Below are 45884 nucleotides of genomic sequence, written 5' to 3'. Positions count from 1 at the left end.
CACCTCCTTTTGGTTAATTAACTGTCTATTTCCCCCATCGCATCGTACTTTATCATTTTTGCGATGGGACAGGAGGTGCCCTTTATATGATTATCAAGTCTGCTCTTGACTCATGTAATAATATAATTCATGAAGAGAAGAGGCCTAAGATTAAGGTCTGTCCTGACATTTAATAAATGAAATATTCAATCGGCCTAACTACTCACTGAAACTGACGGCTAACAGCTTCGCTGTCTACCCGCAACATAGCTCTGGCGTGGGGCGCGAGAAAGGAGATTGCAATGAAAAGGGTCATCGCGGTTCTGCTGACAATCGGAATCCTCAGCATTCTCAGTTGCGGCTCATCAACCAATCCGCAGGCGGAAAAGGTAGCCATAAAAGCGGCGCAATCTTGGCTCACGCTCGTAGATGCCGAAAGGTATGGGGAAAGCTGGGATGAGGCAGCCGAGTTCTTCAAGACAGCCGTGTCCAAAGAGCAATGGCAACAGACGATGCAAGCATTGAGAAGGCCTTTAGGGAAAAACATCTCAAGAGAACTCAAATCAAAGCGCTATTGTACCTCTTTGCCAGGAGCCCCGGATGGAGAGTATGTTGTGATCCAGTTCAGGGCCTCCTTTGAGAACAAGAAATCTGCCATTGAGACTGTCACCCCTATGGTGGATAGAGACGGGAAGTGGCGGGTTTCAGGGTACTACATGAAATAGAAACACCCAACCAGCGGATGCAGCCGACCGTTAGGAGGGAAAAGGGGGTCACATGCCAAGGCAGACAAACCTTGATGCTCCTGGAACATCAAATTATGTGAATTTCTTCGTCTGCTATCTCCAAGGCATTCAAGGGCACTCAAGGGTAGTTAAAGAGAAAAATTGCGGGAGGTACCCATTTATCTTACCCTTCCCCTCGCAAATCTACAGAGGTATGGAGATATCACCTTTTGGATGGGACGCTTTTACCTGCCTGAGCAAGCTCCTCCAGTATCTCTTCCATTTTTTCGAGTGCCTGTCCGTATCCTGCCCAGTCCCCTGCCTTCAGGTATTTCTGAGCTGTCTTGTATTGGTCCAGGGCAGAAACGATCAGATCCTGGATCGATCTCTTCTCTACCCTTTCCCCTGGCATGACCTCTTTGGGAAGCTCCATTTCTTCAAAGATTGCGGCCAGTGCGCCAGCCAGATCCTCTCTCATGACCACTTCGTTGCCATAGGCCACAATCACCCGCTTCAACTCGGGAAGGGCAATGCTCCGTGTGGGCCTTTCCGGTCGGCCCATAGAGGGTCTTGCCATTCTTCCAGGGGTTTCAACCTCTGGTTTTGATTCCTGGCTGGCCTGCAGGTAGACAGGCTCCACGTAGAGGAAGGACTTCTCGATGGGGATTGCCATGAGGTTCCCCCGAATAACTCGTGAGCCCATCTGTCCCCAAAGGGTCAATTCGCGAGAAATTTCAGTCTGTTGATCCACCCTGGCTTCCACCTGCATGGGACCGAAGGCAAGCTTGTCCTTTGGGAGCTTGTAAACTAAAAGATCTCCATAGTTAGGCATATCGCTTCGCGCCGCAAGCCAGGCAATCATGTTGGCCTTCTTGGAAGGTGTAAAGGGAAGCATCAGGAGAAATTCTTCACGCTTCTCGCCCGGCGGCTTGATGATGATGTAATAAGGTACCATCTCTTGCTGGGTATCGGCGTAGAGTTCATTAGGAATCTCCCAGAGGTCTTCTTGATTGTAAAAAACCTGCACATCCTGCATATGGTAAGATCGGTACATGGCCGCCTGAATATCAAAAAGGTCTCTCGGGTAGCGAATATGAGATTTTAGAGACTCGGGCATTTCATCTATGGGTCGAAACAGATCCGGAAAGATCTCCATGAAACTCCCAATGATCGGATCGGCCTCATCTATAACATAGAGGTCAACCTTGCCCGTGTAGGCATTGACAACGGCCTTGACCGAATTCCGTATGTAGTTGATTTCCAAACCGAATTTTTTCGACATCCTGGAGGAATAGGGATACATGGGTGTTGTGGTGTAGGCGTCGAGGATCCAGAAGAGATGCCCGTCGGCAATGACCAGATAAGGGTCCCGGTCGAACCGGAGAAAGGGGGCAATCTTTTTCACGCGTTTGTCGATGGGCCGATAAAACATGATCCGGCTTTGCGGTGTTAGATAACCGGTAAAGAGAATATCCGTACTCCTGAAAGTGATCGCGAAGAGAAGCCTTCTCAGGAAAGAATTGATGGGAACCCCTCCATCCCCCTGATACGTCGTATAGACATTGCTGTCTCCTTTGGGGTAATCAAACTCTTCTTCCTTCGTCTGAACAATGACGTAGTTTTTCGTCTTCTCTCCATAATAGATCTCGGGTCGCTTGACTTCAATGCCCCGGGTCACGGGGGGGAGATCCTTGATCAACAAATTTGGGAGCCCCTCCTGGGTGACCTGGTTGACAGGACTCAGAGCCAGTCCATAGCCGTGAGTAAACTTCAGGTGCCTGTTCACCCATGTTTTCGCCTGGCGAGGTAACTGATCCACAGAGATTTCACGGGCCGAGAGGGTCACCTGCCGATACTGACCATCGAGAATATAGCGGTCCACGTCAATACCTGAAAAATCATAATACAGCCGAATCGACTGGAGTTGCTGGTACGTTTCCTTCAGGGGTCGTTCGTCCCAGATCCGAATATTTTCGATGGTCAACCTGTTTTTCACGATGTCCGCCATGGTGAGATTTTCATCGACGATGAAATCCTCCTCCTCGATTCTGTCGAGGTTATAAGCCCTGCGAGTATTTTCGATGTTATAGGCGATGTATGGTCTTTCCATATCAAGTTCATTAGGTTTCACGACGAAATTCTGCACGATAGACGGAATGATGAAGCTGGCCACCACCATGGCTCCGAGGATTACTGCCAGGCCAACCAAAAGAACGCCCCTCCTTTGCAGGACCATGTTTACTGCCAGGAAGATGGCAAAAGCTCCAAGGACTACCATCAGAATTCTGTACGCTACCAATTGCACGTGAATATCCGTATAGCTCGCTCCAAAGGCCGGCCCCCCTGTTGAGTACATAAGCTGGTAGACTTTCAGCCAGTATCCCCATACCAAAAGGGCAGCTATGATCATCCCCAGAATGGACAAGTGCTTCCTTACGGACGAATCTATTCTCAATTTGCTAGGTAGCTGCACCTTTTGGTCCTGGGCCTGGATGGTTCCCACCTCCATATGTATGAGGTTCCCCCTGCTATATACCAGGATGGCAACCACACCAGAAAAAACCACAAAGCCTATGAGCCAGTTCTTCAGAAACAGGTAGAAAGGCAAAGAAAAAACATAAAATGCCACATCCCGGCCGAAGATGGGATCAGAGATCCCGAATGACTTGGGGTGAAAATAGAGTAGGATCATACTCCACTTTGTGGAGGCAGCGCTGCCTATCATCAGGGCAACAATGATGAGAAAGGCCCCAATGGCCCAGCGGATCCCCCTTTCACTGATGGGAAGACCTTCTACAGAAATCCCGCCCTCTCCATCACTTACAGGATGGGTCTTTTTCACGTAGAGTCGGGCAACATAATAATTGATCCCCACGACCAGGAGAAAAACCAGTACGGCAGCCAGGCCAATCAGAATTTTTGAGATCACCATGGTAAGAAACACTGAGGAAAACTGTAGGTTCTGAAACCAAAGCCAAACCGTATAAAAGCTCGAGGCCAACGCACCCAGCACAATGAGAATCACTATGACTGCAATAACCACTCGGAAAAGTCCTGTCTGCTCTCTCATTTTATCATCTCCTCTCTAAAGGCCAACAATCTCGGAAAATGACAAGAACATTGAAGGAGTATATACAGAACTGACCGGATTGGCAACATGAAAACTTGCGTTTCTGGGTAGAAGTATTCATATTTTTTCAGCATATCAGGGAAGTAGAAGAAATCGTTGGGAATAAGGTCTTGATTTTCGAAATTTTATTGGGAAGAAAATGAGAGTTGCGTCTTGATATGGGGGGTGAAAAGGGGATGTTGTTGACAGAGTAATTTAACCCTGATTCAATAATATTAACTTTTCGCAATTTATTTTACGTCCAGTTATCGGTCTGTGGTTGTGGTAATTGATAGGACATAAGCATCTGTATGTATTTATTGAACCCTTCCTCGCCTTTCTTTTCCAATCTTTCAATTTCGCGCAACACCTGTTTCAGCACCTTCTCATCCTTGACTGCCTCGATCGGTTGCTGGAAGGCAGGATACGAACGCTGCAAAAGGGAATAGGCCTGTTTCTGCTCTTTGGTCAACGAGAGAAATGCGTCCAGCTCTTCCAACATCGCACTTTTTTGGCGGTCAAGATATCCATCAACCTGCATCAAGAGGTTTAAACTGAAATCACCGCAGTGAAAATAGCTGTGCATCTCGTCGAGGTTAGCGACGAGTAACCGTATCTCAGCCACAATCTCATCATCACTCATCGGGACAAATGTCCCATCCTCAACCATCTTTTTCATGGGTGACTCTGGGTGCATGGCAAAGGTGCGTACTCTGATGTGGTCCGGTCTAATCGTATTAAGCAGCTTGGCGGTCTCAAGGGCGTGTTCTGTGCTCAAGGTTTGCCCTCCAAGGCCCGGCATGATGTACTCTGAAAGCGAAATACCGGCCTCCATAACCCGAAGACCTCCAGCTACGATATCCTCAGGGATCGATCCCTTTCGTACCATCTCCAATACAGTGGCAGACCCACTTTCCATGCCCGTATGGATCCTCGTCAAACCCGCCTCCTTGAGCTGTTTATAGTCATCGACGTTCTTTCTCTTCATAGTCTTTGTGCGGGCATATGTAGTTACATGGGTAACCTTGGGAAACTTTTTTTTAAGATGCTCAATGATTGACACTAATTCTGCAGTTGAAATGATCAGACTGTCCGCATCCTGCAAGAATGCCGTTGTGATCATATCGGCATTGGGGCCATAGTCCTCGGCCATGGAATCGATATCTCTTATAACTTCCTCAACGCTCCTTTTGGAAAAGGTCGTCCCTTTGTATGCAGGACAAAAAAGACACCTGTTCCAGGGACAATTTCGCGTCACCCGTACTAATAAGCTCGATGCTTCGCTGGGCGGCCTGATGACTCCCTGCTCATACATAACTCACTCCTTACAAAAAACTTCTCTACTCCCAAAGGAGTGGAAGGGGAATGAGAGTTTCTTCGGCTGCTATCTCTAAGGCACCCAAGCGTTGTTAAAGAGTAATCCAACCCATTCAACAACATCCCATTCATACACATAAATAACCTACACCTTAATCTTTGCCAATCGGTTGACGGCCTCCTGAAGCTCCTCATCTGGGACAGTGAAGGAGAGGCGGATGTATCCCTCTCCGTATTGGCCAAAGCCGTGCCCTGGGGTTACCATAATCCCTGCCTCATCCAGGAGGTGATCGGCAAAGGAGGCTGAGGTGTGCCCAGAGGGTACCCGCACCCAGAAATAAAAGGTGGCCTGAGGGAGCCTGAAATCGAGTCCTGCCTGGCGCAGCCCAGCCGCCAGGATATCTCTGCGTCGGTGGTATATCCTGCGCAGCTCGTCAACACCCGATTGATCACCCTCAAGGGCTTCTACCCCAGCCAACTGGATCGGTTCGAAGATGCCCGCATCTATGTTGGTCTTCACCAAGACCAGGTAGCGCAATAATTCGGCATTGCCCACCGCAAACCCAATGCGCCAACCAGCCATATTGTAGGTCTTGGAGAGGGAGTGAAACTCGATCCCCACATCCATGGCCCCGTCCACCTCAAAGAAGCTGGGGATGTAATGATCATCGTAGTAGATCTCCGAATAGGCCAGGTCCTGGACCACAACAAGGTGGTACTTCTTGGCAAAGCGGACAACATCTCGGAAAAACTCTTTGGAGGCCACCCCTGCTGTAGGGTTGTTGGGATAGTTTATGGAAAGCAAATTGGCCGCCTCAGTTACCTCCTGTGGGATCTGGCCCAGGTCGGGGACAAAGTCGTTTTTCTCCAACAACGGCATGGGATAAGGCCTTCCCTTGGCAAAGAGGATAGAGGTATAAAAGATCGGGAAACAGGGGTCAGGAAACAAGGCGATATCTCCCTGGTCAATATATGCTAGAGGGGCATGGGCCACCCCTTCTTTGGAGCCGATGAGGGAGACGACCTCAGTCTCTGGATCGAAGGATACGCCAAACCTCTTTTTATACCAGCGGGCCGCAGCCCGGCGGAACTCCGTAAGCCCAACATAGGAGGGATAGCGGTTGAAATCTGGGGTCTTTAAGGCCTCCTTGAGCCGTTGGACGATATGTGGGGGGGTGGGAAGGTCGGGGTCTCCCCTGCCCAGGTCTATGATCTCTATACCTCTGGCCTCCAGCTCCTTTTTCTTCGCCTCGATCTCGGCAAAGACATATGGGGGGAGCTCCTTGAGGCGCTGTGCCGGTTCAAACTTTGCCCTTCTCTCCATGGAGTCACCTCCAAAAAAATTAAGGGCCGATAAGCATTGTGCCCATCGGCCCCTGGTAATCCTTTTTGCTTTCAGATCATCACTACAGAGAGGCCCATAGGCTCCTATTTTCCCCCACATAATAATAAAGGTAAAGATTCATTAAACCCATTTGGCCCCTCTCTGCTGTGTAATTAACATATCCCCCCTCCTCTGTCAACCCCTTGTTTCCATCGCCCCTTTTTCTGCCCCAGATTTCACAGTTTAAAAAAATAAGGCCCTTGACAAAGAGGGGCAAATGTCTTACGGTTTTTATGAAAATTTGGTGATCGAAACAACAGGGTCACGAAGGCCCAAAAGAGGCAGAAGCCTCTGAAACCTTTGTGACTTTTTTTATGTGGAGGTGAGAAGATGAAGAGAATTTATATCTTGTTGTCTTTCCTGTTCTTTTTATTGCTAACCCTTATCCCCACAGGTAGGGCGCAGACCATTGTCCTCGGGGATGCAACCGGTCTGAGGGCCTCCTGGGGCTATCCAAATCCCTACACCTGTGTCCCCCGTGGACCAGGATACTGCAGGGCCTCTCTCCTTTTTGATACCTTGGTGTGGAAGGACCAAAAGGGGACCATCCCCTTCTTGGCAGAGAAGTGGTCCTATAATGAGAAGGAAAATAGCTGGACCTTCCTGATTCGAGAGGGAATCCTCTGGCATGATGGAAAGCCCCTCACGGCCCGGGATGTGGCTTTTACCTTCCGATACATTATTAAGTACCCCGTCCCCTTTTACGGTAAGGTCTCCTGTCTAATCAAAGATGTTCAGGTCAAGGGAAGGAAGGTCACTGTATACCTCAAGGGCCCAAATCCGGACTTTATCGGCCACTATGTGGGGACCATGCTTATCATTCCTGAACATATCTGGAAGGGTGTGGGAGATCCGTACCATTTCACGGCGCCTCGCTCTTTTATTGGCACTGGTCCCTTTATCTTAGAGGAATACCACAAGGGCGAGGACCTGTACATCTACCGGGCCAATCATGACTACTTCATGGGGAAACCCAAGTTCGAGAAGGTCATCTTCAAAAAGGTGCCTGACCAACACCAGGCCCTCATAAACGGGGAGATAGACATGGCCCGGATAAACGGCAAGATGATCCCCCGCATGCAGGAAAATGGGCTAAAGGTAATCTCCGGCCCATCCTACTGGAATTTGAAGCTCTTGTTCAATACGCGCAAAGGCCCCTTTACCCACCAAAAGGCCAGGCAGGCCATTGCCTACGCCATAGATCGGGAGGCCATGGTAAAAATCGTGAAGATGGGCTTTGCCAAAAAGGGGAATCCCAATTTTCTCCCAGATGATAATCCCTGGTACTGTCCCTCTTCAAATCAATACCCGTATAGGCCGGAGATGACAAGGCGTTTAATCCGAAAGGCCAACCTCCCCACCGAGATTACGATGATCGCCTCTAGCCGCTTCCGCAAGGATGCAGAGTTTGTCCAGAAGGCATTGAAAGGGGTGGGTCTGAAGGTAAAAGTGCGATTCTACGACTTAAACACGGCCGATGCCCTGATCATGAAGGACAATTTCGATCTCGCCATCACGGGGCACGGCGGTCTTGGTGGAGCGCCCTCAATGATGGTTAAATTCATCACCCAGAAGGTCACATACAGCGCCAGGTTCGAGGACGCACAGTTGAAGGCCCTCTTAAAGAAGGTGGAAAGGTTAAGGGACAAAGAGGAGCGAAGAAAGGTCATGTGCAAATTTCAGGAGGTCTATGCCGAGAAGCTCCCTGCCTTGACCCTTTATTACCCGACCTGGTATTATGCCTTTAGTGACAAGGCAGAATTCTACCTGACGCCAGGGGGAGTCGCCTTCGGGATTCCCCTGCCTCTTAACAAACTGATCTTTGTCGAAAGGAAGCAGTGAGGCTATTTGTATCCTATACCATAGCCTTTTTTCTCATCTTGACCTTCCTCTCTACCCTCCCACATCTTTTGCCGGGGGACCCGCTGGAGCTCTATTATAACGACCCTATAGCCGAGGTCCCCCCGGCCCTATTAGAATCCCTCAGGGCTCGTTACGGATTGGACAAACCCATCTATGAACAAGTCCTTACCTCTTTGAAAAATATCTTTGTTGGGGAGTTGGGCTACTCCCTAGTGGAGCAGGAGGAGGTATCCCACCTCCTCTGGGATTATGGAAGGAGGAGTCTGTTTTTGGTCGTGCCGGCCTTCCTCTTTTCTGCTTTGATAGGCTTCATCTTCGGGATGGAGGCGGGCACCAGGAAAGACAGCCCTTTCGACCGCCTGGGGCTCTTTACCTTTATCGGCCTCGGTGCCCTCCCGCCAATGGTCTCGGGCGGTGTGCTCCTTTACCTCTTTTATTATCGCTTCTTCCCGGGAGGGGTCACCTCCATCTCCGGCTCCGGTCCCTTGGAGGTCTTTCAATATCTCGTTCTCCCCACCCTAACCCTCATTGTCTCCCACGTCACCCTGAACTTCCTCCTGACTCGAAACAACGTGGTCTTTCTCCTGAAGGAACCCTTCGTCCTCGCCCTTCAGGCCAAGGAGGTGGGGAATACGAGGATCAAATACCTTCACCTAGCCAGGAACATCCTTCCCCTCTGGATCCAGAGGTTAGCCGTGTCATTGGGCACCCTGTTGACAGCGGGAATTGTCGTGGAGGTTGTATTCCACTATCCTGGACTGGGTTCTCTCCTTCAGGAGGCCATCCTCTCACGGGACTACCCCCTTATCAACGGGATCATCCTCCTGCTCACCATGTCGGTGTTGGGGTTTAACCTTGCGGCGGACCTGATAAACAAAAGATTGGGGGTGAGGGAATAATGCACATTCAGTACTGGGGATACCTGAAAAGGGAAAAGCTCGCCTGGGCCTGCCTCGGGATAATCCTCATCTTTTTTCTTCTGGCCATCTTCCCTTTCTGGATGGCCCCTTATCCGGAGGGTGACTACGTTACCAGTCCCTTCCTCACCTACAATCTGCGCCATATTCTAGGAACCAACGATTTGGGACAAGATATCCTCAGTGAGGTGATCTGGGGGGCGAGGTATACCCTATGGATAGGATTTGGTTGTGCGCTGTTGGGAACTTTTATCGCCATCCTCTTCAGTTTCCTCGCCACCACAATGGGGTGGGCAATGGAACAGGTCCTCATGAGGTTTGTTGACCTGATGATCACCATCCCCTCCCTCCTGCTGATCATCCTCTTTGGAGTATACATAGAGGTAGATGCCGTCCGGTTGATCCTTCTGCTCTCGTTTTTCCTCTGGGCCCATAGCACCAGAATTTTCCGCGAGAAGATCAAAGAGACCTTGACCAAACCTTACGTAAGATATGCCGAGGGATTGGGGGCAAAGAGGCCTTATCTGCTGATCAGACACGTATTGCCAGAACTTTACCCCCTGATCATGCTGGCCGTGGTGAGGAAGTTCAAGATGGGTGTATTTCTGGAGGCCATCGCCTCTTTTTTGGGGGTATGTGCCTTTGAGGGGAAAAGCTGGGGGGGGATGTTGCGCAACGCCCTGGAGTATCCTGGTTTTCCCAACTGGTGGTCGTGGCTCTTAGGTCCCTCTGTCGCCCTGTCACTGCTACTGATCAGCCTGGGGGTTCTTGGAGCCATGATGGAAGAAATGGTGGAACCAAGATTGAGGAGACAACAAGGGTGATTGCTGTTGAAGGTCTCCAGGTAGAATATGTTAGAGGGGGAGAGGCCGTGGTGGCTGCACGGGAGCTCTCCTTTGAGTTGAAGACAGGAACGCTTGTGGCCATCCTCGGTGAGTCGGGCAGTGGCAAGAGCACCATCGCCAGGGCCATTATGGGATTGATCGATGAGGCCAAGATGGAGGGAGCCATCAGGATTGGGGAGGAGAGATTACCCTTAGGAGCGATAAGGAATTTAAGAGACTATCGCTGGACCAAGGTCTCCATGGTCTTCCAGAATAGCTTCAACTGGTTTGACCCCTCTTTTCCCCTGACGTATCAAATCCTGGAGGTGTCGAGAAAACGAGGGGTGCCCCCACGCATCGATTTGGAGGGATGGATAAAGAGCCTTGGGCTCTCCCCGGGCCTCTTGGAGAGATACCCCCACCAGGTAAGCGGCGGCGAGAGGCAAAAGGCCCTCTTTCTGAATGCCATGATCCTCGACCCTCCCATACTGCTGCTTGACGAACCTACCTCTTCTATGGATAGGAAAAGCAAAAGGAGGGTTTGGGAGATTATCGAAGGGCTCAAGACAGAAAAGGGGATACTCCTTGTGACCAACAATGTCGAGGAGGCACAGAGATTGGCTGACGAGGTGATCTTCATCATTCGGGGAACCTCGGTAGAGGTAGGACCAAAGGAGGAGGTCTTCAGTAAACCGCTACACCCTTATACACGCCAGTTTATCAGAAGTTCCCCATCCCTTGACCGCAAGAAGGAATTGGAGAGGATGAAGAGGGCACCGGCAGGGGGAGAGGGGTGCCCCTATGCCCCTCGATGCTTTCAGAAACAGAAGGAATGCTCAAAGGTCTTCCCTCCCCTGCAGGAGGTCTCCCCTGGTCGTCTTATCCGCTGCCTACTGGGAGGAATTGAGACTGTCTGTCACTTGGAGGGTGTCACCGTAAGCTATGAGGGGAAAGAGGTCTTCCCCCCCGTCTCCCTGGAGATCAAAAGGGGTGAGACCATTGCCGTAGTGGGTAAGGTGGGCAGTGGTAAGACTACCCTTGCCAGGGTCATGGCAAGGCAGATACGCCACTTCCAGGGAAAGGTCACTTACAACCTCTCCGATCTAAAGAGAGAGGTGCAGCTCATCCCCCAAAACCCCCATGAGACCATAAGCCACCGTTTCACCGTGAGGGAGGTGGTGGAGGAACCCCTTTTGCTCCATGGCCCCGGGAGAAAAGAGGAGCGATCCCTCCTCATTAAACAGTCCCTCGAGTTGGTCGCCTTGCCAACCACTACCGCCTTTCTCCAAGAGTACCCACACCACCTGAGCGGGGGCGAGATCGCCAGGTTGGCCATTGCCAGAGGGATCGTCCTCAGTCCTACCCTCCTTATTGCTGATGAGGTCACCGCAGGGATAGATCCGGTTCTGCGCTCAGATATTCTGCACCTCTTGCTCGAATTACAGGCCGAGATGGGGTTTTCCTTGACCTTCATCACCCACGATTTGGGACTCGCCTCCAAGGTGGCCGATCAAGTCCTCGACCTCGACCGCCACAAATATGAGGGGGCAGACAATTATTGGAGGAGATTCGCTGAAGAAGAAAGGGGGCAAAAGTGAAAGAGCAACCAATACCGATATTGCTTTCTCGTTGTGTGGATTTCCACGGACACCTCTGTCCGGGTTTGGTCATCGGCTACAAGGCCTCCACCTATAGTCTCCAACTCCTGGGGATAACTCCTCCCCATGAGGACCTCTTTGCCATTGTCTCTAACAACTCCTGTGCCTTTGACGCCGTTCAGGTAATCACCGGCTGCACCTTTGGCAAAGGGAACATAAAGTTTTGGGATCATGGCAAGCATGTCTACTTCTTCGGACGGCGGGACAATAACCAGGTCGTCAGGCTCTATGCCAAGGGCCAGGGCGACATCTGGCAACAGTACCCCGGTCACCCAGCCTTGTCCAAGAAAGTATTAGCGGGCGATGCTAATGAAAGGGAGCAAAAAAGGTTTAAAGAAAACCATCGACGGATCGCCCTCTCCCTCCTGGAGATACCCAATAAGGTCTTCTTTGAGGTAAAGGAGGCCGAAATAGAGCCTCCCCCTAAGGCCATGGTCTTCAACAACCTCCGGTGCGACCTTTGCGGAGAAGAATGTATGGAGACGCGGGCAAGGATCTGTAATGGAAAGACCCTCTGCCTCCCCTGCTTCTCAAGGTACTGCACTGATGCTTAAAGCTTAAACTCCCCGGTATCGACCCACTCGTTCTTGAGCAGAACCCACCAGTCGATGGCCAAGCCTTTTAAGACATACTCATAGGGGAGCCAGCCGTATCCCTTATCCCCCCACCCCTCGCCCCAGGAGTTGCGGATGAGGAGGGCCCCTTGGGTCTCCGCAGCGCAGGTGGGGTTTACGATCTTGACCTTATCATCATACCCCATCGCTACTATGGCATGACCACCGATGATCTTCTCCCCAGGACAGGGAAAGGGGATCTTTCCTTCAGGGCCTGCCTCGGATATGGAGCTATAGACGGTAAAGCCAAACATCGAAGGAACCCCAGCAGCCAAAACCCCCTTTATCTGGATCAAAAGATCCTCTTTAGAGGTATCGGGTGGGTCGAGGCGCAGGTATTTGATGGCCTGGTAGTTCTGGGCGAAGGCGTAACAGAAAGGTGGAGGTTCTGCATCAAAATCCTCAATTACATAGGGCCAATATTCCTCTGGCGGAACCCCGAACAGCACCATGGCACCCATGGTAGTCCTGAGGAAGGCACCAGTATCCCCCTTCCAATTCAGGATGTTTCTGGTTACCTTATAGAGAAAGAGGCGGGAGGCGTCAATGTGCCTCCCAAAGGCCCGGCGCTCAAAATACTCCACCAACCCCACTCCTGCATTGGCCGTACAAGACCCAAGCTCCCCCTGATCCTCGACAGGTGGACACCACTCCCTCAGATCAACAGATTTCGGAACTTCTCCCTTTCTCGGTTTAGCTAGGCCCACCTTCTTTAACATCGGCTCTACTTCCCTATGCCCTATGGTATAATCCCGATAATCGGGATAATCGGGCAACCAACCCATAGCCTTTTTGTCCATAGCAAATACCTCCTACAAAAACATAATCACTGTTTTCATTAACTCAGATATGCAATTTATAAGCTCCATTATTCCATTTGGCCTTTGAAGTACGTTTTATCATCAACTTACCCTATTCTTCCCCTACTATGCGGCAAGGTCAAGGGGGAAATTGCCCCTCAGGGTTGGCCATGTCCTGTCCTTAAACCCCTTCTTGGGTCTCTGAAGTCTAAAATCCGTGTTTAACCCGATCAAGGTTTTGCTTGACAATAGCTAGATTTTTAAACTAATGTTTTGTATATTCGTTTCTAACAGGCGATAGATAAGGTAACAACCTAACCCCAACCTCCTGGGCGTGTTAGGAGAAGAAGTTTACAGAGGTGCCCTTGTTTTAGCCTGTAATGGTATTTTTATATCCCTTAATATATCCCAAAATCTATCTTTTGCTATAGGTGAGAAATGCAAATGGTTGAGCATCGTACGTTCAAAAGATTGGAGATCCCTCTTCTGTTAAGAATGAAGTTGTTGGGAACAGCCAAACATGACCAACCTGTCAAGTCGCAAACCAAAAATGTCTCCCTTGATGGCCTCTTAATAGAAGTACAGGTATTCTTAGAAAATGATAGTCTCATAATTCAGAAAGGAGACGCACCTGTAAAGCTGGGTCCTTTCCTCGTATTGAATGAAAAATTGGTAGAATTGGACATATGGATACCTCCGAAGGCCCAAAGGATCAAAGCGATAGGAAGGGTTGTGTGGTATGACCTTTGCTCAAGGGGGACATCATATTATTTTAGCGCAGGGATCTCCCTAGAAAAAATGGGAGCTGAAGATGGAAAAAAGTGGGCAAATTTCGTAAGCAACATAGCTCAAGTATAAGGTTAAAGATTTGAAGCAAGTGAAGGCCTTCTATTTTTTTCCCTCCACAAACTTCGATCAACTTCCCCCAGGCAAAACTCAATTCTGCCATATCATTGCTCCCATAATGGAAGCGAACTGCTAAAAAAACCTTGACTAAATAAGTTGTACCTATTATTAGTCTTTCCTAACATATCACCAAGGAGGCCTCATGGGAGAAACGCTTACGGCCAGCCTGGAAGACTATCTGGAGGCCATCTGGTTGATCGGACAAAAGGGTCGAGTGATCCGGGTGAGAGAGGTTTCTTAACTTCATCCAGTTACTTTGCCAAAACAGGGAAACGACCTGAACATTGTCAAAGAGGAGGTATAGAGATGGAAGAAATGCTCACCCTCAAGGAGTTCAAACCAGGACAAAAGGGAAAGGTCCTCAGGCTCAAAGGCAAGGGAGAGGTCAAGAGGAGACTTCTCGATATGGGGATCGTCCCAGGAACAGAGATCCAGGTGGAAAAGGTAGCACCTCTCGGGGACCCGGTTGATGTCCTGGTAAAGGGTTATCACCTCTCCCTGCGCAAAGAAGAGGCGGAACTGGTATTGATCGAAAGGAAGTAGTTATGGCCCCTATACCGTTGAGCATGGTCAGAGAAGGAAAACGGGTACAAGTAGTGGAGATAAGGGCTGGCCGCGGGTTGATGCGAAGGCTCCTCGGCATTGGGATCGGGCTAGGGGACGTGATCGAGGTGATCTCCAACTCCGCTCCTGGCCAAGTCATCATCGGCAAGGGGGAGATGAGGATTGGACTGGGGTTCGGCATGGCCCATAAGATCCTTGTACTACAAGCTTAGAAGGAAAAAGGAGGTACTAGGTGAAGAAAAAGGGGGGAAAGGAGATACTCATTGCCCTGGCGGGCAACCCCAATACGGGCAAGACCACTGTCTTCAACCAGCTCACCGGCTCCAGGCAGCATGTGGGCAACTGGCCCGGTGTCACGGTGGAAAAGAAGGAGGGGGAGTTCACCTTTCAGGGGGCGCGGGTGAGGGTGGTAGACCTCCCCGGCACCTATGGGCTCACCGCCTACTCCATCGATGAGAAGATCGCCAGAGACTTCCTGGTGAAGGAGAGGCCCGATCTGGTGGTTGCAATCGTTGACGCCACCAACCTGGAGAGAAATCTCTACCTGGTCACCCAGCTCCTGGAGTTGAAGGTCAATCTGATCATCTGTCTCAATATGCTGGACTTGGCTGAAAAGCGCGGGTGGGAGATAGACATCCAGACCGTCTCGGACGTGGTAAGGGCACCCGTGGTGCCCACAGTAGCAAACAAGGGACAGGGGATAGAAGACCTCAAAAAGACCATCCTCTCAACCGCTACCAGAACCGATAACAAGTTCAAGATCGACTATGGCCGGGATACCGAAACAATGATCGAAGAGGTGGAGGAAGAGATCAGATCCCTGGAGGACTTCCCTTATCCCCCTCGATGGAGCACCATCAAGTTCTTAGAAGGAGACCCTGACGTCCTGAAACTGCTCTATAGAAAAGGGATCGATGAGGGTAAGTTGAACCGGTTTTTGCTCAAGGTCCAAAGAGATCTGGGGTATGATGATCTGGAGACCCTCATCGCCGAAAGGAGATATGGTTATATCCACGGATTGTGCAAGGAGTGCATAAAAAAGCGGGCCGATATAGAAGAGAGGATAAATTGGTCCGACCAGATAGATAAGGTGTTGACCAATAAGTATCTGGGCATCCCTATCTTCCTCGCCTTCATGGTAATGACCTTCCAAATCGTCTTCGGCCTGGGCGGGCCATTGGCCGACCTGATCGATGCCTTCTTCGGCTGGTTGGGCAGTGGCACCACCTCCCTCCTCCAACCTCTTGGGGCGCCCCCCTGGATCATATCCCTCCTCTCCGATGGGATCATCGCAGGGGTCGGATCGGTACTGGTCTTCCTACCCCATATCCTGCTACTCTTTCTCGCCATCGCCATCCTGGAGGACTCGGGATATATGGCCAGGGCCGCCTTTGTGATGGACAGGTTGATGCATGCCCTCGGGTTGCATGGTAAGTCCTTTATCCCGATGATCATCGGTTTCGGCTGCAACATCCCGGCCATCATGGCCACCCGGACCCTGGAGAGCAAAAAGGACAGAATTCTCACGATCCTGGTTAACCCCTTGATGTCCTGCTCGGCCAGATTGCCCATCTACACCCTCTTCGCCGGGGCATTCTTCGCCCAGAGGCAAGGCCTGGTGGTCTTTTCCCTGTACCTCTTGGGTATCGTCCTGGCCACCATTATGGCGCGGATATTTAAGGCCATCTTCTTCAGGGAGGAGGTGGCGCCCTTGATCATGGAACTTCCTCCCTATCGCCTCCCCTCCCTCAAGGGGGTCATTTTGCACATGTGGGAGAGGGGGAGCTTGTTCGTCCGCAAGGCAGGGACTATCATCTTTGCAGGGGTTGTGCTGATCTGGTTGCTGGCCTCTCTCCCTCCGGGAGTGGAGTACGGTTCCCAGGGGAGCCTGATTGGGAGGTTGGGTTCTATATTCGCCCCCCTCCTCAAGCCGGCTGGTTTTGGTTTCTGGCAGGCAGCGGTAGCGCTCCTTTTCGGGATCGTGGCCAAAGAGGTGGTGGTTGGCACCCTGGGGACGCTCTATGGAGTGGAGGGAGAGGGACTTAGGGAGGTCCTTCCTCAATACTTCGTACCCCTTTCGGCCTATGCATTTATGACAATGTCCCTCATCTACATCCCCTGTATCGCCGCCATCGCCACCATAAAGAGGGAGACCAATTGGCGCTGGACCCTTTTGGCCGTAAGCTATAGCCTGATCCTGGGGTGGATATTGGCGGTGTTAATATATCAGATAGGAAGAGTGTTTTAAGGACCCAACATCGGCATGAAAAATTCAAAAAAATGCTTGACAAAGAATAATTCATGTATTAGATTGTTCTAATATTGTTGTTTCATACTAATAACCGGGCGCTTCACAACAACACGAAGTGATTGCCGTTGTTTTGAGAAGCCCAAGAAGTGCCGCTACTTCTGTGGTGTAAGAACTGTATTATTAATGGAGGAAAAAGGTGAGTCCAAAATTTGAAGCGTGGAAAATGCAAGCAAGCCATTTGCCTGAGGTTGTAACCGAATTCGAAAAATGGTTGTTTTTTGATATGGCCAGCGTGCTGTTTGCGGACAAAGCTGGTGAGTTGTTGATGCTCAGGGCCGAACATTCCGAGTTGAGCATTGATCAACGTATCGAGCGTATCGCAGCGCTTTCGCGATCATGGGGGTTTTCGTACCTCGTGCTTTGCCGTAGTCAAGTGTGCGCCAGGGTAATCATCTATGACCAAATGAAGGTACAAAAAACACTGTCGAACGTGCCACAGTGGGTCTTCGATAAAATGGGCTACCCGCACGACATCGGGCCCATCGAGTTCTTGGAAGAGGTGGGGCGGCGCTGGCAAGACAAGGGACAGATACCGCACGAGATCGGATTGGCCCTTGGCTATCCCATCAAGGACGTCTTGGGATACATGGGGTTGATCCCGTTGCGGTCCACAGGGAACTGTGGCTGGAGGATCTACGGAGATCCCACCCCCTCCCTGCGCAAAAGCCGCGAATTCGAGCAGGCCAGGGAGCAGGCAGCCGCGTTCATAAGTATGTGATCAAGACAAAAAAGCCGAGACGGATAGGCGGATCCGTCTCGGCCGGATGCATGCTCGCTCCATGTTGGTTCAGGCAGGTGAGATCGCATCCACAGGGCAATGGGGAACGCACCGGACGACAGGCAGGTTAACGCAGTCATTGCACAGTTTAGGATCGATAATGTATGTCTTTTCGGTCTCTGCGTTACTGATTGCGTTCCTCGGGCACATAAGGCGGCAGGCATCGCAAGAAACACACTTTTTTGGATCGATTCTGTGAGCCATGGGGTTTACCTCCTTTCCTTATTTTAGGTCTTTCTAAGGGCAAGCATAATTGACTCTGCCAATATTATATATAACACAGCAATCCTAGTTTGTCAAGGATTTTTTGCAATTAGTAAAGTATAATACTATTAATAAAACCTATTTAGATTAACTGATTGATAATTGATTAGGGTTGCCAAACAAACCGGTAGTTTTCAATGGTGGTGGGGTAGTATTGATAGCTCGGTCCGTGCTATCATTCCACAGGATAAATAGAGGTGAAGAAGATGGAGATGCAACAATATTTACAACCAACACGCATATTGAATTATTATGCAGAAGAAATTCAAGAATTGACCAGAAAGAAATTTTCAAATCTGAAAACTAAAGAGGAGAAGGTTAAGGAAATTTATTATTTTGTCAGAGATGGAAAATGATAGCAAAATTCCCTTGGAGCTTCCCGATCTTTTCTTCAAACCTTCTAACATAGTGTAACAAAAGATAGATTGAGGGATCAGAAGCGTAAGAAAAAAAATAAAAAAATGCTTGACAAAAAAATTTTGAGGATTTAAATTAGAATTATCTAATTCTATTTTGAGGGGTTAATAATGAATAATGAAATACTGACCCCCACCATGGAAGATTATCTTGAGGCCATCCTTCTTTTAGAAGAGGAAAAGAAGGCTGTCCGGGTCAAGGACATAGCCAAAAACATGGACGTTAAGCTCCCCACCGTGACCAGCATGCTCAACACCCTCATGCAAAGGGGCCTGATCAACCATGAAAAATATGAATACGTGGAGCTGACTGATAAGGGTTTGGATCTAGCCAAAGAGGTCAAGCGCAAGCACGAGTTACTATCCAGTTTCCTATCCAACATCTTGGGTATAGACCTTAAAAGGGCCGAGGAAGATGCCTGCAAGATGGAGCATGCCGTAAGTCCTGAGACCATGGAGCGGCTGGTGGAGTTTATGGAATTCATAGAGGTCTGTCCTCGAAGCGGTCCCAGTTGGTTGAAATCATTTGCCACTTATTGTGCCAAGGGTACTGAGGGCCATTCACCGCAAGAGTGCCTGAGGCACATGAGGGAGTTTGTGAAGGAATTCGACTTCAAGCTAAAAGAGATGGAAACAAGAAAAGAGGCGCAACCCATAGAAAAGTCATTGATGGAGCTTTCACCTGGCCAAAAGGGAAGAATCGCCAAGGTCAAGGGGACAGACCAGATTCACCAACGTATACTGGATATGGGAGTGGTGCCTGGGGCCATCGTGGAGATGGAATACATAGCCCCCCTCGGAGACCCAGTAGAGGTCAAGCTGAAGGGGTACCATCTTTCTTTACGTAAAGAAGAGGCCTCTAATGTCTATATAGAGGAGGTCTAGTTGAAAGGGGGGTTTATGCCGCTGACCATGACAGGGCCAGGAGAGGAGGTCACCCTGGTGGGTATAAACGCTGGTCGTGGGCTACAGGCAAGACTTTACAGTATGGGGCTGGTGCCGGGCGTACGGATGAAGGTCTTGAACAACGGTGGACGAGGACCTCTGATGGTCCTGGTAAAGGAGACACGGCTGGCCCTGGGCTATGGGGTAGCCACTAAGATCCTGGTAGAAAAGTAAAATTTTTTATGTAAAAGTTAGATGATACTAATCTAATTTTATTAATCTTATAAAATCTTGAAAGGCCAATATTGTGTCTATCAAAGAGGAAAAGGTCCCGGCGCAGGGGAATAAAGAACATTTGAAAAATCTCATCGAAAGGAGCACCCAGGACCTCCATGATCGGGTAAATATGCAACAACACATCCTGCTCAGCATCCTGGGAGAGATGAAGGATAGGTGCCCTGCTGATCTCTGTTCTCTGCTGGATTGCCCGCACAGAAGGTTGTTGCGCCAGGTCCTGACCGAGACCATAGAGGTATTGGAGGAGACAAAGAAGGCCTTCAAATCAAAGAGGCTGGAGGGGTTGAGAAAGAGGTTGATGGATGTGTTAATAAAAACAGCTTGAGATTATTTTTGGGGCGTCTTACGGCCCCTGCGATGGGCAGGGGAAGTGAAGGCGTAACTTGATGGTCTTCAAAGGACATCGGGTTACCTCTTTTTTATTGGGGCGTCTTACGGACCCTGCACGGCAGGGAAAGGGAGGGCGTAACGTGAGATCGCAAAATTCAAAAGAGGAGGTGGATTATGCAAACGTTGGTCCCTTTAAAGAAAAGGCGCCCTCTCTGGGAGATCGAATGGTTGATGTGCCACGCATTTGGAATTTGCCTCACGGATGAAGAGGCGAGAAAGCTAGCAAGACAGACGGGATTTAGCAAGGACGGTGCAGCCACACCCTTCGAGGTCCACAGCCATTTAATCGGGACAGGGTAGAGGGTGAGGAGATTGAAGGGGTTTGGAGGGAATTGATTCAGCAAGGAGAAATGAAAGGGTCCTTTTGGGCGATCATGACTCGAGAGGATGTCCCTCCTGAGCTGCTGATGAAGATCTTTGGCGAAGTCCACATGACCTGCTTTGGGAACGCAACAAAGCAAATCGCGAGAGTACGGAAAGTGGCGGGCTTGGGCGGGGAGTTGGAGAACCTAAAACAGAGGCTCACAAAGATCCAGGATCGACTCTCCAGGGTTCGATCTGAGCGGGATCGGCTGAAGGGGAAGGTACGGGAAAAAGAAAAAGTCCTTCAATCTTTGAAGGAAAAGCTCGATGGCTTGAAGAAGCTTCCAATTGGCACGGTCTCGGTCCCCACGGAAGCAACCCTTAGATGGAGGCAGAAGAGGACAGAGTTGCTGGGGAGGTTGCAGCAGGAGAGGAACCTCCGCCTTTTATTAGAAAAGAAGGTAAAAGAGCTGGAGAAAGAGTTGGAAAAGATGGGCTTGAAGGCGAACTCAGGGCAAGAAGAAAGTCTCCCTTCTCCTGTACCTTTGCCCTCTACCATCCATTCATTAAAGGGGAAAAAGGTCCTGTTTATCGGCGGTCTGGGTAGGATGGAAGATCGCTATCGGCAGCTTATAGAGTCACTAGGAGGAATCTTTGAGTACCACAGCGGTTACTATGGCAAGGGGGGAGAGGCTCTCGAGAACAAGGTTAAATGGGCTGACGTTGTCCTCCTTCCGGTCAATTGTGTCAGCCATTTCGCCTCTAGCATAGCAAAAAGGCTCTGCAAGAAGGAGGACAAGCCCTTCATTCCCCTTCCCAGCGCCGGATTGACTTCTCTGTACAGGGCCTTGGGAATGGGGATAGAGGGGGAGGAAGGCGATGAAGAATGATGAAAAGGGCGATCTCACTATCAGGCCAGGGCGCATAAACAGCAGCTCACAACTGAACCTGACAGGAAGGGGGCTTGGGCCAGGGGGAGAGTGCATCTGTTTAGTATGCGCCAAGGTTATCCCTCACAGGCCAGGTATACCCTGTCGAGAAGAGGTATGTCCGGAGTGCGGTGGTAGGATGAGGCGTAAATGAAAATCTAATCCAAAGGAGATACTCATGAAACTCTTAAGCGAACTCCAAATCGGAGAAAAGGCAAAGGTGGAAGATGAATCAATCACCATTGGTCATGGTATGGCCCAGAAGGTCCGGGTGGAATGAAAGGGTGGGCAATGACCTTGGATGAGATCAGACCTGGGGAGCAGTGTCGGATCAAGGGGATAATGGCCACGGGTATCTTGGGCCAGCGGTTGCTAGACATGGGTTTTATCCCTGGAGTCCAGATAGAGGTCATCCGCAATGCCCCCCTCATAGACCCGGTGGAGATCAGCTTGGGTGAATACCAAGTCAGTATCCGCCATGATGAGGCAAGATATGTGGAAGTAGAACCATTATGAAAAGGAAAGAAAAGGCCCTGGTGGCAGTGGCAGGGCAGCCAAATTCGGGTAAATCGACGGTCTTCAACATGCTCACAGGTGCCCGTCAACATGTGGCCAACTACCCTGGGGTGACCGTGGAGAAAAAGTCGGGCACATATCGTTACCAGGATACGCGGATAGAACTGGTTGACCTTCCTGGAACCTACAGCCTCACCTCCTATTCCTTAGAGGAGAGGATAGCAAGGGACTTTATCCTCCATAAAAGACCCGCCTTGGTTGTTGATATCGCCGATGCCTCAAACCTCAAACGAAACCTCTACCTCACCTTCCAACTCCTGGAGATGGGGATCCCCGTGGTCATCGATCTAAATATGATGGATGTGGCAGAAAGACGGGGTCTTAAGATCGATGTGAAAGAGTTGAGCAGACGCATCGGAACCCCTGTAGTCCCTACGGTTGGAAACAGAGGAAAAGGAAAGAAGGAGCTTCGGAAGGCCACCTTTGAGGCCTATAAAGGGAGGGAGGCCTTTAAACCCTTTCGTATTGATTATGGCCCTCTAGAACCCATATTGAAGGAACTGGAAAGCAAGCTTTCAAAGAGCGAACAACTCTCTGCGAGCTACCCCCTGAGGTGGCTTGTAGTAAAACTCATGGAGGGCGACAGCGAGACACAGAGACTCATCGAGAAACACCTCGAAGACCCCAAGGAGATCCTAAAATATGTGGAGACAAAGAGGGAGGAGTTCGCCTCTAAGCACAATGAGGCACCGGAGAGGTTCATTGCCACCCGGCGATACCAGAGCGCGGATGAGATCGTAAAGCACTCCGTCAGGAAGAAACGAGAGGTCCCTTCAACCCTGTCCGATATGATTGACAAGGTCGTCTGCAACAGATTCTTGGGGCCTGTCATCCTGGCTGCGATCATCTATGCCCTTTTTGAGCTCTCCATTGTCCAGGGTTATAAGGTCACTGCCTACACCTGGCCGCTGCTTGCCGGGTTCAAGGAGCTAGTGGCCTCAATTCTGCCTTCCCCTGGTTTTATAGAGGAACCCCTTATCCGCTCTGTCCCCTTAGGGGTGGTTGACGGTGTCATCGCAGTCCTGAACTATGTCCCTCTTTTTCTGATATTGTTCGCCTTGATAGCCATCCTAGAAGATACAGGATACATGCCCAGGATGGCCTTTATCCTTGACAGGATCTTCCGCCACTTCGGCCTCCACGGCCAGTCCACCCTCCCTCTAATCCTGGGCGGCGTATTTGTAGGGGGGTGAGCTATACCAGGGGTGATGGCCTGTAGGACCATCAAGGACGAGCGGGCGAAGATGGCGACCATCTTGACAGTCCCTCTCATGAACTGTATGGCAAAGATCCCCTTCTATACCCTGCTTGTCAGTATATTCTTTGTCCAGCACAAGGGCATGGTTATGTTCTTCATCGCCACCATCACCATTATCGTAGCCCTGGCAGTGGCCAAGGCCCTGACCCTCACTGTCCTCAGAAGGAAAGAGAGTGCACCCTTTATCTTAGAGATGCCCCCCTATCAACTCCCCACAGCGCAGGGCGTTCTGCGTCGCTGCCTAGAGAGGACTTGGCTCTTTGTCAGGAAGGTCATAACCATCATCATCGTCATAGCCCTCATCGTCTATGTCCTCATCAGCCTTCCTGGACTAAATAAGGAGAGGGAGGCCTATTACGAGACACGGGCGCAAGGGGCAATCACCACCTTTTTTAACCAGATAGAGGGCAATCCCTATGCCGGCCTCCTTGGGGGACCGAGGCTGATGGAGTTTATGGGATACTGGAACGATTACAAAAAGGCCAGGATGGGTGCAAAGAGTAAGGAGAAAAAGAGGGCCATCGATGAAGAATTCCGGAGGGAAAACCCAGAATTCTTCAAGATCGTAAAGCCAGGAAGGGATAAGGAGGCAAAAAAGGTCAACAAGACCTTTAAGAAACTGGTTAGAGCCAGAAAGAAGCTCTTGAGGCATAAAAAGGATGAAACCATCTCCTCCAGTTACTTGGGGCGCTTTGGTCGTTTCCTCGAACCCCTTACTAAGATTGCAGGGTTCAACTGGCGTATAAACATCGCCCTCCTGAGCTCCTTTGCAGCAAAGGAGAGCAGTGTGGCTACCTTAGGGGCTATTTACCAACCATCAGGGGGAGAGAAGGCAGCCCTCGAGGCGAGGATGAAGAAGAAGGAAAAGGGATTCACCCCCCTTCACGCCCTGGCCATCATAATCTTCATGGCCATGTATCCCCCCTGCATCCCCACCCTTATCATGGTCAAGTTGGAGTCAGGACGCCTAGGATGGATGTGGATGCTCTTTGCCGCCCTCTACCCTACCCTCCTGGGGTTGATGATGGCTATCCTGGTGTTCAGCGGTGGGAATCTCCTCGGCCTGAGCGGGATGGGGGCGATGGTTGGATTTTATGCCATGGCAATAGCCATAACGGCATTGATGGCTCTCATCAGGAGGGAGCCGAAATATAAAGAAGATATACTAGAAAGGGGGTGAGTCTTATGAAGAAGGTCCTTTTCGGCATTGGTCTGCTGACATTGTGTATCTTTCTGGCTGGGCAGGCCCTTTCCCACACACCGCTGTGCTCCTGCTTCGACAATGGGGATGGGACCATCACCTGCGAAGGTGGCTTCTCTGACGGTTCCTCGGCTGCTGGTGTGAGTATGAAGGTGGTGGACGCAAAGGGAAAAGTGCTCATCAAAGGTAAGATGAATGAGGACAGCGAGTTCACCTTCAAGAGGCCTGATGTGCCCTTCAAGGTGATCTTCGATGCAGGACCAGGCCATGTGGTGGAGGTAAAGGGCGAGGATATCACTGAATAAAAATTTAAAATGAGGGTGAAATGATGAAAAGGGTAAGGTTGTTGTTACTGATTGGGTTGATGGTCTTTGCGTTGAGTGTCCCTGCCTTTGCCCATTTCCAGATGATTTACACCCCGGAGAGTGCCCTGACCAAAGGAGGGAAGATAGACTTCAAGCTGGTCTTTACTCATCCCTTTGAGGCCGGGCATACCATGGATATGGGCACCCCTGAGGGGTTTTTTGTCGTCCATAAGGGGAAGAAAAAGGATCTTAAGGGGAGTCTTAAGTCCATCATCTGGAGGAGCCTGACAAACGAGGGCAAGGCCTTTAAGACTTCTTACAAACTCAGAGGGATGGGGGACTATGTATTTTGCCTCGTCCCTGCACCCTACTACGAAAAGTCAGAGGATATCTATATGCAACAGATCACAAAGATGATCGTGAACGTGGCTGGTCTTCCCACTGATTGGGACGCAGAGATAGGGCTTGCGGCTGAGATCGTCCCCCTTGACAAGCCCTATGCCCTCTGGACAGGAAACGTATTTAGGGGCGTTGTGAATTGCGATGGCAAGCCCGTCCCCTTTGCCGAGGTCGAGGTGGAGTATCTGAACCACGATGTTATGGGTAATGCCTTCGCCAAAAAAGCTAAAGTTGAAGCGCCTCAGGATGCCTTTGTTACCCAGACCATCAAGGCAGACGCCAACGGTGTATTCACCTTTGGTATCCCCAAAGCCGGCTGGTGGGGGTTTGCTGCCCTTGGTGTAGGTCCAAAGAAAGAATACAAGGGCAAGGAGTTCTCCCAGGACGCTATCATTTGGATCCAGGCAAGGGACATGGAATGAGCCCTTTTTCTGCCCCCTGTCTTCTTCTGGGCAGAGGGCAGATCCAGTCCTTTATAGGGAGGGTTAGGAGATGAAGCAGGAGAAGGTCCTGGCACAGGGGAATAAAGATTATTTAATGAAGATTATCGAGAGGAGCACCCAGGACCTCCATGATCGGGTAGATATGCAACAACATGTGCTGTTCAGCATCCTGGAACAGATTAAAGATGGGTGTCCTGTTGACCTCTGCTCTCTTGTGGATTGCCCGCACAGAAAGTTGTTACGCCAGGTCCTTGCGGAGACCATAGAGACCCTGGAGGAGACAAAGAAGGCTTTCAAATCAAAGAGGCTGGAGGGATTGAGGAAGAGACTCATGGCGGTGCTAACGGAAACCGCTTAAGATTATTTTAGGGACGTCTTACGGCCCCTGATATGGTCAGGGGAAGTGAAGGCGTAACTTAATGGCCCCTGAAGGGCATCGGGTTGCACCTTCTTTTTTTCAACAAGACTTATTTTGGCTTGACAAGAAAAAATGGGTGTGTTAGTCCTGCTTAATAAATAGAGATAAGTCTAAATTTGTGCGTAATGGCTAAGAAAACGCGTGGTATGGTTGGAATAATAATGGCAGTAGTTTTATTGATATGCACATCAAACTGTTTTGCAAAGACATTGGAGAAAGATATCAATAATGATGGAAGGATAGATGTACGGGGCTATTATGATAAGAAAGGGGATTTAATAAGGATAGAATCTGATTTGAATTTTGATGGAAAAGTGGATGAGTGGAGATATTTTGAAAAAGGGAATTTGGTGAGGATAGAAAGCGATACCAATCATAATGCCAAGATTGATACCTGGAGTTTTTTTGAAGGGGGAAAATTAAAAAGACAAGAGCAAGATAAAAATGAAGATGGTCTAAGGGAGATAATCATCTTTTTAGACAAAGAGGGGAAAAAAGAAAAGGTAGCAATAGATAAGGATTCCAATGGAAAGCTCGATACTTTTAGTTTTTATAAAGAAGGGGAACTTATAAAGCAAGAACAAGATAAAAATGAGGATGGAAAGATAGATACATGGCTTTATTTTGAAAAGGTCGAAGAGCTAAAAGAAAGTCGGCTGGATACAAACTTTGACGGAAAAGTAGATGCCATAAAATTTTATGAGAAAGAGAAGGTTATAAGGGCGCAGTGGGATAGCGATTTTGACGGAAACATAGATACTTGGGATTACATCAAGGAGGCAAGGCAGGAGCAGGATAGAAACAAGGACGGAAAGGTAGATGCATGGCTCTATCTGGATAGGGTGGGGAAAATAACCAAAGAAGAAATAGACACAAATTTTGATGGAAAGGCAGATTTAGTAAAACATTATCAGGAAGAATTGTTGATTTTGGAAGAGGTAGACTCAAATCATGATGGCAAATTTGATGTAAGAAATGAATATAAAAAATGGGGCCTATATAGACAACTTCAGGACAGAAATAAAGACGGGAAAATGGACTCATGGATATACTTTTCTCGGCAAGGAGAAGAAGAGAGATTAGAAATTGATGAGGATTATGACGGCAGGATTGACAACTGGTATCTTTACAAAAAAGGGAAATTAGTAAGGCACAAAAAAGATTCAAATCATGACGGTATCATCGATGAAATAGCATATTACGATAAGGGAAGGCTTATAAAATCAGAACATGATGAAAATAGAGATGGAAGGATAGATACTTGCTGTCATTATGATAAAGAAGGGAACCCATTTAAGGCTGTGCATGATAAAGACGGTGATGGAAAATGGGACAGTTTCTCTTTTTATGAAAAGGGGAAACTTATAAGGATAGAAGAAGATACCAATAAAGACGGGAAAATAGATGTCTGGAAGTCCTATGGGAAAAAGGGAAAGCTAGTTAAGACAGAAAAAGACCTGAATTATGATGGGAAACCAGACATAACCCTTTAGGAGAGATTATGATTTCTTTTTTAGCAAAAGGGGGCATATTGGTAATTCCTATACTTTTTTGCTCTGTGATTGCCCTTACTATCGTACTAGAGAGGCTTTACCAATTCAGAAAGCTAAAGATTAAAAATCCAGACCTGCCAATGGAGATTCAAAAGGCATTAAAAGAACAAAAAACAAATGGTGCCTTATCCATGGCGGAAAATAGCAAGGGCATCTTGGGTAAGGTGTTAAGAGAAGGCATCAAAAGATATGGACGCGGTAAAGAGGCCATAGAAAAGGCTTTGTCCAATGCAGCAGAAAGGGAAGTAGAGGAGCTAGAAAGGCACCTACCTGTGCTAGCCACTGTGGGAAATATTGCCCCACTTTTAGGGCTATTGGGCACGGTAACAGGGATGATAAGGGCATTTATGGTAATTGAAAGATTGGGAGGAAGGGTGAATGCCAGTGTGCTGGCAGGTGGCATATGGGAGGCCATGCTCACTACTGCATTAGGGCTTTCTGTAGCTATACCAACGGTAGTGGCCCACAATTATCTAGTAAACAGGGTAAGGAGTTTTACCACAACGTTGCAGAATAGGCTTAATGAATTTTTAGAGGGGATTGGATGATCAGACTTAAAAAAAATGCAAAGAATGGTGCAGAGGTGCCTCTTACTCCCTTAATAGACATGGTATTTTTGCTGATTATATTCTTTCTTTTAACTACAAGGTTTATCACCGAAGAAGGTATCTCGGTAAAGCTTCCTCAGGCAGATTCCACCACACCCCAGACCCAAAAGGAAATTACAGTATATGTCTCTAAAGAAGGCAGGGTATTTATTGGAAATAGAGAACTTACCTTACATCAACTCCACTATGAATTAAGGTCTCTTATAGGCACTGACAGAGACAAATTAGTAGTGATAAAGGCGGATAGAAATGTAATTTTAAATAAAGCAGTAAAGGTAATGGACGTTGCAAAGACAGCCGGCGCAGCGAGGCTTTGTATCGCTACCAAAAAGGAAGAACAATGAATAACAGAAATAATAGGGCCATAAGATTATTTCTCCTTTTTTCTATTGCATTACATGCATTTATAATATTTTCCTTTACTGACGTATTCACTGCAAATAGGCATGAGCGTAGAATAGAGGTGGACTTAAGAGAGATAAAGGAAGAGGGATCTCCTAAGGTCCCATTGAGGCCGAAAAGGATTAAGCAGGTGACCCACAACTTAGATCCAATAAAGGAGATAGTGCATCAAAAGGTAAAATACAGGCAATATCCAAAAAGCATTGTAGAACCTATTAAGGAAACAAGGTATAGGCCTACACCGCTAGCAAGCATGACCAATCTTTTCCCAAAACATTATGGTGGTAAAGTTGATCCCCTCCTTTACTATCAACGACTTATTAAACAAAAGATTGAAGAAAATAAAAGATACCCATTGTTTGCCAGAGATGAAGGCATTGAGGGCTTGGTGTGGCTAAAATTTGTCATTTTAAGAAACGGGCGACTCAAAGATATTAAGGTAGTCAAATCCAGCCCTCACCAAATTTTAGATAAGGCCGCCATAGAGAGTATTAAAAAGGCGAATCCATTTCCTCCTTTTCCAGAGGAAATAAGAGAGAGGTCGTTAACCATGAATATATGCCTATGTTTTGAATTAACGCATGCAAGATGAAAAGAAAGGAGGGATGAAAGATGAGATGAAAGATTAAAAAACCAAATAGGTGCGGAAAGCAGCTCCCGGCTAAAGGAATATCTGCTTTCCGCCGGCACCTGGTAAGCATTTCTACCAGGCCCGTAATTATTGTAGCAGGGAGAAAGGTTGTTGTCAATTTAATGTAAGAATGAAACCAGATCAAGATTATCGTAGGGACGTCTTACGGCCCCTGAATCGGTCAGGGGAAGTGAAGGCGTAACTCGGTGGAGGAGTCATCGGGTTACGCCTACTTTTTTCAACAACATGATTTCAGGAGGTGAGAAGATGAAGAGGATCGTAATTTTTACGCTGGCGCTCTTTTTCCTGTTCTCGAGCCTCTCCTTCGGGGAGGAGGAAAAAGAAGAGGAAAAAAGAGATGTATTGGAGCTGGGTGAGGTAATTATCACCGCTACCAAGACAGAACGCACCGTCGGAGAGGTCCCGGCGGTGGTGGAGGTGATCACAAAAGAGGAGATCGAGGCAAGGGGGGTCAAGACCGTCCAGGACGCCTTGAAGCTGATCCCCGGCCTCAAGGTGACCGAGCACGTGGGGACCTGGGGTGACAAGGGGCATGTCCAGATCATGGGTCTTGATGCCAAGCATACCATGGTCCTAATGAATGGTCAGAGGGTCCTCGGGGGCCATGCATCCGCCATAGACCTTCAGGCCTACCCCGTCGAGATGATCGAGAGGATAGAGGTGGTCAAGGGGCCCTTCTCAGCGCTTTACGGCAGCGATGCGGTGGGAGGGGTGGTGAATATCATCACCAAGTCGCCCCCTGTAAAACCGACTGTATCGGCTTCAACAGGCTTCGGAAGCAGGAATACACAGGTCCACTCATCAAGCGCCGGGTTCAGCTACAAGGGCTTCGGAGGCTTTCTAAATTATACCTACCGGAAATCCGATGGGGTCCATGATTACTACGACAGATACTACGAACACATGTTTCAGGGCAACTTTCAGTATGAATTTCCCCTAGATATCAAGTTGAGCATTCAACCCTACTATTCTAAGAATAGGATGGACTGGGATTACAAATGTAGCCGCGGGACGATCAAAAGGGTTGACATGCATCGCACCCAGAAGAGGTTTGGCCTCAATACCATCGGTGAATGGTTACCGGATGAGGTCTCGAAACTCACTGTCAGGGGGTCATGGTTCGACTACAAACACTATACCAAGGACAGGAAATCTGACTGGGTGAGCGACAACTATGAAGGAGAGGTGGCCTACAGCCGACTGGTAAAGCTCTTTGGGGAGCACACCTTTACCGGGGGCTATAGCTACCTCCTTCAGGAGATAGACGATGACGGAAAGAAATTTAAGGCCGATGCCTACACCCACGGCTTCTTTATCCAGGACGAATGGAATATAATAGACCCCCTTACCGTTGTCCTCGGGCTCAGGGTGGACGATCATAAGGAGTGGGGGACGCAGTACAACCCCAAGGGGAGTCTTTCCCTTGAGGTAGTGAAAGGCCTAAGGCTCCTTGGCTCGGTGGGAAAGGCCTTCAGATCCCCCACCCTGGTGAAGCTCTACGCCGATGGGTGGAAGATGGGGCCCTGGAACATGCACGCCAACCCCAACCTTGAACCAGAAGAGTCCATGGGCTATCAAGCCGGGGTTGAATACACCTACGGCGACACCTTCCTGGGAAGGCTCGTCTATTTCAGGAACGAGGTTGAAGATCTTATCGACTCCAAGCGGGTGGGGCCTGATATGTACTGGATAAATGTAGAGGAGGCCATAACGCAGGGGCTGGAATTAAGCCTTACCTTCCGTCCTCCTTTCCGTCCCCTCAAAAACCTCACGGCCTTCCTCGGCTACACGCTCCTCCACACGAGGGATAGACAACTGCACAGAGAACTCGATTTCAGACCCAGGCACAAGGTCGATGTTGAGCTCCAATACGATATCCCCCAGATCGCCTTCAAGACAATCCTGGAGGTGGAATACATAGGGGAGCGCTACGCATACACGGAAATCGCCCGAAAGCTAGATGACTATGCCATAGTCAACCTCGCCTTCACAAAGGAGATCACCGAGATAAAGGGCCTTCCCATACGCCCCGAGCTCTTTCTGAGGATAGACAACCTCTTCAACAAGAAGAACGTGGGGTGGTACTACTCGGACAGGTGCGGACAGAAGGCGTATGACGAGTACGATATAGACGGGGTCCAGGTCTTTGGCGGGCTCAAATTGACGTTTTGATATAAAAGGAGAAAGCCATGCAAAGGATGGGAAAAGGGTTAATAATTTTTGTGATGCTCCTTTTGGGGTTCTGCCATCAGGTCAGTGCCCACACCCTCTGGATAAACCTCACAGACTATTCTCCGAAGTGGAATCCGGATTATGGCACTGCAACCAAACTCTACATGGGTTGGGGTCATCGCTACCCCGCAGCCGACTTCCTGAGACCGGAAGCGCTCAACGGCCTCTCAATGGTCGAACCTGGGGGAGATAAGAAGGAGTTGACCCCTGGCCCTGGTGGTCTTTTGGCCACCAGGGTGGAGTTCGAAGAACCTGGAGGATACATCCTCTGCGCCGTGAAGAAGCCGGGCTATTACACCATGTACGAAAAGGGAGAGAAGGTCCACCACAAACTGGGCACAAAGGAGGGGCTTGAAGGCGTCATCCTCAGCCTCTATTTTGAGCAATATGCCAAGGCCCTGACCAACGTGGGCAAGGTGAAAGGTAACCCCTTTGAGAAACCGGTGGGCCACAGGCTGGAGATAGTGCCCCTTGCCAACCCATACAGTCTCAAGGGCGATGGTGGTCATCTACTACCCGTGAAGGTCCTCTTCAACGGGAAGCCGGCTAAATACGTGCGCGTCTATGCCACCTATACGGGATTTTCGACCCGAGACGACTTCGCCTTTGCAACCTTCACAGACGGCGAGGGGGTGGCAAGGATAAGGCTCCTGCACTGGGGGCCATGGCTGATAAAGGCAGTAAAGAAATCCCCTGCCTCAGGGGACATGAGGGAGAAGTGCGATGAAATCTCTCTGACAGCGACTTTGACCTTTGAGGTGCCGTAAATGTGGGAATTCTTTAACGAGGGCCAACCCCTTTACCCCTCTTCCCAGGGGCCTGGGGCCCTCTAGGGTCAAGATAGAGGTGGAGATCGTCTTCAAACTGGAGTGAGGGAATAAAAGATCAACGGTTTAGGACTTCTTCACCCCCCAATCGGGCGGGTTAGGGTCCTGTATGACCTGACCCGCCCGAAGAAGAAGATGTGCCTGATAAAGGTCTTTGGCGAGCTTAACATTGACAAGTGACAAGCCAGAGGTGCCCTATATCATCGTCTTCGCTGCCGGAGCGTGTCATGTGGTCGAACAAGAGGGGCCTCCATCAACGGACGAGGAAAAGAAGTCAATGGAAGAAGAGAAGTCCAAATAAGAGAGTCTCTTAAATTCACAAGAAGGATAAAACTATGGGAAAGAAAGGTAGGAAAAAGAGGAATCTAATAGGGATAGTGTTGGTAATCCTTATGGGGTTGGTGGTCTGGTCTTTGGTAAGCACGCAGTATAAATGGAAATACAGCGATTCGGGACTTGCCGAGTATAAAAAGGGGAATTTCCAGGAGGCCATCGAAAACTATGCCAGGGCGATAGAGTCTAATCCTGATGATGCATCCCTGTACAACAACCGGGGACTTGCCTATGCCGGACTTAAGGAATACGAGAAAGCGATTTCGGACTACGATAAAGCCATAGAATTGAAACCAGATTACGCAGTGGCATACTGCAATAGAGGGCTTTCATATTTTAAAAAGGGCTCCTGGGGCAACAAAGACCCATACAAAAGAGCAATTTCTGATTTTAGTAAAGCCATAGAATTGGATCCGGATTATGTGGATGCTTATTACAACCGTGGACTTGCTTATAACAAATTTGTGCATTACTACAGTAAGCCCTTTAGTGCTGAAGATGAAGATAAATATAATAAGGCAATTGCAGATTTTGACAAGGTGATTGAATTAAACAACTCTTATGTACTGGCACTGGCTGGAAAAGCTAATGCTATTTATAGATATGGGAACTGGGAAGAAGCAGAGAAACTGTATAATAAGGCACTCCAGCACGAAAGGGAAATCATAGCTAGGGTAGGTTCTAAAGGGCTGGCAGGTGTATATTATAGCCGAGGACGAAATTATATGAACTTTATAGATATTAGAAAAGCACTTTCTGATTTCAAGAAAGTAATAGAGTTAGAACCAGACAATGATGCTGCATTTACTTATATTGCTATTATAAATTTAGAACTGGAGCAATACGAAGAAGCAATTAGATATGCTAATAAGAAAATTGAATTAGAGGGTTCAAAAAAGGACTCAAATTATTACTCTACACTTGGAAAGTGCCATTATGGTCTTGGCGAATATGATAAAGCAATTGCCAATCTAAAAAGGGCATTAGATTTGCCCCTTCGTCACGGGAGTAAAGAATCGCTACGGAGATGGTTGGGCAAAGCGTATAAAGAAAGCAGGGAAATGGAGAAAGCAAAAGAACAATTGCAAAAAGCAGTTGAATTATTGAGTAAGAGAATTCAGACAGGCAGAAACGGATACACGAATTATCAAGAAAGAGGATTATGCTATATAGAACTTGAGCAATATGATAAAGCCATTTCTGATTTCAAAAAGGTAATAAGCTTAAAAGAGAAAACCGACCGAAGAGTTTATTATTGGAATTCTTATTTAGAGGCGCATAAGAATGTTGGAATTACCTACTCTAAAATGGGAAATAAGGAAAAAGCGAAAGAGTATTTTCAAATAACAATAAAACTTGCTGAAGAAAGAGGAAACAATAGAGTAATAGAGAAAACACAAAAATTATTAGCCGAACTTTGAGTTTTTCTTAGAGAGGGGGTGAGAGAACAATGTGTGTCCCGATAAGTGTACTTACAAAAGGACAAATCAGTGGTTGCACAGGGCTATGCCGCCTGTGGCCCCATATTAGTGTCTTGGCAGTCCTTTGCGCTGGTTTAGTGTGGAACTTTGGACGTGGAAGATTATCTAAGAAAGATAAAGCAAAGGCCTAATATAGCAAATGCGTAGGCAATTTTAAAAATGGACTGGTCATATTGGAGCAGGAAGAAGAGATAAAATTAGTTTAAGTAATGGTCATCGCACCTAAGATAGAGGCAAAAGTTTACAATAAATTTTGGATTTTTATTTGGACATCTATCTCCCCACTACCCTAATCGGGTGGGGTCAGGTCTTGTATGACCTGACTCGCCCGATTAGGATATGTGCCTGATGAAGTCCTTCGGAAAGAAAGAAGCTGAGAAGATGGACAAGAAAAAATGGTTCATATTTCTATTGGCTACGTTCGTGGTAGCAGGTTCCGCCGCAAAAGCGGCAGAACCTGCAGAGTCACTCTGGTGGGAGGTTAAATCCCCCAACAGGCATGTTGGTGCTACTTTGAGCAGGGAGGAGATAGTCGCTGCCTTTGAAAGGCCAAAGTCGCTAATCCTGCGCCGGGGCAAGTTTCCACTGGGAACTAAGGAGGAAAGTGCTATTGCCAAGGCAGTTAAGGGCAATAAAGCAACCGTATGGATCAGAAACCCTGAAGGCGCTGTCTCGCAGGTCAATTTGGATTCTAAGAGTTTAGAAGTTACATTGCCAACAGATATTAGAGGACTTTATCTTATCGGCGCTCATGTAGATGCCGAGGTTATGGATTTTGATTCAGATGGTGAGAGTGAGAAGGTTCATTTCTATTCGAAACAACTTGTATATCACTTTAAACGAGGTGGTCGTATTGACCCAAAACCGGATGTCTTCTTCAAAGGTATGGAGGAGGAATTTCCTTTGGAAATAGGGCCGTTCATAGCTAAAAAGAGAGTAGGGGGAGGCCCTTTCATGGGTAGCTATCAAACAGCCCTCAAAGAGCACAAAATGAAGATTTTTTATAGAGGCCAGCCACTTGGAGATACAGAGGTCGCTATTCTGACTGAAAGCGGCTGGAGGAAAAGCATCAGAACTGATTCTGATGGCATAATTTTAATCACTCCTCTCGAAGGCTTGAAAAAAGATGAGAAATACCTGTACGTAGTAACTCATAAGGACCCACTAACAGGGGAATATCATTGTTCAAGCCTTGTGATGTCTGTGGTAAAGCCTCCGCCCGAATGGCTAAGCAAGGCAAAAGGATTTATTCTTTGGGCTGTATTGGGAACAGGTTTGTTTGTTGTTGTTGTTGTCGGGACAATCTACCTTAAGCAAAGGCGAGATAGATGGGCTATTACTAAATTTGATGGATATAAAATAAAAAAAGATTAAGACATGACAGTTTCACAAATTAGATGGATAACACTGACCGTATCATTTTTTGTATTGAGTTTTGGAGGCCTTGCAGCCCTTTCTCTGGGCAATTTTCTGCCAACCTTCTCCTGTTTTTATGTTGAATCGAGGAGTGGAACCTGTTTTTTGTGGGTTCTTCAACACCTACTTGATCATGGGTACTGGGAGGCATACAAGTCTCTCGGAAAGTACCTCCTTTACTTCTCACTTTTAGTCATTGTTATTGGCAGGGCGTGGTGTGGATGGATATGCCCATTGGGATTTTTTCAAGATGTCCTGGACTTAATCAGGAGAAAGCTACACCTTGGCTATATAAGTTTTCCTGAAGAGCTTCGTGCACAACTCAGTTGTGTAAAGTGGATCTTTCTATTCATCGCCTTACTTATACCTCTTTGGGTGTCCTTTCCTTTCTTCGGAAAATCCATTGCCATGGATTTACGCCAACCATTCTGCCAGTTGTGTCCGGGAAAATATATTCTTCCCTTTATCCTCGGGGACACTGTTGATGTAGCTGTTAATTTTAAGAGCACTACCACCATCATTATGTCAGTCCTGGGGCTCATCTTTTCAGGTGTAGTTATCTTTGGCGCATTGCTAAAAAGGAGGTTCTGGTGTCCCTACTGTCCAATGGGTTTATTCCTTTCTTTTTACAAGAAAATTAGCTTCATAAAACTCAAAAAAGATTGCCAGAAATGTACCATGTGCGGAATATGTTACAATGTCTGCCCTATGGAGATAAAAGATTTACTAACAGAGCGTAAAAACGAGGATGTAACTTTCACTGATTGTACCCTGTGCTTGCGATGCGTGGAATATTGCCCTGAAGATGAAACGCTGAGAGCAACCTTCTTTGGTAGAACGATTTATAAGTCAAGTAGTAAGGGGTTTTTCTCCAGGCAGCATATCACCTCGGGATTTCCTGAAGAAAAACATCAAGTAGTTTCGGAACCATATCAATGAATAAAGAGATAATCCAAAAAGAATTGATTAAGGAAACTGGTCAATTGCAAGGACGGAAAGAGAGTTTTAGCCGCAATCTTGCCCATTCAGCAGAAATGATGCTTGCAGAATTAGATAATAACTCTAACCTGCCAGCGGGTATATACTACTTTATCAACATAATGCGAGATGCATTTGTTAAAAACCAGGTGCGAAGATATAGACAACTTCAGGGAAGGGATAATAGAAAGATAATTGGCACTTATTGCATCACGGTCCCTGAAGAACTGATCTACGCAGCTGGTGCAATACCTGTTCGACTTTGTGGAGGAAGCTATGAGGCGTCCTGCATAGGAGATGAACTTGTACCTCGGGATACATGCCCAGTGGTAAAGGCCTCTGTGGGTTTCACTTCTTTGAACCCTATATCTCTATATCAAATGTGCGATGCCGTCATAGTTTCTACCACCTGTGATGCAAAGAGGAAGTTAGGTGAGGAACTTTCCAATTATACAGAGGTTTGGATGCTTGAAGTCCCACACATCAAGGATACCGATGGCTCAAGAAGACAATGGATTCAACAACTTTACACTTTAAAGAAGAATATCGAAAAACTCACAGGTAGAAAATTTATAGGTAGACGTATCAGGCGTAAGGCATTGGAAGACTCAATCGGGATAATAAACCGAGCTAGGTACCAGGCACGCAGGCTCTATGAAATCAGAAAGTCGCCTGCGCCTGTAATTCTGGGGCGCGAGGCCATGCTTGCCATCAATGCCTATAGTTATGATATTGCATTTGAGTGGACAAGAGCAATGAGCGAATTAAACGATGAATTAGAAGCACTGTACCATAAAGGTCAGTTTGTTTGTAGCGAGTATACCCCGCGCATATTGATTGCCGGTTCTCCGATGATCTTTCCTAATTGGAAAATCCCTTCTCTCATCGAAGAGATGGGCGCTGTGATCGTAACCGACGAGACATGTATGGGCAATCGTTATCTATACGATCCCATAGGGACAACCGAAAAATCGGTGAAGGATATGATGGTGGGTATTGCTGCCAGGTACCTTATGCCTTGCGTCTGTCCATCATTTACACCAAATGAAGACAGGCTCTACCGATTGCTTCAGATGGCTGAAGAATTCAACATCGATGGCATCATATACCATGTACTCAAAGGGTGCGTCGTTTATGACTTTGAGCTGATTCGTGTAGAAAAGATAATGAAAGAGAAGAATATCCCTGTGCTGCGAATAGAAACGGATTACAATCCTGAAGACATTGAACAGCTCAGAACACGTATTGAGGCATTTATAGAGATTATAAATTCAAAAAAGAGAAAGATGAAGGAGGCTTAAATTATATGAAATGTTATGCAGGCATTGATGCTGGGTCAACTTACATAAAGGTGGCTGTTATAAATGACAGCACATTAATGGGCTATAAAATTGCCCCTACCGGGATAGATTGCCGTAAGAAGTCCAGGGAAATGTTTGATGAACTCCTAAGTGATCTAAGTTTATCTCCATCGGATATCATTGCCATTACTTCTACAGGGTACGGCCGGAGATTAATTGATATTTCGAATGAAACGGTAAGTGAGATAATGGCCCATGCCATAGGGGCGATCTGGACAGCGCCTGAAGGAAGTAAGATCAGGACAATCATTGACATTGGTGGTCAGGACAGCAAAGTGATTGTCATTGACGAAAAATGGGAAACAAAAAATTTTATTATGAATGACAAGTGTGCTGCGGGCACAGGGCGTTTTATAGAAGTCCTTTCCCGTGTTCTTGAGGTAAACGTTGAACAGATTGGCCCCTTTTCTCTTCAGGCAAAGACTCCGTGCCAGATTAATAGCACATGCGCAGTATTTGCGGAATCTGAGGTGATATCGCTGCTTGCCCGAGGGAAAGATAGAAAGGACATAATTGCCGGAATCCATAGATCTCTGGCTAAAAGAATTTCAGGGATGGCAAGAAAGGCCAGTTTTGAACCTGACCTGCTCCTGACTGGTGGAGTGGCCCTCAATCCCGGTCTTGTCGCTGCATTCGAGGACGAATTGATGATGGATATCTACGTCGCGAGAAAGCCACAACTAAACGGCGCAATCGGGGCTGCCATAATTGCCGGAAATCTACGGGGGAAAAGTTGATTTGTTAAATGATAATCTCTTGGCACAATTTGCAATTTCTTACTCTACCGCCCTGTTCATCGGTATTGGGGCAGGGATAAGTTATTGTAATGTTGCCTGTACTCCATTTGTAAGTACTTATATCATGGGATCAAGAGAGGGTGCTCTGAATGGAATAAAATCTTTTGTTATATTTACCATTGGAAGGGTCTTCATGTGTGGAATTTTGGGACTGACCGCAGGTTATATCGGTAAAACGTTTATCAATGTGGGAAGTGATCTTAAATATGGGTCAATACTCTGTTGTGTAGTGATAATCTCAATTGGTTTGCTAATGATTATACGTCCGTGGTACGTAAAATGCGAAAAAACTAAAGAAAAAACAAAGATGTTTGTTTTTTTCTCAACAAATCTTGCCTTCAGTCCAACAACTCACTTGTTTATTATGGGAATGGCATTCGCTACAATTCCATGTCCGCCAATGGTTATTGTACTGCTTTACAGCTTACAGATGCCGTCAGTAATCTCCAGTAGCATTTTAATGGCGCTTTTCGGCATCGGCACCGCAGTTTCTCCACTTGTAATTATTTCTGCTCTGGCAGGCTGGTTCTCCAAGAAAATAAAGGCCGAGGTGCCACAGTACAGGATGCTGTTTCAGAGGCTCTCTGGCATGATATTGATCTTGCTTGGTGGTTTCTCCGCAATATCTTAACGAGGATGGTTTCTAAAAAAGATAGATGACAAATAGACCTTACAGATGACTGAAGATATCTATGCGCAACGAAGGTATCGTATACGTGGCCGCTCTTCTCGCTAGTTATTAGTAGATGGTCAAAAATGTCTCCAAACTTTTCGAAAAACCGGAACAACTGGCCTTGAAGGAGTAAAACATGAAATCTAAAAGGATTAACCACTAATTGGCAATCGGTAATCTAAAAGAGGAATAAAGGAGAATAATCATGGAGTTTACAGAAGAGAAGACATATTTCATCTATGTTGTGCTTGGATCATTGTACTTCATATCTAAGGTGATTTACTATCTTTGTGGCTTTGTCTGTCTTACTGGGGTAATACTCGGGTTAGTTGCTTCAGTGCTGACAATCTGGATCGGAATTGCTTCTTTCAGAGAGTATACAAAAGCAGTCAAATCCATTGTGCACTGGTTGGCTTTCATAGGCCCATTGTTTATACTTCTTTACTCCCCTCTCCATATGACTGTCCGTATGGGAATTCCAGTATTCCAATTTCCTTTGGAGAAACTCACGATACTTCTGATATTTGAATGTCTTGCACTTGTACAAGTCATTCTTTCCGTTCTTATGCATAAAAAATTGACGTTAAAACGTAGACCAAAATAATTAATTAATCGACCTTGACTTTTGAAGTTCTTTAAGCAGATTGAAGAGATCCAAATCGATAGGGGCTTGAAATGAACGTTTATGGTCTGATGCTGGGTGCTACTGTGCTATTGGCGATTGGCTTTTGTCACCTGCTTGTCATGAAGGGTGAATATTATTGGGGAACCAGGTGGTGGCCAGTACTCTTTTTCATTGGCTCTCTTCTCATTGTAATCTCTCTTCTGGTGGATAACAAATTTCTATCCGGCAGTCTTGGTATTTTTGGATTTGCCCTCTTGTGGAGCATATATGAGCTCTTTAAACAAAAGGAGCGGGTCAGAAAAGGATGGTTTCCCAAAAATCCAAAAAGAGGTGACAAATAGAATTTATGGGGAAACTAACCGCCATGGCGGTTCTCGCCACCCATGAGGGATGAAAATGGTGACTTTTCATACTTCAGACCTTTCGTTGAGGGGGTTCTCCCCCTCAAGCTCCCCCAAAAAGGAGTGTTCTTTATTGGGGGTTTCAGGGGGCGAAGCCCCCTGAAGTTGGTGTTCAAAAGACATCGAGGCTAAAGGAACCTTCTTGTCTGTGAGCTATTTTCTACGTAAACATAGATGAAACTTTTACCTATTTTGTTTGGGGCCTCGATTTTAAGTGTGATTCACGCAATGATGCCAGACCATTGGGTGCCTATTGTCATGATTAGTAAAACTGAGAGGTGGTCACCTATAGAAACATCTTTTATCACAGCACTTATTGCCATTCCTCATATAGTCAGCACTATTTTGATTGGCATTATCATTGGTATAATCGGTTATAAACTTTCCTCTACCCATGAATTTGTAACGAAAATCGCAGCTCCTTTGATATTGATTTTATTGGGAATTATTTATCTATTCTTGGGTCTTAAAAACTCACGTCAAGATGAAAATAAAATCTTTACAAAAAACCATAAAAAGTTCGCTATCATAGCCTCTTTAGGCACTGCACTATTTTTTTCACCATGTGTAGCTATTGGAGTGTATTATTTCACCGCCGGCACTGCTGGTGTTCTTGGGATAATTGCTGTCTCAGCCATATATCTAATTGTAACTGTCCTTGGTATGGTGCTCATGGTAAATCTTGCCCTGAGAGGAATAGAAAAAATCAAATGGCAATTCCTAAAACATCATGAAAGGGGCATTATAGGGACAGTACTGATTGCCTTAGGTATACTTATGTATTTTGTTGAAATGTAGGGTTTACAGTTCCATGATTATTGGTGACCCCTCAGGGTCATGAGGATTCCAGGTGAAGGATAAGTTTAATATCGGTTTGCTTGACCATTATACCTCTGAAATGACCTTAAAGGGAAAGCGGAGGTTTTTTGCCAACGAAAATGGGGATCCTTTGCATGCAGCCTTTGACAGAAAGAGTGCAGTGCATCCAGGGGCCAGGGGGCAGCCCCTTGATCCCAAAGCCATTCAAGAAGTATGGAGTAACTCTTTGGCCGCAGCGGGAAAGAAAGAAAAAAGAGTGGCCTATTTTCATATCCCATTTTGCGAAACCCATTGCCTTTTCTGCGGCTTTTATCAAAATCCTTATAGAGCTGAAGAGGAAGACCATTATATAGACTGTGTAATACGGGAATTGGAGATGGTGGCCAATGCCCCATTTATTAAATCCCACCCCTTTCATGCCATTTACCTTGGAGGGGGTACTCCCACTGCCTTAAGTGTCAAAAATCTCTCGAGACTCTTGAAGGCCATTCGCAACTCCTTGCCCCTGGCCAATGATTGCGAGATTACCGTTGAGGGGCGGATCTATCATTTTCCAGATGATAAGGTCTTTGCCTGTTTAGAGGGTGGTGTTAACCGCTTTTCCATAGGGGTTCAGAGCTTTGATACCTTTGTGCGGAGAAAGATGGGCCGCATAGAGCCAAGAGAAAAGATAATAGAGAGACTTAAGTATCTTAATGGCCTTGATCAGGCAGTAATAGTTATAGATTTGATCTATGGACTTCCCTATCAAACTATGGAGATATGGGAACAAGACGTAACACAATACACAGACTTAGGGCTGGATGGGGTAGACTTATATCAGCTCAATATTTATAAAGGGGGAAAATTAGAGCAGGCTGCAAAAAAGGGCATTGTCCAGCCACCAGCAGATATCCCTATGCAGGCGGATATGTTTGCAAGAGGGGTAGAGATCATGAAGCAGGCCAGATATAGGAGATTTTCTATGAGTCACTGGGGAAGAACCACACGGGAAAGAAATATTTACAATGCCCTGGCCCTCTCTGGCAAGGTTTGTGTCCCCTTTGGTTCTGGTGCTGGCGGCTGGCTGAATGGGTACTTCTTTTTCCAGGAAAATGAATTAGATGGTTATTATCGAAGGATAGACCAGGGAAGCAAACCGATTGCCATGGCCATGAAACAGCCTGGGCATAACGATCTATTCAAGGAGTTTGTGGGGCAGATGGAACAAGGGCATTGCTATTTAAAAGAGCTTGGGGAATATTACGGTTTCAATTTAGAAGAGATATTTTCACCATTGCTTGACCAGTGGAAAAGGGTTGGTCTAATTAAAATGGATGACGGCTGGATAGAGCTGACCTTAGCAGGCGAGTTCTGGCAGGTGAACCTCTGCCAGGCGTTGATTGATTATTTTACCATAGTATTTGAAAAACATCCAGCCAGTCCCGGTATGATGGACCTTGAAGAAGGCAATCATTTCAAATGAAATCATGCGCAGGAGCCGAGCAGTTAGAATATGCTTGGTAATTGGAGGGATGTTTTTTGTAGGAATTGGGACTCTCGGGATAATCTTGCCTCTTTTGCCTACAACCCCGTTTCTCGTACTTGCCGCTATATGCTTTGCCCGAAGTTCAGAGAGATTTCACAACTGGCTCCTTAACAACAAATGCTTCGGGGCCTACATCAAGAATTATCGCGAGGGTAAGGGGATTTCGTTAAGGCAAAAGCTTATAGTTCTGTCCTTCCTGATATTGACCATAGGATATTCATGCATCTTCGTTCTTGATCAGATTGTCGGCAGGATCATTTTATTATTGATCCTTATTGGCGTAAGTATGCACATCTTCAGAATTCCAACCTTGCATCGACCCGATGCTTCGGGGTCAAAAGCCGCCCGTTCCTTACCGGACAAAGATGAGTAAGGAGGAGGTATGGAAATTTGCGGAAAGGATAATGAAAAGATAGGAGGGAAATTATGATCAGGAATTTTAAGAAAACCAGCATCTGGCCTTTAGTTTTGGGCCTTATATTTATGCTCTATGGCCTTTTCTCCCTGACCGGCTGCGCCCCAGTGATCTCCAAACAGTTGAGAGAGCAAGTAGCAAAGGAACTCACCTTAAGTGTGGTCTTGAAAGATCCGGATATCTATAAGGGCAAAACTGTCCTCTGGAGCGGGGTGATTATAAGCTCTGTGAACCTGAAAGAAGGGACCATGATCGAGGTGCTTCAAAAGCCTGCTGGCACGCAAGGAAGGCCAAAGGATGTTGACGTATCAGAGGGAAGGTTTCTTGCCTTACACCCCGGTTACTTAGATGTGGCTATCTATAGACAGGGAAGAGAGGTAACAATAGCCGGAGAGATCCAGGGAAAGAAGGTTCAGAGACTTGGTGAAATCGACTATACCTATCCCTTGATCTCTGTCAAGGAAATCCACTTGTGGCCTGAAAAAGAAGAAAGGGTTTATTATCCTTACCCTTATTGGCATTATCCCTGGGGGTATTACCCTTACTGGTATCCCTATTGGTGGTGGTGAAGCAGAGGGTAGGCCCGAAAAAGGAGAGGATAATAACACTTTGGCTCCTCACCAGAATTTGTGCTGGCCGTAATAAGATAGAGCTTGAAAGCATGGGTCGAATCCGCTACTTAGGGATTTACTGAAACCTAAACAACGGAGGGTCGACTCATGCTTGTCTCTAGCTGAGGAGCAGGAGCTCAAAATTTAGGAAGGAGATTCGAATGAAAAATAGAAACCTTAAACATCGCATAAATTGGCAAGATGCGTGGAAAGAGATGAGAAAGGAGAGGATGAGAAAACCGAAAGTTAGCTATGACAATGACTTTTAAAAAAATCTGCAGAGGACTTCTCCAGGCGAATCAAGTTAAATGATTACGAATTCGGAAGAAAGGCAACCGAAATATTGAATGAGATATTAGATAATAATTTTGAGGTATTAGAGATTGGAACCGGGCCAGGAACATTGACAATCCCTTTATCAAAGATGGTCAAAAGGATCGTTGGCATCGAGTTCTCTGAAACGAATATAAGGCATTTAAAGACAAATTTAAAGGAAGATAAGCTAAAAAATGTGGAGATTATTAATGAAAATTGGGGGAAAGTTAACGACGATGAAATCAAAGATAAATTTGATCTGGTTGTTTGTTCCCATTTCCTCTGGCAAATAGAGGATATCGAAGAACCTCTAAAGAGAATGGAAGATGCATCGAAAAGGTATTGTGCAGTAATACAGCCGTGTGGGAGAGATGAAACTGTAAAGGAGATATTTGAGGTGGTGAGCAATCAAAAATATACTGGTCAGTTTGAGCCAGATGCAGACTACTTCGCCTATGTAATTCTACGAGAATGGGGAAGATTAGTAATGGTTAGATGTTTTGATTACACCTTTGAGCGGAGTTTAGAGGAGGAAATAAGGTACATAGCAAGTTTTATTGGGCGATTTATAGAAGTTGACCATGCGGTTGAAGGGAGGATAAGAGACCATTTATTAAACAAATCAGAAAACGGCAAATATAGGGAGAAAAACAAAGCAGTTGTTATGTGGTGGGAACCAGAAAAATGAGAGGGAATAAACTTGGGAGGTGAATAATATGTCAAGAATTATGAGAAAAAATAGTGTACTTAAATTGGCTTTGAGTATGCTTATATTGATCGCCCTATCATCTTTGGTGGCAATGCCGGCCTCCGCCGTGAAACTTAACCCCGGCCGAAAAAAGATAAAGGCCATCATGATCGGAGACCGGCTGGTTGATATCGCTTACAACCTGGGCATTGTACCTGAAGCTATGATTGTTAGATGCTGGGGCGGTATTCCCAAGAAATTGACTACAGTGCAATTTTTGGGTTGCCCAAAGAGGGTTATTGTTAAGAAGAAAGACCTTGTTGCCAATGTGGCCAAAGAGAGGGGTATTAAACGCATCTTAATTGAGAAAAACGTGAATTTTGATATCCATCTGCCGCCTGAGGCCAACCCCATGAAGATAGTCCCCTTGCTCAAAGGGAAGGGCTTGCAATTAGAATTCGTTGATTTTTCAGAAGGGATTGAATCGGCCATCAAGCAAACAGGTAAACTGCTAAACCGGGAAACCCAGGCCGAGGAGTTAATCACAGCCTACAAGACTGCATTACAAAGATCCAAGACCAAAATGCCCAAGGAAAAACTCGGGAAGAAGGTCTTGATACTCAATGGTATCGTCGTGGCAAAAGGCGCTCATACCTTTATTCAAGTAGTGGCTCCAGGTGGTTATGCAGACCGGTTTTTCCTTAAACCTATGGGGTGCATCAATGTGGGGAACCTTATTAAACCTGAAGGGGTAAAAGTTAAAAGGGGATCTTTTTTATTGCGAAATATTGAAGACATAGCCAAGGCAAATCCTGATGTGATCATCCTAACAGGTGAATCTTTTGCTGTAGAAAAGGCCTTACAAAAGGCCTTAAAGAAGAATCCGTCATTAAGGGAAGTCCCTGCTGTCAAAAATTATGAAATGTACAGCCTTCCAGGCTATATCGATGAGTGGATCATAGAATATCCCTATATCTTAAGATTGTGGATATCGGTTCTATATAAATAGACGAGGCCTGACATCCACGTGCTCAGCATGATGTCTATGGCGCTGATGGATCAGGATATGTACTTCGATCAGGGCTTTATTGCCAATTCCATGCTTCGCATCGGGTTCAAGTCGGTGCGTAGACGCACACTGGATACGTCCATGAGCCCGATAGACCTCGACATCGGGCGGAAGTAGGAAAAGATTAGGAGGGTAAAAGATGAGCTTTATAAGCAAATTTTCAATGGAAGCACAAGCAGCGATCGCTTTTATCGTTGCTCAGATTCTTTTCAAGATAATATTTGAATTTGAGGGTTCAAAAATCTTTGCTGAAACACATCCTATGCC

46 protein-coding genes and 2 pseudogenes are annotated in these 45884 nt (G+C 47.1%); 43 read left to right on the top strand and 5 right to left on the bottom strand.

Annotated elements, in window-relative coordinates; genetic code table 11:
* The first annotated feature begins 281 nt into the window (after positions 1 to 281).
* A complete protein-coding gene (locus tag JRI46_06810; protein MBW2039291.1) occupies positions 282 to 704 on the top strand; it encodes a DUF4019 domain-containing protein in 423 nt (140 codons plus the stop codon).
* Between the two features lie 223 nt (positions 705 to 927).
* On the opposite strand, the gene JRI46_06805 is transcribed toward JRI46_06810, so the two are convergent.
* From JRI46_06805 to JRI46_06795, 3 genes are all read right to left on the bottom strand, one after another.
* Positions 928 to 3774, bottom strand: a complete 2847-nt coding sequence (locus JRI46_06805; protein MBW2039290.1) for a UPF0182 family protein — start codon at positions 3772 to 3774, stop codon at positions 928 to 930.
* Positions 3775 to 4069: 295 nt separating this feature from the next.
* A complete protein-coding gene (locus JRI46_06800) occupies positions 4070 to 5128 on the bottom strand; it encodes a radical SAM protein (protein ID MBW2039289.1) in 1059 nt (352 codons plus the stop codon).
* A gap of 147 nt (positions 5129 to 5275) precedes the next feature.
* On the bottom strand, positions 5276 to 6454 hold the full coding sequence (locus tag JRI46_06795; protein ID MBW2039288.1) for an LL-diaminopimelate aminotransferase: 1179 nt from the start codon (positions 6452 to 6454) through the stop codon (positions 5276 to 5278).
* Between the two features lie 390 nt (positions 6455 to 6844).
* Between JRI46_06795 and JRI46_06790 the strand changes: the two genes are divergently transcribed.
* From JRI46_06790 to JRI46_06770, 5 genes are read left to right on the top strand one after another with little or no spacing between them, the layout of a single operon-like run.
* Positions 6845 to 8356 carry an ABC transporter substrate-binding protein gene (locus JRI46_06790; GenBank protein ID MBW2039287.1) on the top strand — a complete coding sequence of 504 codons (1512 nt, stop codon included), beginning with the start codon at positions 6845 to 6847 and terminating at the stop codon, positions 8354 to 8356.
* On the top strand, positions 8353 to 9276 hold the full coding sequence (locus JRI46_06785; GenBank protein ID MBW2039286.1) for an ABC transporter permease: 924 nt from the start codon (positions 8353 to 8355) through the stop codon (positions 9274 to 9276). Before JRI46_06790 ends, JRI46_06785 begins: the two co-directional genes overlap by 4 nt.
* Positions 9276 to 10118: an ABC transporter permease gene (locus JRI46_06780; GenBank protein ID MBW2039285.1), complete on the top strand. Its 843-nt coding sequence runs from the start codon at positions 9276 to 9278 to the stop codon at positions 10116 to 10118. The genes JRI46_06785 and JRI46_06780 overlap by 1 nt, the downstream gene beginning before the upstream one ends.
* Positions 10115 to 11716 carry an ABC transporter ATP-binding protein gene (locus JRI46_06775; GenBank protein ID MBW2039284.1) on the top strand — a complete coding sequence of 534 codons (1602 nt, stop codon included), beginning with the start codon at positions 10115 to 10117 and terminating at the stop codon, positions 11714 to 11716. Before JRI46_06780 ends, JRI46_06775 begins: the two co-directional genes overlap by 4 nt.
* A complete protein-coding gene (locus JRI46_06770) occupies positions 11713 to 12330 on the top strand; it encodes a formylmethanofuran dehydrogenase (GenBank protein ID MBW2039283.1) in 618 nt (205 codons plus the stop codon). Before JRI46_06775 ends, JRI46_06770 begins: the two co-directional genes overlap by 4 nt.
* Here the strand turns inward: JRI46_06770 and JRI46_06765 are convergent.
* A complete protein-coding gene (locus tag JRI46_06765; protein MBW2039282.1) occupies positions 12327 to 13190 on the bottom strand; it encodes a cysteine protease in 864 nt (287 codons plus the stop codon). The two genes, JRI46_06770 and JRI46_06765, sit on opposite strands and share 4 nt — an antisense overlap.
* Positions 13191 to 13634: 444 nt before the next feature.
* Between JRI46_06765 and JRI46_06760 the strand changes: the two genes are divergently transcribed.
* The 5 genes from JRI46_06760 (at position 13635) to JRI46_06740 (ending at position 17689) form a co-directional block, all read left to right on the top strand.
* Positions 13635 to 14048 (top strand): PilZ domain-containing protein, encoded by a 414-nt coding sequence (locus tag JRI46_06760; protein ID MBW2039281.1) that lies wholly within the window; start codon positions 13635 to 13637, stop codon positions 14046 to 14048.
* A 354-nt stretch (positions 14049 to 14402) separates the two neighbouring features.
* Positions 14403 to 14639: a ferrous iron transport protein A gene (locus JRI46_06755; protein ID MBW2039280.1), complete on the top strand. Its 237-nt coding sequence runs from the start codon at positions 14403 to 14405 to the stop codon at positions 14637 to 14639.
* Between the two features lie 2 nt (positions 14640 to 14641).
* Positions 14642 to 14872 (top strand): ferrous iron transport protein A, encoded by a 231-nt coding sequence (locus JRI46_06750; GenBank protein ID MBW2039279.1) that lies wholly within the window; start codon positions 14642 to 14644, stop codon positions 14870 to 14872.
* A 20-nt stretch (positions 14873 to 14892) separates the two neighbouring features.
* A complete protein-coding gene (gene feoB, locus JRI46_06745; GenBank protein MBW2039278.1) occupies positions 14893 to 16908 on the top strand; it encodes a ferrous iron transport protein B in 2016 nt (671 codons plus the stop codon).
* Positions 16909 to 17194: 286 nt separating this feature from the next.
* Positions 17195 to 17689 (top strand): DUF3793 family protein, encoded by a 495-nt coding sequence (locus JRI46_06740; GenBank protein ID MBW2039277.1) that lies wholly within the window; start codon positions 17195 to 17197, stop codon positions 17687 to 17689.
* 69 nt (positions 17690 to 17758) lie between these two features.
* On the opposite strand, the gene JRI46_06735 is transcribed toward JRI46_06740, so the two are convergent.
* The gene (locus tag JRI46_06735) at positions 17759 to 17953 is read right to left on the bottom strand and encodes a 4Fe-4S binding protein (GenBank protein MBW2039276.1); all 195 of its coding nucleotides are present in this window, start codon (positions 17951 to 17953) and stop codon (positions 17759 to 17761) included.
* A gap of 257 nt (positions 17954 to 18210) precedes the next feature.
* Here JRI46_06735 and JRI46_06730 point away from each other — a divergent pair, with 257 nt between their 5' ends.
* From JRI46_06730 to JRI46_06575, 32 genes and pseudogenes are all read left to right on the top strand, one after another.
* A complete protein-coding gene (locus JRI46_06730) occupies positions 18211 to 18369 on the top strand; it encodes a hypothetical protein (GenBank protein MBW2039275.1) in 159 nt (52 codons plus the stop codon).
* Positions 18370 to 18540: 171 nt separating this feature from the next.
* Positions 18541 to 19314, top strand: coding sequence for a metal-dependent transcriptional regulator (locus tag JRI46_06725; GenBank protein ID MBW2039274.1), 774 nt, complete (start codon positions 18541 to 18543; stop codon positions 19312 to 19314).
* Positions 19315 to 19548, top strand: coding sequence for a ferrous iron transport protein A (locus tag JRI46_06720; GenBank protein MBW2039273.1), 234 nt, complete (start codon positions 19315 to 19317; stop codon positions 19546 to 19548). It abuts the gene before it with no gap.
* Positions 19549 to 19756: 208 nt separating this feature from the next.
* Positions 19757 to 19936, top strand: a complete 180-nt coding sequence (locus JRI46_06715; protein ID MBW2039272.1) for a hypothetical protein — start codon at positions 19757 to 19759, stop codon at positions 19934 to 19936.
* A 179-nt stretch (positions 19937 to 20115) separates the two neighbouring features.
* Entirely contained in the window at positions 20116 to 20301 is a 186-nt protein-coding gene (locus tag JRI46_06710) for a hypothetical protein (protein ID MBW2039271.1), read from the top strand.
* Positions 20302 to 20351: 50 nt separating this feature from the next.
* Positions 20352 to 21194, top strand: a complete 843-nt coding sequence (locus JRI46_06705; protein ID MBW2039270.1) for a DUF2325 domain-containing protein — start codon at positions 20352 to 20354, stop codon at positions 21192 to 21194.
* Positions 21184 to 21387, top strand: a complete 204-nt coding sequence (locus JRI46_06700) for a hypothetical protein (protein ID MBW2039269.1) — start codon at positions 21184 to 21186, stop codon at positions 21385 to 21387. Before JRI46_06705 ends, JRI46_06700 begins: the two co-directional genes overlap by 11 nt.
* Positions 21388 to 21524: 137 nt before the next feature.
* Positions 21525 to 21749, top strand: a complete 225-nt coding sequence (locus JRI46_06695) for a ferrous iron transport protein A (protein MBW2039268.1) — start codon at positions 21525 to 21527, stop codon at positions 21747 to 21749.
* A pseudogene (gene feoB / locus JRI46_06690) lies at positions 21746 to 24247 on the top strand (ferrous iron transport protein B). The gene JRI46_06695 and the pseudogene feoB (JRI46_06690) overlap by 4 nt, the downstream one beginning before the upstream one ends.
* A gap of 5 nt (positions 24248 to 24252) precedes the next feature.
* Positions 24253 to 24573: a hypothetical protein gene (locus JRI46_06685; GenBank protein ID MBW2039267.1), complete on the top strand. Its 321-nt coding sequence runs from the start codon at positions 24253 to 24255 to the stop codon at positions 24571 to 24573.
* A gap of 23 nt (positions 24574 to 24596) precedes the next feature.
* Positions 24597 to 25394, top strand: coding sequence for a DUF4198 domain-containing protein (locus JRI46_06680; protein ID MBW2039266.1), 798 nt, complete (start codon positions 24597 to 24599; stop codon positions 25392 to 25394).
* A 70-nt stretch (positions 25395 to 25464) separates the two neighbouring features.
* Positions 25465 to 25773, top strand: a complete 309-nt coding sequence (locus tag JRI46_06675; protein ID MBW2039265.1) for a hypothetical protein — start codon at positions 25465 to 25467, stop codon at positions 25771 to 25773.
* Positions 25774 to 25979: 206 nt separating this feature from the next.
* Positions 25980 to 27326 (top strand): hypothetical protein, encoded by a 1347-nt coding sequence (locus JRI46_06670; protein MBW2039264.1) that lies wholly within the window; start codon positions 25980 to 25982, stop codon positions 27324 to 27326.
* A gap of 8 nt (positions 27327 to 27334) precedes the next feature.
* Entirely contained in the window at positions 27335 to 27934 is a 600-nt protein-coding gene (locus JRI46_06665; GenBank protein MBW2039263.1) for a MotA/TolQ/ExbB proton channel family protein, read from the top strand.
* Positions 27931 to 28338 (top strand): biopolymer transporter ExbD, encoded by a 408-nt coding sequence (locus JRI46_06660; protein ID MBW2039262.1) that lies wholly within the window; start codon positions 27931 to 27933, stop codon positions 28336 to 28338. The genes JRI46_06665 and JRI46_06660 overlap by 4 nt, the downstream gene beginning before the upstream one ends.
* Positions 28335 to 28988, top strand: a complete 654-nt coding sequence (locus tag JRI46_06655) for an energy transducer TonB (GenBank protein ID MBW2039261.1) — start codon at positions 28335 to 28337, stop codon at positions 28986 to 28988. The genes JRI46_06660 and JRI46_06655 overlap by 4 nt, the downstream gene beginning before the upstream one ends.
* 306 nt (positions 28989 to 29294) lie before the next feature.
* Entirely contained in the window at positions 29295 to 31220 is a 1926-nt protein-coding gene (locus JRI46_06650) for a TonB-dependent receptor (GenBank protein MBW2039260.1), read from the top strand.
* A 17-nt stretch (positions 31221 to 31237) separates the two neighbouring features.
* A complete protein-coding gene (locus JRI46_06645; protein MBW2039259.1) occupies positions 31238 to 32047 on the top strand; it encodes a DUF4198 domain-containing protein in 810 nt (269 codons plus the stop codon).
* Between the two features lie 395 nt (positions 32048 to 32442).
* Positions 32443 to 33861, top strand: a complete 1419-nt coding sequence (locus tag JRI46_06640) for a tetratricopeptide repeat protein (protein MBW2039258.1) — start codon at positions 32443 to 32445, stop codon at positions 33859 to 33861.
* 408 nt (positions 33862 to 34269) lie between these two features.
* On the top strand, positions 34270 to 35295 hold the full coding sequence (locus tag JRI46_06635) for a hypothetical protein (GenBank protein MBW2039257.1): 1026 nt from the start codon (positions 34270 to 34272) through the stop codon (positions 35293 to 35295).
* A gap of 3 nt (positions 35296 to 35298) precedes the next feature.
* Entirely contained in the window at positions 35299 to 36276 is a 978-nt protein-coding gene (locus JRI46_06630; protein ID MBW2039256.1) for a 4Fe-4S binding protein, read from the top strand.
* A gap of 95 nt (positions 36277 to 36371) precedes the next feature.
* Positions 36372 to 37616: a 2-hydroxyacyl-CoA dehydratase gene (locus JRI46_06625; protein ID MBW2039255.1), complete on the top strand. Its 1245-nt coding sequence runs from the start codon at positions 36372 to 36374 to the stop codon at positions 37614 to 37616.
* Positions 37617 to 37621: 5 nt separating this feature from the next.
* On the top strand, positions 37622 to 38413 hold the full coding sequence (locus tag JRI46_06620) for a benzoyl-CoA reductase (protein MBW2039254.1): 792 nt from the start codon (positions 37622 to 37624) through the stop codon (positions 38411 to 38413).
* Positions 38385 to 39104: a sulfite exporter TauE/SafE family protein gene (locus JRI46_06615; protein MBW2039253.1), complete on the top strand. Its 720-nt coding sequence runs from the start codon at positions 38385 to 38387 to the stop codon at positions 39102 to 39104. The genes JRI46_06620 and JRI46_06615 overlap by 29 nt, the downstream gene beginning before the upstream one ends.
* Before the next feature lie 247 nt (positions 39105 to 39351).
* The gene (locus JRI46_06610) at positions 39352 to 39750 is read left to right on the top strand and encodes a hypothetical protein (protein MBW2039252.1); all 399 of its coding nucleotides are present in this window, start codon (positions 39352 to 39354) and stop codon (positions 39748 to 39750) included.
* 71 nt (positions 39751 to 39821) lie between these two features.
* On the top strand, positions 39822 to 40112 hold the full coding sequence (locus tag JRI46_06605) for a DUF4491 family protein (protein ID MBW2039251.1): 291 nt from the start codon (positions 39822 to 39824) through the stop codon (positions 40110 to 40112).
* Between the two features lie 234 nt (positions 40113 to 40346).
* On the top strand, positions 40347 to 40970 hold the full coding sequence (locus tag JRI46_06600; GenBank protein MBW2039250.1) for a hypothetical protein: 624 nt from the start codon (positions 40347 to 40349) through the stop codon (positions 40968 to 40970).
* Positions 40971 to 41022: 52 nt separating this feature from the next.
* Positions 41023 to 42456 carry a heme anaerobic degradation radical SAM methyltransferase ChuW/HutW gene (locus JRI46_06595; GenBank protein ID MBW2039249.1) on the top strand — a complete coding sequence of 478 codons (1434 nt, stop codon included), beginning with the start codon at positions 41023 to 41025 and terminating at the stop codon, positions 42454 to 42456.
* Between the two features lie 4 nt (positions 42457 to 42460).
* Positions 42461 to 42892, top strand: coding sequence for a YbaN family protein (locus JRI46_06590; GenBank protein MBW2039248.1), 432 nt, complete (start codon positions 42461 to 42463; stop codon positions 42890 to 42892).
* 53 nt (positions 42893 to 42945) lie between these two features.
* The gene (locus tag JRI46_06585; protein ID MBW2039247.1) at positions 42946 to 43503 is read left to right on the top strand and encodes a Slp family lipoprotein; all 558 of its coding nucleotides are present in this window, start codon (positions 42946 to 42948) and stop codon (positions 43501 to 43503) included.
* Between the two features lie 203 nt (positions 43504 to 43706).
* A pseudogene (locus JRI46_06580) lies at positions 43707 to 44548 on the top strand (class I SAM-dependent methyltransferase).
* A gap of 28 nt (positions 44549 to 44576) precedes the next feature.
* The gene (locus tag JRI46_06575; protein MBW2039246.1) at positions 44577 to 45557 is read left to right on the top strand and encodes an ABC transporter substrate-binding protein; all 981 of its coding nucleotides are present in this window, start codon (positions 44577 to 44579) and stop codon (positions 45555 to 45557) included.
* Positions 45558 to 45884 lie beyond the last annotated feature (327 nt).

The organism is Deltaproteobacteria bacterium, from assembly GCA_019308925.1.
GTDB lineage: Bacteria > Desulfobacterota > B13-G15 > B13-G15 > RBG-16-54-18 > JAFDHG01.
The sequence above is the reverse complement of the archived record's forward strand: the minus strand, read 5'-3'. Positions and strand labels throughout refer to the sequence as shown.

Coding starts and splice junctions, on each gene's coding strand:
- JRI46_06740 (MBW2039277.1), top strand. CDS start 17,195: ATGGCCAGCGTGCTGTTTGCGGACAAAGCTGGTGAGTTGTTGATGCTC.
- JRI46_06725 (MBW2039274.1), top strand. CDS start 18,541: ATGAATAATGAAATACTGACCCCCACCATGGAAGATTATCTTGAGGCC.
- JRI46_06780 (MBW2039285.1), top strand. CDS start 9,276: ATGCACATTCAGTACTGGGGATACCTGAAAAGGGAAAAGCTCGCCTGG.
- JRI46_06625 (MBW2039255.1), top strand. CDS start 36,372: ATGATGCTTGCAGAATTAGATAATAACTCTAACCTGCCAGCGGGTATA.
- JRI46_06650 (MBW2039260.1), top strand. CDS start 29,295: ATGAAGAGGATCGTAATTTTTACGCTGGCGCTCTTTTTCCTGTTCTCG.
- JRI46_06750 (MBW2039279.1), top strand. CDS start 14,642: ATGGCCCCTATACCGTTGAGCATGGTCAGAGAAGGAAAACGGGTACAA.
- JRI46_06640 (MBW2039258.1), top strand. CDS start 32,443: ATGGGAAAGAAAGGTAGGAAAAAGAGGAATCTAATAGGGATAGTGTTG.
- JRI46_06635 (MBW2039257.1), top strand. CDS start 34,270: ATGAAGTCCTTCGGAAAGAAAGAAGCTGAGAAGATGGACAAGAAAAAA.
- JRI46_06680 (MBW2039266.1), top strand. CDS start 24,597: ATGAAAAGGGTAAGGTTGTTGTTACTGATTGGGTTGATGGTCTTTGCG.
- JRI46_06710 (MBW2039271.1), top strand. CDS start 20,116: ATGCAAACGTTGGTCCCTTTAAAGAAAAGGCGCCCTCTCTGGGAGATC.
- JRI46_06655 (MBW2039261.1), top strand. CDS start 28,335: ATGAATAACAGAAATAATAGGGCCATAAGATTATTTCTCCTTTTTTCT.
- JRI46_06735 (MBW2039276.1), bottom strand. CDS start 17,953: ATGGCTCACAGAATCGATCCAAAAAAGTGTGTTTCTTGCGATGCCTGC.
- JRI46_06605 (MBW2039251.1), top strand. CDS start 39,822: ATGAACGTTTATGGTCTGATGCTGGGTGCTACTGTGCTATTGGCGATT.
- JRI46_06700 (MBW2039269.1), top strand. CDS start 21,184: ATGAAGAATGATGAAAAGGGCGATCTCACTATCAGGCCAGGGCGCATA.
- JRI46_06675 (MBW2039265.1), top strand. CDS start 25,465: ATGAAGCAGGAGAAGGTCCTGGCACAGGGGAATAAAGATTATTTAATG.
- JRI46_06765 (MBW2039282.1), bottom strand. CDS start 13,190: ATGGACAAAAAGGCTATGGGTTGGTTGCCCGATTATCCCGATTATCGG.
- JRI46_06620 (MBW2039254.1), top strand. CDS start 37,622: ATGAAATGTTATGCAGGCATTGATGCTGGGTCAACTTACATAAAGGTG.
- JRI46_06795 (MBW2039288.1), bottom strand. CDS start 6,454: ATGGAGAGAAGGGCAAAGTTTGAACCGGCACAGCGCCTCAAGGAGCTC.
- JRI46_06610 (MBW2039252.1), top strand. CDS start 39,352: ATGGAGTTTACAGAAGAGAAGACATATTTCATCTATGTTGTGCTTGGA.
- JRI46_06810 (MBW2039291.1), top strand. CDS start 282: ATGAAAAGGGTCATCGCGGTTCTGCTGACAATCGGAATCCTCAGCATT.
- JRI46_06695 (MBW2039268.1), top strand. CDS start 21,525: ATGACCTTGGATGAGATCAGACCTGGGGAGCAGTGTCGGATCAAGGGG.
- JRI46_06790 (MBW2039287.1), top strand. CDS start 6,845: ATGAAGAGAATTTATATCTTGTTGTCTTTCCTGTTCTTTTTATTGCTA.
- JRI46_06660 (MBW2039262.1), top strand. CDS start 27,931: ATGATCAGACTTAAAAAAAATGCAAAGAATGGTGCAGAGGTGCCTCTT.
- JRI46_06800 (MBW2039289.1), bottom strand. CDS start 5,128: ATGTATGAGCAGGGAGTCATCAGGCCGCCCAGCGAAGCATCGAGCTTA.
- JRI46_06590 (MBW2039248.1), top strand. CDS start 42,461: ATGCGCAGGAGCCGAGCAGTTAGAATATGCTTGGTAATTGGAGGGATG.
- JRI46_06600 (MBW2039250.1), top strand. CDS start 40,347: ATGAAACTTTTACCTATTTTGTTTGGGGCCTCGATTTTAAGTGTGATT.
- JRI46_06685 (MBW2039267.1), top strand. CDS start 24,253: ATGAAGAAGGTCCTTTTCGGCATTGGTCTGCTGACATTGTGTATCTTT.
- JRI46_06645 (MBW2039259.1), top strand. CDS start 31,238: ATGCAAAGGATGGGAAAAGGGTTAATAATTTTTGTGATGCTCCTTTTG.
- JRI46_06805 (MBW2039290.1), bottom strand. CDS start 3,774: ATGAGAGAGCAGACAGGACTTTTCCGAGTGGTTATTGCAGTCATAGTG.
- JRI46_06665 (MBW2039263.1), top strand. CDS start 27,335: ATGATTTCTTTTTTAGCAAAAGGGGGCATATTGGTAATTCCTATACTT.
- JRI46_06760 (MBW2039281.1), top strand. CDS start 13,635: ATGGTTGAGCATCGTACGTTCAAAAGATTGGAGATCCCTCTTCTGTTA.
- JRI46_06755 (MBW2039280.1), top strand. CDS start 14,403: ATGGAAGAAATGCTCACCCTCAAGGAGTTCAAACCAGGACAAAAGGGA.
- JRI46_06585 (MBW2039247.1), top strand. CDS start 42,946: ATGATCAGGAATTTTAAGAAAACCAGCATCTGGCCTTTAGTTTTGGGC.
- JRI46_06715 (MBW2039272.1), top strand. CDS start 19,757: ATGAAGGATAGGTGCCCTGCTGATCTCTGTTCTCTGCTGGATTGCCCG.
- JRI46_06630 (MBW2039256.1), top strand. CDS start 35,299: ATGACAGTTTCACAAATTAGATGGATAACACTGACCGTATCATTTTTT.
- JRI46_06670 (MBW2039264.1), top strand. CDS start 25,980: ATGGTTGGAATAATAATGGCAGTAGTTTTATTGATATGCACATCAAAC.
- JRI46_06705 (MBW2039270.1), top strand. CDS start 20,352: ATGAAAGGGTCCTTTTGGGCGATCATGACTCGAGAGGATGTCCCTCCT.
- JRI46_06575 (MBW2039246.1), top strand. CDS start 44,577: ATGTCAAGAATTATGAGAAAAAATAGTGTACTTAAATTGGCTTTGAGT.